The sequence below is a fragment of the Streptosporangium sp. H16 genome (assembly GCF_051918855.1).
Classification (GTDB): Bacteria; Actinomycetota; Actinomycetes; order Streptosporangiales; family Streptosporangiaceae; genus Streptosporangium.
This window is the reverse complement of sequence record NZ_JBPXMD010000001.1, coordinates 397,045-453,614: the sequence shown is the minus strand read 5'-3', so window position 1 is coordinate 453,614 and position 56,570 is coordinate 397,045. Positions and strand designations below refer to the sequence as shown.

53 protein-coding genes (2 of these 53 only partly in view) are annotated in these 56,570 nt (G+C 72.0%); 23 read left to right on the top strand and 30 right to left on the bottom strand.

The window, feature by feature from the left end:
* On the top strand, positions 1-564 hold the 3' portion of the coding sequence (locus ACTOQ2_RS02010) for a TIGR03085 family metal-binding protein (RefSeq protein WP_440097878.1). It extends 66 nt beyond the left edge of the window; the window shows 564 of its 630 coding nt (coding positions 67-630); its start codon lies beyond the left edge, outside the window; the stop codon is at positions 562-564.
* A gap of 175 nt (positions 565-739) precedes the next feature.
* On the opposite strand, the gene ACTOQ2_RS02005 is transcribed toward ACTOQ2_RS02010, so the two are convergent.
* Positions 740-1,033 carry a hypothetical protein gene (locus ACTOQ2_RS02005; protein WP_440097877.1) on the bottom strand — a complete coding sequence of 98 codons (294 nt, stop codon included), beginning with the start codon at positions 1,031-1,033 and terminating at the stop codon, positions 740-742.
* A gap of 556 nt (positions 1,034-1,589) precedes the next feature.
* On the opposite strand from ACTOQ2_RS02005, the gene ACTOQ2_RS02000 reads away from it, so the two are divergent.
* From ACTOQ2_RS02000 to ACTOQ2_RS01980, 5 genes are all read left to right on the top strand, one after another.
* Positions 1,590-1,751, top strand: a complete 162-nt coding sequence (locus ACTOQ2_RS02000) for a hypothetical protein (protein WP_362676260.1) — start codon at positions 1,590-1,592, stop codon at positions 1,749-1,751.
* Between the two features lie 397 nt (positions 1,752-2,148).
* Complete coding sequence (locus tag ACTOQ2_RS01995) at positions 2,149-2,838, top strand: putative Ig domain-containing protein (protein ID WP_440097875.1); 690 nt, start codon at positions 2,149-2,151, stop codon at positions 2,836-2,838.
* 133 nt (positions 2,839-2,971) lie between these two features.
* Positions 2,972-4,369 (top strand): glutamine synthetase family protein, encoded by a 1,398-nt coding sequence (locus ACTOQ2_RS01990; RefSeq protein ID WP_440097874.1) that lies wholly within the window; start codon positions 2,972-2,974, stop codon positions 4,367-4,369.
* Between the two features lie 70 nt (positions 4,370-4,439).
* Entirely contained in the window at positions 4,440-5,093 is a 654-nt protein-coding gene (locus tag ACTOQ2_RS01985; protein ID WP_440097872.1) for an FG-GAP repeat domain-containing protein, read from the top strand.
* Positions 5,090-5,863: a hypothetical protein gene (locus ACTOQ2_RS01980; RefSeq protein WP_440097871.1), complete on the top strand. Its 774-nt coding sequence runs from the start codon at positions 5,090-5,092 to the stop codon at positions 5,861-5,863. The genes ACTOQ2_RS01985 and ACTOQ2_RS01980 overlap by 4 nt, the downstream gene beginning before the upstream one ends.
* 29 nt (positions 5,864-5,892) lie before the next feature.
* On the opposite strand, the gene ACTOQ2_RS01975 is transcribed toward ACTOQ2_RS01980, so the two are convergent.
* Positions 5,893-6,435: a Uma2 family endonuclease gene (locus ACTOQ2_RS01975; RefSeq protein ID WP_440097870.1), complete on the bottom strand. Its 543-nt coding sequence runs from the start codon at positions 6,433-6,435 to the stop codon at positions 5,893-5,895.
* Positions 6,436-6,573: 138 nt separating this feature from the next.
* Between ACTOQ2_RS01975 and ACTOQ2_RS01970 the strand changes: the two genes are divergently transcribed.
* Complete coding sequence (locus tag ACTOQ2_RS01970) at positions 6,574-6,729, top strand: hypothetical protein (RefSeq protein ID WP_440097869.1); 156 nt, start codon at positions 6,574-6,576, stop codon at positions 6,727-6,729.
* A 581-nt stretch (positions 6,730-7,310) separates the two neighbouring features.
* Here ACTOQ2_RS01970 and ACTOQ2_RS01965 read toward each other — a convergent pair.
* The 5 genes from ACTOQ2_RS01965 to ACTOQ2_RS01945 form a co-directional block, all read right to left on the bottom strand.
* Positions 7,311-7,871 (bottom strand): OmpA family protein, encoded by a 561-nt coding sequence (locus ACTOQ2_RS01965; RefSeq protein ID WP_440097868.1) that lies wholly within the window; start codon positions 7,869-7,871, stop codon positions 7,311-7,313.
* A complete protein-coding gene (locus tag ACTOQ2_RS01960) occupies positions 7,855-8,499 on the bottom strand; it encodes a hypothetical protein (protein ID WP_440097867.1) in 645 nt (214 codons plus the stop codon). The genes ACTOQ2_RS01965 and ACTOQ2_RS01960 overlap by 17 nt, the downstream gene beginning before the upstream one ends.
* A gap of 76 nt (positions 8,500-8,575) precedes the next feature.
* Positions 8,576-11,431, bottom strand: coding sequence for a BTAD domain-containing putative transcriptional regulator (locus tag ACTOQ2_RS01955; protein WP_440097866.1), 2,856 nt, complete (start codon positions 11,429-11,431; stop codon positions 8,576-8,578).
* Positions 11,428-12,993 carry a protein kinase domain-containing protein gene (locus ACTOQ2_RS01950; protein ID WP_440098077.1) on the bottom strand — a complete coding sequence of 522 codons (1,566 nt, stop codon included), beginning with the start codon at positions 12,991-12,993 and terminating at the stop codon, positions 11,428-11,430. Before ACTOQ2_RS01950 ends, ACTOQ2_RS01955 begins: the two co-directional genes overlap by 4 nt.
* A 139-nt stretch (positions 12,994-13,132) precedes the next feature.
* Entirely contained in the window at positions 13,133-14,398 is a 1,266-nt protein-coding gene (locus ACTOQ2_RS01945) for a ricin-type beta-trefoil lectin domain protein (RefSeq protein ID WP_440097865.1), read from the bottom strand.
* A gap of 411 nt (positions 14,399-14,809) precedes the next feature.
* Here ACTOQ2_RS01945 and ACTOQ2_RS01940 point away from each other — a divergent pair, with 411 nt between their 5' ends.
* On the top strand, positions 14,810-15,217 hold the full coding sequence (locus ACTOQ2_RS01940) for a nuclear transport factor 2 family protein (RefSeq protein ID WP_440065019.1): 408 nt from the start codon (positions 14,810-14,812) through the stop codon (positions 15,215-15,217).
* Between the two features lie 24 nt (positions 15,218-15,241).
* Here the strand turns inward: ACTOQ2_RS01940 and hisF are convergent, their stop codons facing one another.
* From hisF to hisD, 8 genes are all read right to left on the bottom strand, one after another.
* A complete protein-coding gene (hisF, locus tag ACTOQ2_RS01935) occupies positions 15,242-16,012 on the bottom strand; it encodes an imidazole glycerol phosphate synthase subunit HisF (protein ID WP_362676280.1) in 771 nt (256 codons plus the stop codon).
* Between the two features lie 10 nt (positions 16,013-16,022).
* Positions 16,023-16,745, bottom strand: a complete 723-nt coding sequence (gene priA / locus ACTOQ2_RS01930) for a bifunctional 1-(5-phosphoribosyl)-5-((5-phosphoribosylamino)methylideneamino)imidazole-4-carboxamide isomerase/phosphoribosylanthranilate isomerase PriA (RefSeq protein WP_362676282.1) — start codon at positions 16,743-16,745, stop codon at positions 16,023-16,025.
* Positions 16,746-16,749: 4 nt separating this feature from the next.
* A complete protein-coding gene (locus ACTOQ2_RS01925; RefSeq protein ID WP_440065021.1) occupies positions 16,750-17,091 on the bottom strand; it encodes a hypothetical protein in 342 nt (113 codons plus the stop codon).
* 106 nt (positions 17,092-17,197) lie between these two features.
* Positions 17,198-17,833 (bottom strand): imidazole glycerol phosphate synthase subunit HisH, encoded by a 636-nt coding sequence (gene hisH, locus ACTOQ2_RS01920; RefSeq protein ID WP_440098076.1) that lies wholly within the window; start codon positions 17,831-17,833, stop codon positions 17,198-17,200.
* Positions 17,830-17,985 carry a hypothetical protein gene (locus ACTOQ2_RS01915; RefSeq protein ID WP_440065022.1) on the bottom strand — a complete coding sequence of 52 codons (156 nt, stop codon included), beginning with the start codon at positions 17,983-17,985 and terminating at the stop codon, positions 17,830-17,832. Before ACTOQ2_RS01915 ends, hisH begins: the two co-directional genes overlap by 4 nt.
* Before the next feature lie 49 nt (positions 17,986-18,034).
* The gene (hisB, locus tag ACTOQ2_RS01910; RefSeq protein WP_440065460.1) at positions 18,035-18,652 is read right to left on the bottom strand and encodes an imidazoleglycerol-phosphate dehydratase HisB; all 618 of its coding nucleotides are present in this window, start codon (positions 18,650-18,652) and stop codon (positions 18,035-18,037) included.
* 5 nt (positions 18,653-18,657) lie between these two features.
* Complete coding sequence (locus ACTOQ2_RS01905) at positions 18,658-19,728, bottom strand: histidinol-phosphate transaminase (protein WP_440065023.1); 1,071 nt, start codon at positions 19,726-19,728, stop codon at positions 18,658-18,660.
* 61 nt (positions 19,729-19,789) lie between these two features.
* Complete coding sequence (gene hisD, locus ACTOQ2_RS01900; protein ID WP_440097864.1) at positions 19,790-21,097, bottom strand: histidinol dehydrogenase; 1,308 nt, start codon at positions 21,095-21,097, stop codon at positions 19,790-19,792.
* A gap of 99 nt (positions 21,098-21,196) precedes the next feature.
* Between hisD and ybaK the strand changes: the two genes are divergently transcribed.
* Together ybaK and ACTOQ2_RS01890 are read left to right on the top strand one after the other, a co-directional pair.
* Entirely contained in the window at positions 21,197-21,697 is a 501-nt protein-coding gene (ybaK, locus tag ACTOQ2_RS01895; RefSeq protein WP_440065026.1) for a Cys-tRNA(Pro) deacylase, read from the top strand.
* Between the two features lie 205 nt (positions 21,698-21,902).
* Positions 21,903-23,291, top strand: coding sequence for an amidase (locus tag ACTOQ2_RS01890; RefSeq protein WP_440097863.1), 1,389 nt, complete (start codon positions 21,903-21,905; stop codon positions 23,289-23,291).
* A 37-nt stretch (positions 23,292-23,328) separates the two neighbouring features.
* Here ACTOQ2_RS01890 and ACTOQ2_RS01885 read toward each other — a convergent pair whose 3' ends face one another.
* Positions 23,329-23,880: a hypothetical protein gene (locus ACTOQ2_RS01885; RefSeq protein WP_440065028.1), complete on the bottom strand. Its 552-nt coding sequence runs from the start codon at positions 23,878-23,880 to the stop codon at positions 23,329-23,331.
* 107 nt (positions 23,881-23,987) lie between these two features.
* Here ACTOQ2_RS01885 and murA point away from each other — a divergent pair, with 107 nt between their 5' ends.
* On the top strand, positions 23,988-25,304 hold the full coding sequence (murA, locus tag ACTOQ2_RS01880) for a UDP-N-acetylglucosamine 1-carboxyvinyltransferase (RefSeq protein WP_329093170.1): 1,317 nt from the start codon (positions 23,988-23,990) through the stop codon (positions 25,302-25,304).
* Positions 25,305-25,356: 52 nt separating this feature from the next.
* A complete protein-coding gene (locus tag ACTOQ2_RS01875) occupies positions 25,357-27,735 on the top strand; it encodes a transglycosylase domain-containing protein (protein ID WP_440097862.1) in 2,379 nt (792 codons plus the stop codon).
* Between the two features lie 131 nt (positions 27,736-27,866).
* Here ACTOQ2_RS01875 and ACTOQ2_RS01870 read toward each other — a convergent pair whose 3' ends face one another.
* Complete coding sequence (locus ACTOQ2_RS01870) at positions 27,867-29,084, bottom strand: ATP-binding protein (protein WP_440097861.1); 1,218 nt, start codon at positions 29,082-29,084, stop codon at positions 27,867-27,869.
* 28 nt (positions 29,085-29,112) lie between these two features.
* Positions 29,113-29,823 (bottom strand): sensor histidine kinase, encoded by a 711-nt coding sequence (locus tag ACTOQ2_RS01865; protein ID WP_440097860.1) that lies wholly within the window; start codon positions 29,821-29,823, stop codon positions 29,113-29,115.
* Between the two features lie 690 nt (positions 29,824-30,513).
* Here ACTOQ2_RS01865 and ACTOQ2_RS01860 point away from each other — a divergent pair.
* On the top strand, positions 30,514-31,269 hold the full coding sequence (locus ACTOQ2_RS01860; protein ID WP_440097859.1) for an SDR family oxidoreductase: 756 nt from the start codon (positions 30,514-30,516) through the stop codon (positions 31,267-31,269).
* Between the two features lie 149 nt (positions 31,270-31,418).
* Here the strand turns inward: ACTOQ2_RS01860 and dnaE are convergent, their stop codons facing one another.
* Positions 31,419-34,940, bottom strand: coding sequence for a DNA polymerase III subunit alpha (dnaE, locus tag ACTOQ2_RS01855; RefSeq protein ID WP_440097858.1), 3,522 nt, complete (start codon positions 34,938-34,940; stop codon positions 31,419-31,421).
* Positions 34,941-35,109: 169 nt separating this feature from the next.
* Here dnaE and ACTOQ2_RS01850 point away from each other — a divergent pair, with 169 nt between their 5' ends.
* The 6 genes from ACTOQ2_RS01850 (at position 35,110) to ACTOQ2_RS01825 (ending at position 42,093) form a co-directional block, all read left to right on the top strand.
* The gene (locus ACTOQ2_RS01850) at positions 35,110-35,433 is read left to right on the top strand and encodes a PadR family transcriptional regulator (RefSeq protein ID WP_440097857.1); all 324 of its coding nucleotides are present in this window, start codon (positions 35,110-35,112) and stop codon (positions 35,431-35,433) included.
* Positions 35,434-35,700: 267 nt separating this feature from the next.
* Positions 35,701-38,250, top strand: coding sequence for a protein kinase domain-containing protein (locus tag ACTOQ2_RS01845; protein WP_440097856.1), 2,550 nt, complete (start codon positions 35,701-35,703; stop codon positions 38,248-38,250).
* Between the two features lie 45 nt (positions 38,251-38,295).
* Complete coding sequence (locus ACTOQ2_RS01840; protein ID WP_440097855.1) at positions 38,296-40,251, top strand: protein kinase domain-containing protein; 1,956 nt, start codon at positions 38,296-38,298, stop codon at positions 40,249-40,251.
* Positions 40,248-41,081, top strand: coding sequence for an AraC family ligand binding domain-containing protein (locus tag ACTOQ2_RS01835; protein ID WP_440097854.1), 834 nt, complete (start codon positions 40,248-40,250; stop codon positions 41,079-41,081). Before ACTOQ2_RS01840 ends, ACTOQ2_RS01835 begins: the two co-directional genes overlap by 4 nt.
* A gap of 23 nt (positions 41,082-41,104) precedes the next feature.
* Positions 41,105-41,785 (top strand): AzlC family ABC transporter permease, encoded by a 681-nt coding sequence (locus ACTOQ2_RS01830; RefSeq protein ID WP_440097853.1) that lies wholly within the window; start codon positions 41,105-41,107, stop codon positions 41,783-41,785.
* The gene (locus ACTOQ2_RS01825; RefSeq protein ID WP_440065043.1) at positions 41,782-42,093 is read left to right on the top strand and encodes an AzlD domain-containing protein; all 312 of its coding nucleotides are present in this window, start codon (positions 41,782-41,784) and stop codon (positions 42,091-42,093) included. The genes ACTOQ2_RS01830 and ACTOQ2_RS01825 overlap by 4 nt, the downstream gene beginning before the upstream one ends.
* Positions 42,094-42,167: 74 nt before the next feature.
* Here ACTOQ2_RS01825 and ACTOQ2_RS01820 read toward each other — a convergent pair whose 3' ends face one another.
* Entirely contained in the window at positions 42,168-43,346 is a 1,179-nt protein-coding gene (locus ACTOQ2_RS01820) for a sensor histidine kinase (protein WP_440097852.1), read from the bottom strand.
* Entirely contained in the window at positions 43,346-44,032 is a 687-nt protein-coding gene (locus ACTOQ2_RS01815; RefSeq protein WP_440081998.1) for a response regulator transcription factor, read from the bottom strand. Before ACTOQ2_RS01815 ends, ACTOQ2_RS01820 begins: the two co-directional genes overlap by 1 nt.
* A 121-nt stretch (positions 44,033-44,153) precedes the next feature.
* Here ACTOQ2_RS01815 and ACTOQ2_RS01810 point away from each other — a divergent pair, with 121 nt between their 5' ends.
* Positions 44,154-46,337, top strand: coding sequence for an MMPL family transporter (locus ACTOQ2_RS01810; RefSeq protein WP_440097851.1), 2,184 nt, complete (start codon positions 44,154-44,156; stop codon positions 46,335-46,337).
* Positions 46,338-46,538: 201 nt separating this feature from the next.
* Here the strand turns inward: ACTOQ2_RS01810 and ACTOQ2_RS01805 are convergent, their stop codons facing one another.
* From ACTOQ2_RS01805 to ACTOQ2_RS01765, 9 genes are all read right to left on the bottom strand, one after another.
* A complete protein-coding gene (locus tag ACTOQ2_RS01805) occupies positions 46,539-47,792 on the bottom strand; it encodes a beta-ketoacyl synthase N-terminal-like domain-containing protein (RefSeq protein WP_440097850.1) in 1,254 nt (417 codons plus the stop codon).
* Complete coding sequence (locus tag ACTOQ2_RS01800; protein WP_440097848.1) at positions 47,789-49,051, bottom strand: beta-ketoacyl-[acyl-carrier-protein] synthase family protein; 1,263 nt, start codon at positions 49,049-49,051, stop codon at positions 47,789-47,791. The genes ACTOQ2_RS01805 and ACTOQ2_RS01800 overlap by 4 nt, the downstream gene beginning before the upstream one ends.
* Positions 49,048-49,884: a cupin domain-containing protein gene (locus ACTOQ2_RS01795; RefSeq protein WP_440097847.1), complete on the bottom strand. Its 837-nt coding sequence runs from the start codon at positions 49,882-49,884 to the stop codon at positions 49,048-49,050. The genes ACTOQ2_RS01800 and ACTOQ2_RS01795 overlap by 4 nt, the downstream gene beginning before the upstream one ends.
* Positions 49,885-49,902: 18 nt before the next feature.
* Positions 49,903-50,148, bottom strand: a complete 246-nt coding sequence (locus ACTOQ2_RS01790; protein WP_440065052.1) for a phosphopantetheine-binding protein — start codon at positions 50,146-50,148, stop codon at positions 49,903-49,905.
* A 186-nt stretch (positions 50,149-50,334) separates the two neighbouring features.
* A complete protein-coding gene (locus ACTOQ2_RS01785; RefSeq protein WP_440097846.1) occupies positions 50,335-51,204 on the bottom strand; it encodes an SAM-dependent methyltransferase in 870 nt (289 codons plus the stop codon).
* Positions 51,201-52,367, bottom strand: coding sequence for an FAD-dependent monooxygenase (locus tag ACTOQ2_RS01780; RefSeq protein ID WP_440097845.1), 1,167 nt, complete (start codon positions 52,365-52,367; stop codon positions 51,201-51,203). Before ACTOQ2_RS01780 ends, ACTOQ2_RS01785 begins: the two co-directional genes overlap by 4 nt.
* Positions 52,364-52,804, bottom strand: a complete 441-nt coding sequence (locus ACTOQ2_RS01775; RefSeq protein ID WP_440097844.1) for an antibiotic biosynthesis monooxygenase family protein — start codon at positions 52,802-52,804, stop codon at positions 52,364-52,366. Before ACTOQ2_RS01775 ends, ACTOQ2_RS01780 begins: the two co-directional genes overlap by 4 nt.
* The gene (locus tag ACTOQ2_RS01770; protein WP_440065057.1) at positions 52,801-53,547 is read right to left on the bottom strand and encodes an SDR family oxidoreductase; all 747 of its coding nucleotides are present in this window, start codon (positions 53,545-53,547) and stop codon (positions 52,801-52,803) included. Before ACTOQ2_RS01770 ends, ACTOQ2_RS01775 begins: the two co-directional genes overlap by 4 nt.
* Positions 53,544-53,897: a SchA/CurD-like domain-containing protein gene (locus ACTOQ2_RS01765; protein WP_440065059.1), complete on the bottom strand. Its 354-nt coding sequence runs from the start codon at positions 53,895-53,897 to the stop codon at positions 53,544-53,546. Before ACTOQ2_RS01765 ends, ACTOQ2_RS01770 begins: the two co-directional genes overlap by 4 nt.
* A gap of 648 nt (positions 53,898-54,545) precedes the next feature.
* Here ACTOQ2_RS01765 and ACTOQ2_RS01760 point away from each other — a divergent pair.
* The 3 genes from ACTOQ2_RS01760 to ACTOQ2_RS01750 form a co-directional block, all read left to right on the top strand.
* Positions 54,546-55,400, top strand: coding sequence for a sensor histidine kinase (locus ACTOQ2_RS01760; RefSeq protein WP_440097843.1), 855 nt, complete (start codon positions 54,546-54,548; stop codon positions 55,398-55,400).
* A complete protein-coding gene (locus ACTOQ2_RS01755; RefSeq protein ID WP_440065062.1) occupies positions 55,379-56,053 on the top strand; it encodes a response regulator in 675 nt (224 codons plus the stop codon). The genes ACTOQ2_RS01760 and ACTOQ2_RS01755 overlap by 22 nt, the downstream gene beginning before the upstream one ends.
* A 309-nt stretch (positions 56,054-56,362) precedes the next feature.
* Positions 56,363-56,570, top strand: partial view of a TcmI family type II polyketide cyclase gene (locus ACTOQ2_RS01750; RefSeq protein WP_440097842.1) — the 5' portion only. Its footprint extends 131 nt past the window's final position; the window shows 208 of its 339 coding nt (coding positions 1-208); its start codon is at positions 56,363-56,365; its stop codon lies beyond the right edge, outside the window.

Genomic DNA, 56,570 nt, shown 5'->3' with positions numbered 1-56,570 from the left:
CCCACGCTCTGCGAGGGCTGGACCACCTTCGACCTCGCCGCCCACCTCGTCGTCCGCGAGAGCCGCCCCGACGCCGCCGGAGGCATCCTCCTCAAGCCGCTGGCCGGGTACACCGCCAAGGTGCAGGAGTCCACGAAGACCAGGAAGGGGTACGCGGGCCTCGTCGAACTCGTGCGTTCCGGGCCTTCCGGGGTCTACCGCCTGCCCGGCCTGGACGAGGCGGTCAACACGACGGAGCTCTTCATCCACCACGAGGACGTGCGGCGGGCGCAGCGGGTCTGGGAGCCGCGGGAGCTGCCCGCCGAGCTGGAGCAGAGGTTCTGGAAGCAGGTCCACCGCGGCGCCCGGCTGTTCCTGCGCCGCTCTCCCGTCCGGGTGGTCCTGCACCACATCGGCGGGGGCGTCGCCATCGGCGGCCCCAAGGAGGGGCCTCAGGTCGAGGTGACGGGCACGGCCGGGGAACTGCTGCTGTTCTGCTTCGGCCGCCAGTCCCACGCCAAGGTCGACGTGAGCGGCGACGAGGAGACCGTGGCTCAGCTGATGGACGCCCCCCTGGGCGTCTGAGCGGAACCGCTCCCCGGGGAGCGGGAAGAGGTCGTGTGCGACGACCCGGATCACCTCGGTCCGGGCGTCGACGGTTCGCGACCACAGTGGCCGGCTGACGGCCGGCTGACGGCCGATGGCCTGTCGCCGGACGACCGGCGATCAGCCGCCGGCCGGCGGCCGGAAACCGGGCGGGCTAGCGGACGCCGTCGCCCCGGTCCCGGCTTCCGGCCTTCGCCAGACCTCGGGCGATCATGTAACCGATCGTGAGAACGGTGATGTACTTGATGGCGTGCTCCGCCCCGAAGGGGTCACCGTAACCGCGCGAGTCACCGCCGACCACGAAGGCCGTGATCACGATCGCGACCAGGATGACGATGTAGGCGATGAACTCGGTGGTCTGGAACGCCGGTTTCGTCTCACCGGACAACCCGCGAGAGCCGCCGCTCCGCGACCGATCACCTGGCTGGCCTCCGACGGGTGATGTCATCGTTCTCACTCCCTGCTTATGAATAATTACCTATAGTTACTATACATCGACAAATTCCCCTCTTTTTGTAGCCACAAACGCCGCATCAGCCGCCTACGCGCCATCTGTCCCGCGCGGCGACCCGAGCGGGAACGGGAAGGGCGCACCGGTCGCCCCCCGGTGCCATCGGGGATCGGCGAACGGCCCCGGGGCGGCGTGCCCCGGCCCGCCCGGCGGCAGGCCGCGTGTTTCCTGACATCTGTCGGCAACACCGGATTCCCGGCGTGAACGACCGGTCACCGGATCAGTGGTGACCAGCAAAAACAACCCCCGCGCTCGGCGTACGTCCAGCGCCGGGCTAGCCCTACCGGTATACCTGGCAATGAAGATTGGACAGGAGCGTCTCGCGACCGCACGATGGCGGGTGTGACCTATGCCAAACTCGCGACCAGACCGCGGCTCGCCCCCGCGAGACGGGTATGATCATCAAAATCCGGGAGCCACCCGGGCCGCAGATGCCAAAGATCGATAAAATTCGGGTATATACGGCTGGGATTGGAACTGCCAGGAGGCCCCCATGCAGGTCAAGAAGATCCTCACCTACCTCGCGGTAGCTTTCGTGGTCTTCTATCTGTTCACCAAACCCGCCGAAGCGGCGAATGCGGTCAACGGAGTCTTCGACGGGATCATCAGGGGAGCAGACCAGTTGGCTCTGTTCTTCACCCGAGTGCTCACCTAACCGCCCGGCGGGGTCCTCCCGCCCGAACCGCTTCACCCGCGTTCCCGCTGACCCACAGGGGAGCGCGCACCCCGCGTCGAACGCCATGCCGTCGGCCCCGCCGATCCCGGAAACGTATCGCGGCGATCACCGGAAGCCGCCGCGGCACCCCCGTACCCGCGAACCAGCCACGAGGTCACCCCCGCGCCCCGCCGCCCGAAGTCGCGCGGCCCCGCCGTACAGCGTGGTACGGAACCAGGGCGGTACGGACCACACCCAGGTGACATGACACGGAGACCACCCGTACGGCGAACGTCCTGACCCGATCATGGATGACCGCGGAAGTCATCACGGCACTCCCTTGATGATCTTTCCGGCACCCTGGGGGAAGTCCGTTTCTCGTACGGGGGGATCGTTCATGCGTGGCAAGCGGGGTTTCCCCGGAATCGGGGCCATCGTCGCCGGAGCCGTCGTGTGCGGCGTGCTGGCGACCCCACGGGTCGCCCTCGCGATCCCGGTACCGGACCCGCCTCCGGCTCCGGCACCCGTCCAGGCCCAGGCACCGTCACCGGCCCACGCACCGGCACCCGTCCAGGCCCCGTCACCGTCACCGTCGCCCGTCCAGGCCCAGGTACCGGCACCGGCACCGGCCCAAGCGCCGGTCCAGGCCCCCGTCCCGGCGCCGGTGCAGGCCTCCGTACGGACATCGATCGGCGGCGGGACCGGGCGGTCCCTCGCGGGAGGCTCCTCGTCCCTCTCGGCCCACCCGTCCCTCGGCCACTTCGGCGCTCCCGTCGACCGGCCGCTGCGGGGAAGGGTCACCCTGGCCGGCCCGACCGGCGAGACGATCGCCTTCAGACTGGTCAACCCCGCCCTCCTGCCCGCCGGGATCACGCTCGACGCCGACGGCCTGCTCGGCGGCGCCTCCCGGGTACCCGGCACCTGGACGGTCCCGGTCGAGGCCTGCGTCGCCTCCGGCGGCTGCGCCACCGGCACGGTGACGATCACCATCACCTGCGAGTGCGCCCGCTCGCTCTCCCCGGCTTCCTCCCTCGCCGATGCGCCCTGCTCCGACGGTGACTCCGGCGGTGACGTGACCACCGCATGACCGCGGCCGGAATCTCGCGACCGCCCCGGACCGCCCCGGACCGCGCTGAATCGCCCCGGATCGCCTTGGATCGCCGCGGGGCGAGCGTCCCCGGGTGCTTCCCCTCCCCCCGAGGACGTGTTACGCAGGAGGCATGGGAGATCAGCAGGCCATGACCGGCCCCCACCCGCTCGACACCGCCGCGGCGCGCCGCGTCGTCGAACGCGCCGACACCGAGGGCGCCGAGCTGGTCCGCTTCCTGTACGCCGACCACGGCGGCGTGATCAGGGGCAAGGCCACCTCCCGCTCCCGGCTGGCGGAGCGGCTCCACACCGGCATCGGGCACACCGTGGCGATGATGGCGATGAACATGCTCGACGAACTCCAGGACGTCGAGGACCTCGGCCCGGTGGGAGAGGTCCGCCTCGTCCCCGATCCGGCCACGTTCGTCCACCTGCCCTATGCTCCCGGCGCCGCGGCCATGCTGGCGGACCTGCGCCAGGTCGACGGCTCCGCCTGGCCCGTCTGCCCGCGCACCTTCCTGCGCGAGGCCGTCGCCGCCCTGGCCGCCGAGGGGCACGCCCTCGTCGCCGCCTTCGAACCCGAGTTCACCCTGGGCCGCCGCGAACCCGACCCCGCGGGCGGCCTGGACCGGCTGGTCCCCGCCGACGACAGCCTGTGTTACTCCACCGCCGGTTTCAACCAGCTCCACGACTACACGATGACCCTGCTCCACGCCCTGGAGAGCCAGGGCCTGCGGCCCGAGCACTACCATCCCGAGCTCGGCCACGGCCAGCACGAGCTGTCGATCCACCACGCCCCCGCCCTCCAGGCCGCCGACAACCACGTGATCTACCGCGAGACGGTCAGGGGCGTCGCCGCGCGCATGTCGATGTGGGCCTCCCTCGCTCCCAAGCCCCTCGCCGGCCAGCCGGGCAACGGCGCCCACCTCCACGTCTCCCTCTGGGACCCCGGGCTCCGGGCCAACGCCTTCGGCGACCCCTCGGACCGCTACGGCATGTCGGCCGCCGCCTATCGCTTCATCGGCGGCCTGGTCGCCCACCTCCCGGCACTCACCGCGCTGACCTGCGGATCGGTGAACAGCTTCCGGCGCCTGACACCGAGGTCGTGGTCGAGCGCGTACGCCTGCTACGGCATGGACAACCGTGAGGCGGCGGTGCGGATCTGCTCCCCCACCGGGCGCGACGCCGCGGCGTCCGCCAACCTGGAGCTCAAACCCTCCGACTCCTCGGCCAACCCCTACCTGTCGCTGGGCGCCGTCATCCACGCGGGCCTGGACGGCATCCGCCGCAGCCTCGACCCCGGCGACCCCGTCAACGTCGACCCCGCCACCCTCCCCGCCGGACGCGTCCGCCGCCTCCCGGCCTCCCTGGACGAGGCCCTGGACGCCCTGGAGGCCGACGACGTCCTCATGAACGCCCTCGGCCCCCTGCGCGCCTCCGCCTACCTGGCCGTCAAACGCTCCGAGGCCAGGTCCTTCGCCGCCCAGGACGCCGCCTACGAGCTGTTCCACCACTCCCGGGTTTTCTAAATCTTTTAAGCCCTAATATCGCCGTACATCCCTAGATATGTGGGAGGGCGCGATAAAAAGCAGGACCGGAGTGGCCCTGGTACTCGTCCTCCTGCTCGGCCGATGCAGCCTCGGAGACGGGCGGGACGCGTCTCCGGCCCCGTACGTGACGCCGGCGGCGCTGCTCCCCGAGCCGCCGCCACCGTCGCCGTCACCGTCGCCGTCACCGTCGCCGTCACCGACCCCCCGGCCCGCGTCGCTGAGGTCACAGGGGTCGCCGCCCGCCGGGGGAAAGGGCGGCCGCGACCCCGGCGACGTCAACGGCGACGGCTTCGCGGACCTGACCTTCGTCATGTTCCACGGTCCCTGGTCGCCCGACCTCGTGATCGTGTACGGCTCGAGGAACGGTCTGGATCCCTGGACCAGGACGGTGGTGCCCGGCGCCCACCTCGTGTTCGGCTGGTCCACGAACACGGCCGACCTCGACGGCGACGGTTTCGCCGACGTCCTCGTCCACGGCCACCACGTGGTGTGGGCGGACAGCGGTCCGAACATCCCGTACATCCTGTGGGGCGGCCCGAAGGGGGTGGATCCGGAGGCGAGGCCGACCGCCGTCCGAACGCCCGTACCCCCGACCACTTTTCCGCGGAAACGGTGCCGGGCGACTTCGACGGCGAAGGCGCGGCCGATCTGGCGCGGTGGACGCCGACGACGAAGGGGGCGAGCGGGAACGAGTCGACCATGAAGAGCCTGGTCGTGCTGTACGGGCCGTTCACGCGGGAGGGCGTCCCCCGCCGTCGCACCGTCCAGTCCTCGGAGGTCACCCTGGACTCCGGTGGCCTGGTCGCGGGCAGGATCGGCGGAAGGCGCGCCACCGACCTGCTCGTGCGCGAGTCGAACGACGGCGGGCAGTCGGCGTCGTGGCTCGTCAGGGGCGGCCCGGGCGGGCTGTCCCGCCGAAGCCACCGGCTGAACGAGGGCAACGCCGTCGCGCTGGGGGACTTCGACGGGGACGGCAGGGGCGACGTCGTGGTCGCCGACAGCGGCGGCCGCAACAACGAGCCGGGGTACGAGACCGAGCCGCCCCGGGTCGACGGCGTGATGACCGTCCACTTCGGCGGGGCCGGGCGCGCGCCACAGGTGTTCAGGAACTTCGGATCCGCGCGGACGATGGTGGCGGGAGACTTCGACGGTGACGGGACCGACGACCTCGCGATCAGCCGTTTCCCCGACAGCGTCGAGCTGCTCCACGGCGGGGGGAACGGGCTGCGGCGTGGCGGGAGGACGATCCGCCGGCTCGGACCGGCCACGGACCCGTCCGGCCACAAGCTGCGCCCCGACGAGCGCCCGGCGTTTCCCCGGGCATCGGCCGACTACGACGGCGACGGACGGGACGAACTGCTGCTGAAATGGTCCCCCGTCAACCACGTCCCGAAATGGGGCTCGGCGCTGTCGCTGTGGTGGGTGACGGACGGCGACCGCGACGAGAACACCTTCGGCACCGGCGGCTGGTAGGGCACCGGTGCCCGACGAGATCACCGCCGCTACGGGGCGGCCGGATAACCTTCCGTGCTGATCGTCAGCAGCACCGGCTCCGGCATCGTGAACGGTTTACCAAAGGAGCTCACGTTCTCGCGGGTGTAACGGTTGACGTCGGGTTCACTGAACACCCTGATGGTCTCGCACTTACGATCGATGATCACGTAGACAGGGATCCCCATCGAGGCGTACGCCTCCGGCTTGTCGCCGTAGTCCTCGGAGCGGGTGTTCTTCGACACGACCTCGATGACAGCCGCCACGATCTCCTTGCGGACCGGGTTCTCGTCGTCGCTGAGGCTTCCGGCAGGAATGATCACGATGTCGGGCTGCGGCCCCCGATGGTCACCCGGGGTCCCGACCCCCATGTCGGGCAGGGCCCACCACGCGTCGGAGGGAATCTGGCGGATCGTCTCGCTGACGATCAGATTGTGAAAGGCCGACGCGGACGCCTGCATCACGATCTTCCCGGCGTACCACTCGACCTTGTACCCGTCACGCTCCGCCGCCAACGCGAGGAGCTCACTGAACGTCCTCGAATCATCTGACATCTCGGCCCCTCCTCACTTCGCCCACATCCAATGATGCCAGCGAACGAGATGCGGCGCCGCATCAAACGGATCATCTTCAGACCGCGGTGACCACGGCTTCCGCTGATCACAAAGCGTGAGATTCCTTCGGCCGCCACGATGATCGGCGAAACCGCCCAGATCGTCATCGGCCACAGCTCCGCCAGACTCGCCGACTCCATACGCCAGGCCCGCGCCCGCCTCCACCCCTGGGAGGACAACAGACACGTCCGCGACCTGGACGAACGGCTCCGCGCCCTTTCCATCACCGCCTAACACATCTGCATGCAGAGTGGGACGCCGAGCCCGTACAGCCCTGAGCGCATGGGGGCCCAGCCCTGAGCTCCTTTCCGCTGTGGCGCTTCAGCTACGGCGATCAACCCTCGAACCAGGCCGCACGGAGGCTTCAGCGCGGGAACGCACCCTGGGCGGCCGGAAACGGAGCGGCTACGGCCCGCACCCCCGTAGGACGGAACCGCCGTGCGCGGAGGCGGGCCGGTGTTCCGGGCGGCTTATAAAAAAGCGCGACCCCGCGCGCCCGAGCAGGCCGGAGGCCTGAGGAACCAGACCCTCGCCACGACGGCCGCCCGGAGCACCGGCCCGCCGCAGCGCGAACCCCGCCCCGGAGCACCAGCACAGGTCGGACGTGAGCGGTTCTCCCCCAGCCGCACCGGGTCGTTGGCGGTCACGGGGTCGAACTCCGGCTCGGTGGCGAGCACGAAAAGACCCGACACGCAGAAACCGCACCGCAAGACCCGCTCAACCACGAAACACTGCAACACACGCTCAAGCGCGAAACAGGCAAGACACCCTCAACCGCGAAGCACCCCAGAAGCCCCTCGGCGTACCCCCGGGGATCACCCCCTGGCAGTGAAGACGATCTCAACTCTCCGGTTCTTCGCCCGGTTCTCCTCCAGCGGCCGTCCCTGGACGACGTTGGGCACCCGGGGCCGCCTCTCGCCGAAGCCCGCGACCTGGAAGACCACCCCCGTCAACGTCCCCTGGAGGGACTGCCGCACGGCCTGCGCCCGCCTGAGTGACAGCGCGGTGTTGTAGGCGTCGCCGCCCTGGTCGTCGGTGTGCCCCTCGATCCTGACCGTCCCGCCCGCGGAGTCCGCCCGGACCCTCGCGGCGACCCGCCCCAGCCGCTGCCGCGCCCGCGGCGTCAGCACGGCCCTGTCGAGGGCGAACAGCACGTCGCCGGCGATCGCCACGGTGACCTTCTCGCCCTGTCGCGACTCGCTCTCGGCCCCGTCGAGCGACTCCACCTCGGCGACGACGTCCTCGACAGGAGCGACGATGTCCTCCACCCCGGCCGTGACGTCGCCTCCCGGATCCGCCCACACGGCCGTCGCGGGGCCCGCGGCCAGGGCGAGCCCGAGTGCCAGGATCGTGAGGCGTTCAGGAGATCGGGACATCGGTGAACACACCCAGCACCTTGAGGTCCACATTGATCTTCGTGACGTCCGGCGGCGGAGCGGCGAACGTGGCGTGCAGGGACAGCACCTCACCGGCCTCGGTGAACACGTCGTACTCGGAGCACAGGCACTTGGCCCTCGGATACTTCCCGGTGCGCGCGACGACGTACCGCTTGCCGTTGACCGGGTCGACCAGGCTGACCCCGGCCACGGTCAGGCCGAGACCGCCCGGGGTGTCGCCCATGTCGCTGTTCATCTGCCACCGGTCGTCACCGTTGTTGGTGACCGTCCAGGTCAGCGTGGAGAGCCTGCCCTGGCGCCGGATACCGGTGATCTCCACGGTCAGGTCGGCGCCGCTCGCCTTGACCTTCTTACGGGCGATCACCCGTTCGCTCTCGGCGGGTGCGTCCACCTGCCCGGCGGGCTCGGCGGGCTCGGCGGGCTCGCCGGGCTCCGTCGTCTCCGTGGCCTCCGTCGGCTTCACGGTGTCAACGGGGTCCGCGACCTCCAACGTCGTCGTCACCCGCTCCTCCCCGCCGCCCCCCTGCTGCCCGGGAAGCATCCCGCAGCCGCTCAACGTGGCCGCCAGCACCACCGCGACCGCCCCCGGTGTGAACCCTCTTCGCATCTCGTCCTTCTCCGCCCGTCGTGGATCGCATCGAGCCCGACCGTACGCGGGCCACCTTCAGGACCCGTATAGCGCGCTATACGCGCAGGCCACGGCGCCGCGACGCCTCACGGGCGAGCTCTTCGGCCTCGGTGAGGCCGTGCCGGTCACCGAGAGCGTCAAACTCTCCCACAGCGCCCGATACGGCATCAACCGCCTCAGCCACCTCGTCGAGATCCAGCAGGGCCGCCGCCAGGGTCAGCAGCGCCCGCGCGGCGCCCCGGCGTTCCGCGTACTCGCGGAACGTCCCGAGCGCCTCCTCCGCGGCCCCGCGGGCGGCGTCGGGCCGTCCCTCGGCCAGGGCCACCCTGGCGATGAGCACCAGTCCCGCGGCCTCGGGGAGCCGGTCCCCCAGACGCCTGGCCAGGCCGAGACCGCGTTCGGCCCGCTCACGCGCCTCCGCGGGACGTTTGCGGTCCAGGTAGAGCCCGGCGAGGTCGAGCGAGACGGCCGCCTCGCCGCGCGGATCGCCCAGCTCGCGGTAGGCCGCGAGGCTCCCGTGCAGCAGGTCCTCGGCCTGCCGCGCCCCGCCGAGCGCGCGCAGCGCGTCGGCCCTGCCGCGCCGGTCCCCCGCCGCCGAGAACGCGGCCAGGCAGGCCACGAAACAGGCCTCCGCCTCCGGCCGCCGTCCCTGGGCGAGGCGTACCAGGCCGAGCCGGTGGCGGGTACGGGGCACCTCGTGCGCCTCCGCCAGCGGAAGCGCACGCTGCAGGAGGTCGGCGGCCTCCTCCAGGCGGCCCTGCGTACGGTGCAGGTCGGCCGAAGAGCGCAGCAGCAGCGCCTCGCCGTGGCGGTGGCCGGTGCGCCGCGCGGACCGCAGGCCGAGTTCCACGACCGCGTGCCAGTCCTCGCGGTGCGCACCCAGTTCGAGGAACGGGGTCAGGTAGAAGGCCAGCCGCCAGGCCGCCTCGTCCAGGCCGGCCCGCCGGAGGTCGGCGACGGTCGCGACGAGGAAGCCCCGCTCGGCGGCGAGCCAGCGGGCCGACTCCCGCAGCCGCGCGGTGTCCAGGTCCGCGGCCTGTTCCGCCGTACGGGCCACGGTCCGGCCGGAGCCCGGTTCGGCGGGCAGGAGCAGTGCCCTGGCCCGCCGGGCGCGGTCGAGGATCTCCCCGGTGGCCGCGGCGAGGACCCGGGCGGGCGGCCCCTCCTCCGCGGCCAGCCGCTCGGCGGCGTAGAGCCTGGTCAGGTCGTGCCAGTCGTACCTCTCCTGGCCGCTCGCGTCGAGCCCGCGCGCCCGCAGCAGGCCCGCCTCGGCCAGCGCCTCCAGCAAACGGCCGGCGGGCTCCCCGAGAACGGCGGTGGCCGCCCACGGGGCGACGTGCGGCGCGGACAGCGCGCCGAGACGGCGCAGCAGCAGGCGTTCCCGTTCCGAGAGGGCGTGGTAGCCGAGCGCCAGGCTGCCGCGCACGGCCAGGTCCCCCGCGCTGAGCTCGTCGAGGCGGCCGCGCTCGTCCTCCAGACGTCCCGCCAGGTGCTCCAGCGTCCAGCTCGGCCGCCGCGCGAGCCTGGAACCGGCGATCCTCAGCGCCAGCGGCAGCCCCCCGCACAGCGTCGCGATCCGCGCGGCCGCCCGCGGCTCGGCCCGCACCCGCCGCTCTCCCGCCACCCGCGCCAGCATCTCCACGGACTCGTCCGCGTCGAACACGCCGAGCTCGAAGGCTCGCGCCGCCTCCAGGCCGGACAGCGGCGAGCGGCTGGTCACCAGTGTCATGCAGCCGGGCCCCGCGGGCAGCAGCGGGCGCACCTGAGCCTCGTCGGCCGCGTCGTCCAGCACCACCAGCAGCCGCCGGCCGCTCACCATGCTGCGGTAGAGGCGCGTCCGCTCGGCCAGGTCGGCGGGCACCGCTCCCTGCGGGCAGCCGAGCGAGCGCAGCAGGTCCTCCAGCACCGCGCCCGGCGTCCTGGCCCCGAGCGAGGCGTGCAGCCGCCCGCCGGGGAAGTCGAGGCCGGCGGCCGCGTGAACCGCCAGCGCGGACTTGCCCGTCCCCGCGGGACCGTGCAGCACCAGGTGGATGGGCGCGCTCCCGGCGACGGGAACGGACCGGCGAATCCACTCCAGCGCGTGCTCGCGCCCGGTGAAGTCGGCGACGTCGGGCGGCGTCTCGTTCGGCACGGCCCGCGCGGAAGCGCCCCCCACCGGTACGTTCGGCACGGCCCGCGCGGGAGTGCTCCCCGCCAGCACGCGCTCGTGCGCCTCCCGCAGCTCGGGACCCGGCTCGAGGCCGAGCTCCCCGACGAGCAGCCGCCGCGCCTCCCGGTAGGCGCCCAACGCCTCCGACCTGCGCCCCGCCTGGCCGAGCGCGAGGACGAGCTGCGCCCACGCCCGCTCCCGCAGGGGGTGCGAGGCCACGAGCGCGCGCAGCTCCCCCGCCACCTCGGCGCCGCGGCCGAGCGCCACGTCCAGCTCGACGCGCTCCTCGAGAGCGGTCAGCCGCAGCTCCTCCAGCGGCAGGGCGTACGCCCGCCGCAGTTCGGCCGAGTCGACGTCGGCCAGCGCGGGCCCCCGCCACAGTGCCAGGGCGGCACGCAGTCCTTCGGCCGCCTCGGCGGTCCTGCCCGCGTCCCTGGCCCGCCGGCCCGCGCTCACCAGGCGCTCGAACCTGTGCGCGTCCACCTCGTCGGGGTCGACGTCGAGGAGGTAGCCACCGGGCACGGTGCGGATCCCGCCGACCACCTTGCGCAGCGCGCTGACGTACACCCGCAGCACCGGTTCCGCCGAGGCGGGCGGCTCCTCGCCCCACACCTCGGCGATCAGCCGGTCGACGGTCAGCGCGCGTCCCGGCCTCAGCGACAGGGCGGCCAGGAGCGTGCGGTGCTTGGCGGGTCCGGGCGTCAGGTCGCGTTCCCCCTCGACGACCCGCAGGGTTCCCAGCACGCCGAACCGCACGTTCATCCCTCCGCCGGGCGGACCTCGAACGTGTGGAACCCGACCCGGACGGGCGAGGCCGCGTCCGGTGCCGCGTAGACGCCGGTGGCCCCCGGGCCGTAGGGGTCCTCCGCGTCGGTGGCCTCCCCCACCGGCTCCTCGTTGAGCCACATGCCGAGGACGACCCGCTCGCCCCGCTGCGCGCACCGGGCGACGACACGGTTGTCGTCCGCCTTCTTCATCCGCACCGGTCCGTGCAGGACGACACCCCGCCCGCCGCGCCGCTTGACGATCGAGGCCTCGCCCGAGGCGGTCACCGCGAACTCGTAGCGGTCGCCGGTGCCCACGTCGCCGCGGCACCACACGCCGAACTCCCCCGAGCCCCCCTCCAGCCGCATTCTGGAGCTGACCACGACGCCCCCGGCGGACCCCTCGGAGAAGGGGGCCGACTTCCACAGCCGCCATCCGGGGTTGGCGGTCAGCCGGTAGGTCTCGCCGTCCAGCCGCGCCCTGCCGCCGTCGGACGCGCCGACGGCCCAGGAGCCGGCGAAGCCGGCCCGGTAGGAGGAAGCGGACGTGCCGAGACCGGCGTAGAACGTCCACCCGCCCGCCAGCACCACCACGAGCGCGGCGACCCCCGCGACCCACGGCCACCGCCGCCGCCTCCCGGTCGCCGCGCCGGCCCCGGCGGGTCTCCCGGGCACGCCCGGTTCCCCGGGCACAGCCGGTCCGCCGTGCGCGCCCGCCCCGCCGCCCCCGCCTTCGTCTCCGCCACCGGTCCAGGCGCGCTCGACGGCCTGGCTGGCCGTCGCCGGGGTCGGCCGGCCGCCGACCAGCTCGTCCAGCAGCCGCTGCGCGCTCGGCCGGCGCGCGGGGTCCTTGGCCATGGCCCCCTCGACGACGGCGCGCACGCGCTCGTCGAGGCCCTCGAGGTTCGGTCCCTCGTTAACGATCCGGTAGAGGACCTCGGACGGCGCGCCGCCGCCGAACGGCAACCGTCCCGTGCCGGCGAACGCGATCACCCCGCCCCACGCGTAGACGTCGGCCGCAGGCGTCAGCGGCTCGCCGCGCACCTGCTCGGGCGCCATGAACGCCGGCGTGCCCAGGATCGTCTGGCTGGCCAGGCTCTGGGTGTCGACGAGTTGCGCGATGCCGAAGTCGATCACGCGCGGGCCGAGCGGCGACAGCAGCACGTTCGACGGTTTCAGGTCGCGGTGGATCACTCCCGCCCCGTGGATCGCGTGAAGCGCGGTGGCGATCCCGACCGCGAGCGCCTCCAGGTTGGCACCGGTCAGCGGCCCCTGCTCGCGTACGGCCTGCGCCAGGTCGGGTCCCTTGACGTATTCGGTGACGAGGTAGGCGACGCCGTCCTCGACCCCGGCGTCGAGCACGGGAGCGGTGCAGAACCTGGCCACCCTGCGCGCCGCCGCGACCTCGCGGTCGAAGCGCCGCCGGAAGGCCGGGTCGCGGGCCAGCTGCGGATGAATCACCTTCACCGCGGCCAGGCCCCCCGTCGGGGTCGTGGCGAGGTGCACCACGCCCATGCCGCCCTGGCCCAGCTCACGCCTGAGCACGTAGCCGCCGATCATGTTCACCGGAGCCACCTTATGCCGTCAAATCCGCGCACACTGGCATTTTGTACGCCAAAGAGCTCAGCCCTGAGCTCCTTTCCGCAGGGGCGCTTCAGCTACGGCGACCAGCCCTCGAACCACCCCGCGCGCAGGCCAATCACGTGCGGGGCGCGTCGGGGTAGCGGGCCCATAGAGGGGTGCGCCACTGCTGGTGGTTGTCCGTGCGATCACAGGCCCGGAGGGTGAGTTCCGTTCCGGTCTCGTACAACTCGCCTTCCACCCGGAGGCAGCGGCCGGTCAGGCGATGCCTGATCTCCCAGTACTGCCACTCGCGCCTGGTGTCCCGCGCGCCCAAGTCCCAGATCGCGTCGGCCGGAGGGTCCCCTCTCGGGCAGATCGGCCGCCGGACGACCCCCGCCGCGTCGCCGCCCGCCTGGGGGACCACGCAGCCGGACCCGTTGCGGATCACGTACGCCCCCGGCCCCGGGGAGACCTCCTGGTAGGTGAACGCCTGGTTGGACTCGCCGTGGCAGTCCCAGCGCAGGAGCCGGCCGCCGGTGAAGGGAACGTCGACGCAGTCCCCGTTCTGGGCGCTGGCGATCGCGCTGCCCGTGCCGGGCGGCAGGCCCCTGGTGATCTGCCAGTACTGGCCGGCCCGGTCGGAACAGTTCCGCAGGACCAGTGCGGTCCCGGGATCGCGGACCGCCTGATCGATGTCGATACAGAGTTCGCCGCCGTAGGAGGCGATCCTGCCCTGGGAGGTGCCGTCGATCAGACGCCACAGTTGCCCGTCAGAGGCTTCGTCACACAGGGAGTTGGTGAGATGGGAGGACTGGCGAGGGACCCTGGCCTCCACGTCCAGGCAGAGCCTCGATTCGGCGTTGACGATCCGGTGGTGCAGGATCCCCTCGTGCCGGACAGGCTGAAGATCCCAGCTGCGTTCGAGTTTCGGCTCCTTGTAGGCCAGTGACTCGCCGATCCGGACCCGCTTCACCGACTCGCCGCCGTAGACCATGGGCTGTCCCACCGCGAACCGGGAGACGACCGTGACCCCCCGCGCCTCGAAGTCGGGCGCGGACAGCGACCGGGACACGGCGACCGCGCCCCACAGCGTGACCACCACCGCCCCGGCGACACAGAGCACGACGGCGCCCTGCCGCGACACCCCGAACGACACGGGCACCACCGCCTCCGGACCCGCCCCCACCTCACGGCCGGCCCGATCCCGCTCCTGCCACCAGGCCAGGACTCCGGCCAGGATCAGCGCGCAGAGGAAGAACCCGACCCGGAACTCGACGTCACCGGTCGTCCAGTTGACGAACAGATCGCCCAGAGTAATAACAAGCGCGCATTTCCCGATATCAAGAAAGCGTCGATCCCATACGAATCCTCTCTTCTTTCTGTAATCCGCTGGAGCAGGCATATATACTCGCACCTGACATCGTTAGACGAGAAATTCGGGCGTCCGAAAAATCGTCGGGGATGATATCCCCCGGCCAAGGCCGTCACCATTCCGGCACAGCACACGATACGCCGCCCCGCCTCGCCCCAAACTGCGGTTCCGCGACGCCGACCAGTCCGAACCCGGCCATCGCGTACCGCCAAGGCGCTCGACCACGCGGAAGCGGACCACGCCACACGGCGCCCCGGGACATGACGAGATCGCAGGCGACACATAAAGCCACTCGCGGAACGCGCTCGCCGAACGTCGCCCATGAACCCGCTGTAACGCCGGAAAATCATTTGGCGATCTACAGATCCAGTACGGTCGACAACACCGCCGCCAGGCCGGGTGGCGCCGATTCCCGCGTTCCCCCAAACAAAGGAGCACGCTGTGCCCGAAACCTCCCAGGAGATCTTCGAGCGGTACGTCTGGGCCGGAGCCATGACCCAGAACGCCGCGGCACTGGCCGAACTGTTCACCGTGGACGGCGTCATCGAGGCGCCGCTCGTCCCGGCCGGCCATCCCTATCCCAGGCGCCTTGAGGGGCGCGAGGAGATCCGCGAGGCGATGGCCGCGTACTACAAGCGGCCGGTGCGCACCGACCGCACGTTGAACGTGGCCGGGAGCCGGTACGCGCTGCACACCACCACCGACCCCGACGTGTTCGTCGCCGAGATCGACACCGCCTTCGACGGAAGCGCCGGGCCCACGACCATGTCGCTGGTGCAGATCTTCCGCCTTCGTGACGGGAAGATCGCTCTGCTACGCGACTACTTCGCACCCGAGGAAGTGGAGTGAGGGCATCCGCGACACTCGACGACGTCAGCGAACCGGATGCCCCGCCCCGCGCAGCGCGTCCTTGACGTCACCGATCTTGAGCTGCCCGAAGTGGAACACCGACGCCGCCAGCACCGCGTCCGCCCCCGCCTCGACCGCGGGAGGGAAGTCCTCGACGGAACCGGCCCCGCCGCTGGCGATGACCGGAACCGACACCGCGGCACGCACGGCCCGGATCATCTCCAGGTCGTAGCCGTCGCGGGTGCCGTCACCGTCCATGGAGTTGAGCAGGATCTCGCCGACCCCGAGCTCCTCGCCCCGGCGAGCCCACTCCACCGCGTCGATGCCGGTGCCCCGGCGGCCGCCGTGCGTGGTCACCTCGAAACCGGACGGCGTCGGCGGCCCGTCGACGACCCGGCGGGCGTCCACCGACAGCACGATGCACTGCGCCCCGTACCGCCGCGACGCCTCGGTCAGCAACTCGGGCCGGGCGATCGCCGCCGTGTTCAGGCCCACCTTGTCGGCACCTGCCCGCAGCAGCCTGTCGACGTCCTCGACCGAGCGCACCCCCCCGCCCACGGTCAGCGGGATGAACACCTGCTCGGCCGTCCGGCTGACCACGTCGTACATCGTCGACCGGTCGGAACTGGAGGCAGTGATGTCCAGGAACGTCAGCTCGTCGGCCCCCTCCGCGTCGTAGCGGCGGGCCAGCTCGACCGGGTCGCCCGCGTCACGGAGGTTCTCGAAGTTGACGCCCTTGACCACCCGCCCGGCGTCCACGTCCAGGCAGGGAATCACTCGTACCGCGACAGTCATCTGCGACTCCTCAGGAACTCACGGCGGCGAGGGCGTCTTCGAGGGTGAAGGCCTGCGCGTACAGGGCCTTGCCCACGATGGCCCCCTCGACGCCGATCGGGACCAGCGAGGCCAGGGCGCGCAGGTCGTCCAGGGACGAGACGCCGCCGCTGGCGACCACCGGCTTGTCGGTGCGGGAGCAGACCTCGCGCAGCAGGTCGAGGTTGGGGCCGCGCAGCGTACCGTCCTTGGTGACGTCGGTGACGACGTAACGGGGACAGCCGTCGCCCTCCAGGCGGGCGAGGACCTCCCACAGGTCGCCGCCCTCCTGGGTCCAGCCACGAGCGGCCAGGGTCGTCCCCCGCACGTCCAGCCCGATCGCGATCCGGTCACCGTACTCGGCGATGATCTTGGAGCACCAGGCGGGGTTCTCCAGCGCCGCGGTGCCGATGTTCACCCGGCGGCAGCCGGTGGCCAGCGCGATCTCCAGGGAGGCGTCGTCACGGATGCCGCCGGACATCTCCACGTTGACGTCGAGCGCGCCGACCACGGTGGCGAGCAGCTCGCGGTTGCTGCCCCGGCCGAAGGCCGCGTCGAGGTCGACCAGATGGATCCACTCGGCACCGGCCTCCTGCCAGGCGAGTGCCGCGGACAGGGGGTCGCCGTACGACGTCTCGGTGCCGGCCGCGCCCTGGACCAGGCGGACCGCCTGGCCGTCGGCGACGTCCACGGCGGGGAGCAGCTCAAGCGACATCGGTTCAAGACCTCCGGTCGAAGACAAGGGTGAGGAAAAGCGGTACGAACAGCAGAGAGATAACGAAAGCCCCGAACCGGGCCGCCCACGAGGACCACAGCAGCCAGACGATCACCTGGACGATCAGGAACAGCACCGCCGCGACACCGTTCTGCGTCCGGCGGCGGCGGGCCATGATGCCGCCCTGGGACACGATGCGGACGGGCCTGCCCGGCAGCAGCGCGACCACCCTGCCGACCCGCTCGCGCCGGCGCGCCAGCCGCGCCTCCCGCTCGGCGCGCAGAGCCGCCTGGCGCGCCTGCTCGGCCTCCCGCTCGGCCCTGCGCCTGGCCCGCTCCTTGCTCATCGGGAACCCACCGGGCGCACCGGAAACCCGGCCGGTACCCCAAACGGGAAACCGAACGAGACCCCGGCCGGACCTCCGGCCGGAAACCCACCCGCGGCCCGCGAGATCACGTGACGGTCCCGAGCCAGTTCGTGAGCAGCTGCGCTCCGGCGTCGCCCGACTTCTCCGGGTGGAACTGGGTGGCCGCCAGCGGGCCGTTCTCCACCGCCGCGACGAACGGCACACCGTGCTCGGACCAGGTGACCAGCGGATCAGCGAAACCCGGCCCCGCCTGGAGCTCCCAGGAGCGCACGCCGTAGGAGTGCACGAAGTAGAAGCGCGTGTCGGCGTCGAGCCCGGCGAACAGCACGGTCTCGGCGGGCGCCTTGACCGTGTTCCAGCCCATGTGGGGCAGGACCGGAGCCTCCAGGCGCTCCACCGTGCCCGGCCACTCCCCGCAGCCCTCGGTCGTGACGCCGTGCTCGACGCCCGTCTCGAAGAGGATCTGCATGCCGACGCAGATGCCGAGGACCGGCCGCCCGGCCGACAGGCGCCGCGCGATGATCCGCTCGCCGCGCACGGCGCGCAGTCCCGCCATGCACGCGGCGAACGCCCCCACGCCCGGCACGACGAGGCCGTCGGCCTCCATCGCCGCCTCGTAGTCGGCCGTCACCGTGACCTCCGCGCCGACCCGGGCCAGCGCGCGCTCCGCCGAACGGAGGTTGCCCGAGCCGTAGTCGAGAACGGTCACCTTCTTCTTCACCACCAGAGCACCGCCGCCGTGGTCGCCAGGGCCGCGAGGGCGGCGAGCAGCAGCGCGCCCTTCCTCAGACCCTGTTTGAGGAATGAGACGATCCCGCCGACGAGGAACAGGGCCACGAAGGCCATCGCGACGGCCGTCCAGTTGTCACTCACCGGCGCGTCCTCCTCCCCGCCCGGGAAACGGTCACAGCACGGGAAACGGTCACAGCACGCCCTTCGTGCTGGGCACCCCGGTGGCGCGCGGGTCGCGCTCCGAGGCCGCCCGCAGCGCCCTGGCCAACGCCTTGAACTGCGCCTCCACGATGTGGTGGGCGTTGCGGCCGTACGGGACGCGCACGTGCAGGCAGATGGCGGCCTGGGCGACGAACGACTCCAGGATGTGCCTGGTCATCGTCGTGTCGTACTCCGGGCCGATCATGGGAGCCATGCCCTCGGGCTCGCTGTGCACCAGGTAGGGGCGCCCCGACAGGTCGACCGTGACCTCCGCGAGCGACTCGTCCAGCGGGCAGGACGCGTTGCCGAACCTCCGCAGCCCCGACTTGTCGCCCAGAGCCTCGCGGAACGCCGCCCCCAGCGCGAGCGAGGTGTCCTCGATCGTGTGGTGGGCGTCGATGTGCAGGTCGCCCTCGGTCTTCACCGTCAGGTCGAACAGGCCGTGCTTGCCGAGCTGGTTCAGCATGTGGTCGAAGAACCCGACACCGGTGGACACCTCGACGTTCCCGGTGCCGTCGAGGTCGACCTCGACCAGCACCGAGGTCTCCTTGGTGACACGCTCGACGCGACCGCGACGCGGCGCGGTCGCGATACCGCCGCCGGTGATGCTGCTCACAGAATCTCCTCCAGGGCGGCGCGGAACGCCGCCATCTCCTCAGGGGTACCGATCGAAACTCTCAGCCACTCGGGCGGTCCCACCTCGCGGATCAGCACCCCGCGATCCAGCATGCCCCGCCACACCGCGTGCCGGTCCTCGAAGAGCCCGAACAGCACGAAGTTGGCGTCCGAGTCGGCGACCGTCAGCCCCCGGCCGCGCAGCCACTCCACCGTGGCGTCCCGCTCGGCCCGCAGCGCGTCGACCGCACCGAGCAACTCTGCGCCGTGGGCGAGCGCGACCCGCGCCGCCGTCTGGGTGAGCGTGGACAGGTGGTACGGCAGCCGGACCAGCAGCAGCGCCTCGATCACCGCCGGGTGGGCGGCCAGGTAGCCGAGCCGGGTCCCGGCCATGGCGAACGCCTTGGACATCGTCCGCGTGACGATCAGCCGGGGGTTGTCCGGCAGCAGGGTCAGCGCCGACGGGGTGCCGGTGCGGGCGAACTCGAAGTAGGCCTCGTCCACCACCACCATGCCCGGCGCGGCCTCGACGATCCTGGCGATCACCGCCGGGTCCAGGGCGGTGCCGGTCGGGTTGTTGGGCGACGTCAGGAAGACGACGTCGGGCCGGTGCTCCTCGATCGCGGCGACGGCCTTGTCCGGGTCGATCCCGAAGTCGTCCTCGCGCGCCCCGGAGATCCACTCGGTCGAGGCGCCGGTGGTGATGATCGGGTGCATCGAGTAGGAGGGCTCGAAGCCCATCGCGACGCGGCCGTGGCCGCCGAAGGCCTGCAGGATCTGCTGGAGCACCTCGTTGGAGCCGTTGGCCGCCCAGACCTGCTCCACGGCCAGGCCGTGCCCCAGGTACGCGGCCAGCTCCCCGCGCAGGGCGAGCGCGTCGCGGTCGGGGTAGCGGTTGAGCTCGCCCGCCCGGGCGCGTACGGCCTCGGCCAGGCCGGCGACCAGGGACGCGGAGGGCCCGTAGGGGTTCTCGTTGGTGTTGAGCCTGACCGGGACGTCGATCTGGGGGGCACCGTACGGCGTGCGCCCCCGAAGGTCGTCGCGGATCGGCAGGTCTTCGAGTCTCACGCCGGGATCCCCCCGTCGAATCGGGCATGGACATTCCCGGTGGGCACCGTCGGGAAGGTCCTCATGAGGGCACCTCCCAGTCGAAACGCGCGCGGATCGCGGCGCCGTGCGCCGGGAGGTCCTCGGTGTCGGCCAGCACGCACACGTGGGCGGCGGCACCGGCGAGGGCCTCGCGGCTGTAGTCGACGACGTGGATGCCGCGCAGGAACGTCTGCACCGACAGTCCCGAGGAGTGGCAGGCGCAGCCGCCGGTGGGCAGCACGTGGTTGGAGCCTGCCATGTAGTCGCCGAGCGAGACCGGCGCGTAGGAGCCGACGAAGATCGCTCCGGCGTTGCGCACCCGGGCGGCGAGCGCGTGCGCCCCGGCGGCGTGGATCTCCAGGTGCTCGGCGGCGTACGCGTCGACGACGCGCAGCCCGGCCTCCATGTCGTCGACCAGCAGGATGCCCGACTGGCGCCCCGACAGGGCCTCGGTGATCCGCTCGGCGTGCTTGGTCGCGGCGACCTGGCGGGGCAGCTCCCGCTCGACGGCCTCGGCCAGCTCCACCGAGTCGGTGACGAGCACGGCGGCGGCGATCGTGTCGTGCTCGGCCTGGCTGATCAGGTCGGCGGCGACGTGCACCGGGTCGGCCGTGGAGTCGGCGAGGATCGCGATCTCGGTGGGACCGGCCTCGGAGTCGATGCCGATGCGCCCCTTGAGCAGGCGCTTGGCGGCGGCGACCCAGATGCTGCCGGGGCCGGTGACCATGGTGACCGGCGGGCACTCCTCGGTGCCGTACGCGAACATCGCCACCGCCTGGGCGCCGCCGACCGCGTAGACCTCGTCCACGCCGAGCAGCGCGCACGCCGCCAGGATGGCCGGGTGCGGCAGCCCGCCGAACTCGCGCTGCGCGGGCGAGGAGACCGCCAGGGAGGGCACCCCCGCCTCCTGGGCGGGGACGACGTTCATGACCACGCTGGAGGGGTAGACCGCCCGGCCGCCGGGGACGTACAGCCCCACGCGGTCGACGGGCACCCAGCGCTCGGTGACGGTGCCGCCGGGCACGACCTGGGTGGTGACGTCGGCGCGCCGCTGGTCGCGGTGGACGAGGCGGGCACGGCGGATCGACTCCTCCAGCGCCGCCCTGACCTTTGGGTCGAGCCTCTCCAGAGCCCCGGCGATCGCCTCGGCGGGCACCCGGGTGGACTCCAGCTCGACCCCCTCGAACCTGGCGGTCAGCTCGCGCACGGCGGCGACCCCGCGATGATGCACGTCCTCGCAGATGGGCCGCACCTTCTCCAGGGCGGCTTCGACGTCGAGGTCGGCACGGGGCAGCACGTCGCGAAGGTCCTCGGGCAGAGGCCCTCGCAGGTCGGTACGCGAAATCACCCGTTCAGTCTACGGAGGTCCGCCACCCGATATCGTCCCGTCCATCATCCGGACGATGCCTTTACTATGTAGATTTTAACCAGCCGCTACGCTTCCCCGGTGAGCAAGAGCAAGAGCAAGGGCGGGCAGGGAACCCCCGCGACGGTGGCCCTGGCCCAGGCCAAGGTCGATTTCACCCTGCATCCCTACGAGCACGACGCGAACGCGCAGGCCTACGGCGAGGAGGCGGCCGACGCCCTCGGGGTGCCGTACGGGCAGATCTTCAAAACCCTGGTGGCCGAGGTGGAGAGCGGGCTGGCCGTCGCGGTGGTGCCGGTGGCCGGCAAGCTCGACCTCAAAGCCTTCGCGGCGGCGCTGGGGAGCAAGCGGGCGGCGATGGCCGACGCGGCCAAGGTCGAGCGGGTCACCGGCTACGTGGTCGGCGGCATCAGCCCTCTCGGACAGCGCAGGCGCCTGCCGACCGTGGTCGACGCCTCCGCGCTCGGCTTCGCGACGATCTACTTCTCCGCCGGGCGGCGCGGGCTGCAGATCGAGACCGCCCCCTCGGAGCTGGTCCGGCTCACCCAGGCCGTCACCGCCCCCATCGGAAAAACCGGCTGACCGTCTCACGAGCTTCACAGGACCCACCTCGCGGGCCCCGCAGGACCCACCTCACGAGTCCCGCGAGACCCGCCTCGCGAGGTCCCGCAAGACGGACCCGCTCCCCCCGCCAGGTCCTGTCGAAGGTTGCCGACGCGGCGCGCGGCGACCTTCGGTCAGACTCGGTACGACAGAACACACCTGACCAGGGACGTCCGGGGGGAAGATGCACTACTTGACCGCCACCGAGATGATCGAACTGCTGCGTACCAGGCAGGTCGGTGCGGTCGAGCTGCTCGACGCGCACCTGCGGCGGATCGAGGAGGTCAACCCGCAGGTCAACGCGATCGTCACCCTGGTGGCCAAGCGTGCCAGGCGGGAGGCCGAGGAGGCCGACCGGGACCTGGCCCGCGGCCGGTGGCGGGGGCCGCTGCACGGCCTGCCGGTCGCGCACAAGGACCTGGCCGACACCGCGGGGATCCGCACCACGTACGGCTCCCCGATCTTCGCCGACCACGTCCCCGACACCGACGCGCCGATCGTGCGGCGGATGCGCGAGGCCGGGGCGATCACGGTCGGCAAGACCAACACCCCGGAGTTCGGCACCGGCTCGCACACCGTGAACGAGATCTTCGGCGCCACCCGCAACCCCTACGACCTGTCGAGGTCGGCCGGGGGCAGCAGCGGCGGGGCCGCGGCGGCGCTGGCGACCGGCATGGTGGCGCTGGCCGACGGCTCCGACATGGGCGGCTCGCTGCGCAACCCGGCCTCCTTCTGCAACGTGGCGGGGCTGCGGCCCACCCCGGGGCGAGTCCCCTCCTCGTCGCCCGTCGCGGCCTGGTTCACCCTCGGCGTGCCGGGCCCCATGGCCCGTACCGCGGAGGATCTGGCGCTGCTGATGAGCGCGGTGGCGGGGTTCGACGCCGCCTCCCCCCTGTCGATCATCGGGAGCGGCTCCGCCTTCGCCGGGCCGCTGGACCTCGACCTGACCGGGCTGCGCGTGGCCTGGAGCCCTGACCTGGGCGGGCTGCCGGTCGACGCGGAGACGGCCAAGGTCACCGCGAACGCCCCGGCCGCGCTCGCGGAGCTGGGCGCGCGGGTGGAGCGGGTGGATCTGGACCTGTCCGCCGCCGAGGACGCCTTCCGGATCTACCGTGCGTGGTACTACGCGCTGTCCTACGGTGACCTGCCGCCGGAGAGCCTGGGGGCGAACGTGCGCTGGAACGTCGAGCGGGGCCGCGAGGTGACCGGCGCCGACCTGGCCCGCGCGGAGCGGCTGCGCAGCGGGCTCTACCAGCGGATGAACTCCTTCTTCGACACCTACGACTTCCTGATCGCGCCGGTCAGCCAGGTGCCGCCGTTCCCGGTGGACGCCCCGTACGTCTCGGAGATCAACGGGGAGGCACTGCCCGACTATCTGGCGTGGATGCGCTCGGCCTACTGGGTCAGCGTGCTGCACGCCCCGGCGGCGTCGGTGCCGTGCGGGTTCACCCCCGGCGGGCTGCCGGTGGGCGTGCAGATCATCGGGCGCCCCTTCGCCGACATGGCGGTGCTGCGGCTGGCCCACGCGTTCGAGCGCGCCACCGGCCACGGCTCGCGCAGGCCGCCCCTCTGAGACCCTGGCCCCCGGCCCTCGGACCCCGGCGCGGCGCCTACCGGTCGCCGATCCGGCCGCTGATGTCGTACGACGACAGCGGCCCGTAGGGGTCGTTCCCGCCGAACGGACGGCGCAGCGGGGAGTCGCGGTAACCCGCGATGCCCTCCAGGGCGAAGAAGAGACCGGCGGCCAGCGTCGGCCACGCGAACAGCACCCCCCTGGCGGTCAGCACCAGCGGTCCCGCGATCAGCGGCCTGGACGTCCCCGAGGCGGCGACGCTCACGGCCCCGAGGTTGACCGCCTCCCCGACCACCAGCGCCAGGTACGCGCCGCACAGGCCGCCCGCGGCCAGGCCCACCACCACCGGCAGCGGCCGGCCCCCGCGCGACACGCTGTAACCGACGGCTCCGCAGACGAGCCCGAGCGCGCCGGTGATCACGGCGAACCAGCCGTCGGCGGCGATCAGCGCCTGCGTGGAGGGGTCCGCCAGCAGCGGTCCCTGGCTCGTCGCGACGTACGGGGGGCGCGGCGCCGCCAGCGACCACAGGATCCCGGCGACGACCCCGGTCAGCGCGAGCACCAGCACGGTGATCACAAAGTCACGCACGCCGCGCACCATGATTCCCTCACCCTCTGTGCAGATGTGCCCGATGTTACATAGCCCTCGGCCCGGCGCCATCCGAGGCTTCGACCGAATCCCGTTACTCTGGCGGGGTGAATGAAGAGGTATGGCTGATCGAACCCTCCGGGCCGCTGCGCGGTGATGTCGAGGTCCGCGGCTCCAAGAACGGCGTCTCCAAGCACATGGTCGCCGCGATGCTGGGCACCGGTGAGAGCACGATCCAGAACGCCCCGGACGTGGGCGAGGTGGGGATCACCGCTCAGATGCTGCGGGCGCTCGGCATCGACGTGGAGATCAGCGCCGGGGAGATCTCCGTCGCCCCTGGCAAGCAGATCAACCCGCACGTCCCCGCGGCGTTCACCGGTCTCAACAGGATCCCGATCCTGATGCTCGGCCCGCTGCTGCACCTGGCGGGCGAGGCGTTCGTGCCGCTGGTGGGCGGCGACCCGATCGGCCGCCGGCCCGTCGACTTCCACGTCGAGGCGCTGCGCGCTATGGGCGCCGAGGTCGAGGTGAGCGACACGGGGGTGTACGCCAAGGCCAAGCGGCTGCGCGGCACCCGGATCGAGCTGCCCTACCCCAGCGTCGGAGCCACCGAGACGATCCTGATGTCGGCGGTGCTGGCCGAGGGCAAGACCGTGCTGAAGGGCGCGGCGATGGAGCCCGAGGTAGTGGAGCTCGCCCTGTTCCTGCAGCGCATGGGCGCCCGCATCGAGCTGAGCCCCGACCGGCGCATCGTGATCGAGGGCGTGGAGCGCCTGCACGGCGCCTCCACCTGGCTCAACGGCGACCGCATCGAGGCGTTCTCCTACCTGGCAGCCGGTCTGATCACCGGCGGGCAGGTGCGGGTGCACGGCTGCCCGCAGGACCGGCTGGTGACCGCGATCACCACCCTGGCCAGGATGGGCGCCGAGGTCGACATCACCGACGACTACCTGTCGGCGTCCGCGCCGCACGGGCTGCGGGCCGCGGCGGTGCAGACCGACACGCACCCGGGGTTCATGACCGACTGGCAGACCCCCCTGATGGTGCTGTTCACGCAGGCCCAGGGCATGTCGGTGCTGCACGAGACGGTGTTCGAGAACCGCCTGGTCTACGTGCCCGCGCTGCAGAAGATGGGCTGCGAGATCGAGGTGTTCGACGTCTGCCTCGGCGGCCCCGCCTGCCGCTACCACGACACCAACGCCAAGCACTCGGCGGTCGTGCGTGGCGTGTCCAGGCTGAGCGGCGCCGACGTGACGCTGCCCGACATCCGGGCCGGGTTCTCGGCCGTGCTGGCCGCCGCCGCGGCCGAGGGCACCTCCACGCTGCGCGGGGTGCACCACATCGAGCGGGGCTACCACCGGCCGTTCGAGCAGTTCGCCTCGCTCGGGCTGAAGATCAGTCGAGAAAAGGTGCAGGACGGGTAAGGATTGGCAATCGGGTGTTTGTGGGTGATCACCCGGTCGCACGTTACTATGCGTGACATCGCGCCCAGAGGTGAGACGTGGTCCCGGCGCGTGCCTGTGTCGGCTGGTGGCCTGCGGGGTGTTCGGCGGGCTGCTGGCCGCCCTGGCCGCGCTGCCACTGGTCGGCACGGCCGGGCTCACCGTCAACAACGTCGCGAGGACCCTCACCGACCTGCCCCCGAGCCCCCGGGAGAACCCGCTCCCCCAGCGCACCGTGCTGCTGGACAGGAACGGCAAGCGGTTCGCCCAGTTCTACACGGAGAACCGGACGGTGGTGACGCTCGCCCAGGTCGCCCCCGTCATGCGTGACGCGATCGTGGCGATCGAGGACTCGCGTTTCTACGAGCACGCGGGCCTGGACATCAAGGGCACCCTGCGTGCCCTGGTCACCAACACCAAGGCGGGCGAGGTGCGGCAGGGCGGGTCCTCGCTCACCCAGCAGCTCGTGAAGAACATCCTGGTCGAGAACTCCGAGAGCGACACCGAGCGCGCCCAGGCCCGCGCGCCCAGCATCCAGCGCAAGATCAACGAGCTGCGGTACGCGCTGGCGATGGAGCGCAAGTACAGCAAGGCCGAGATCCTGGAGCGCTACCTCAACATCGCCTACTTCGGCGCGGGCGCCTTCGGGGTGGAGGCCGCCGCCCAGCGGTTCTTCTCGGTCCCGGCCGCCCGGCTGACCCTGCCCCAGGCGGCGACGCTGGCCGGCGCGGTGCGCACGCCGTACGCCACCGACCCGTCGCTGGACGCCAGGCGCAAGGAGCGGCTGCGCGAGCGCAGGGACATCGTCCTGGACCGGATGGCCCAGCTGTCGTACGTCACCCCGGCGCGGGCCGAGGCCGCCAAGAGGCGCCCGCTGGCCATCCGCCTCAAGCCCGAACCCGGCGGCTGCGAGGGGAGCGTCTACCCCTACTTCTGCCTCTACGTGCACCGGGAGCTGCTGACCAACACGGCCTTCGGCCACACCCGCGCGGAGCGGGAGCGCCGCCTGGCCAGGGGCGGCATCGTGCTGCGCACCACCCTGGCGCCGAAGGCGCAGCGGGCCGCGCAACGCGCCATCGCCGCGCGGGTCGGCAGGAAGGACACCGAGGTCGCGGCCGAGGCCATGATCCAGCCGGGCACCGGGCGGATCCGGGCCATGGCGGCGAGCAAGAGGTACGGCAGCAACAGCGGCGGCGGCAACACCGGCAACACCGGCAACAACACCGCCGGCACCAAAGGCGGCCCCGACACCACCTACAACCTGGTCGCCGACATGGCGCACGGCGGTGGCCAGGGCTTCCAGGCGGGCTCGACGTTCAAGGTGTTCACCCTGGCGACCGCGCTGGCCCAGGGCTGGCGGTTCGACCAGGGCTTCATGACGCCCGGCAGTTTCGTGCCCGACAGCGGTTTCACCGACTGCCGGGGCCGCAAGGTCAACGACCCCCGCGCGGAGATCTTCAACGCGAGCGGCGAGGGCAAGGGCGGCCCGCAGAGCCTGTCCACCGGCACCTGGAAGTCGGTGAACATCTTCTACATGATGCTGGAGCAGCGGGTGGGCCTGTGCCCGGTCGTCACGACCGCCAGGGCGATGGGCATCGCCCGCGCCGACGGCACCCCGCTGCGGGAGGTGCCGACCTTCACCCTCGGCGTGAACGAGATGGACCCGGTGACCGTGGCGGCCGCGTTCGCCGCGTTCGGGGCGCGGGGCCGCTACTGCCGCCCGATGGCCATCGTCGAGATCGTCGAGCGGGACGGCAGGCGCTTCAAGATCCCGCCCAGCTGCTCGCGGGCGATCGAGCGCGACGTGGCCGACGCGGTCAACCACCTCCTGGCCGGGGTGTTCACCAAGGGCACCATGACCGGCCAGAGCATCGGCCGCCCGGCCGCGGGCAAGACGGGCACCAACAACGGCTACACGTCGGCCTGGTTCGCCGGCTACACCCCTGACCTGGCCGCGGCGGTCAGCGTGGGCGACATCCGGGGCTCCTACCGCTACCCGCTGACCGACGTCGAGATCGGCGACGAGTACTTCGGCGCGGTCCAGGGGGCCTCCCTGCCGGGACCGATCTGGGTCTCGTCGATGTCGGCGGCTCTCGACGGTACGCGCGAGACCCGCTTCCACCACCCCGACATGGGCCGGTTCGGCGGCGGGTTCACCCCCGGCATGGAGGAGGCCCTGGCCAGGGAACGCGAGGAGGACGGCGAGGGCCGCGAGGGCGACAGGCGTCGCGGCGCCCGAGGGGACCGCGAGGACCGCGACGCCCGAGGGGACCGCGGCGCCCGAGGGGACCGCGGACGCCGCTTCCGCGAGGAGCGCACGTACCGGGAGGAGCGCCGGTATCGGGAGGAGCGCCGGTATCGCGACAACGGCGCGCACCGCCGGTACCGCGCCCCCCGCCGGGGGTTCCGGTAGCAATGCGGAGATTTCCCACGGACATCTCTGACCTGCGGTGATGGAGATCGTCAGTCGCGAGTCGCCGCCGCGGACGGGCCGCACAGCGCCCTGATGCCCCGGCTCCGCCACCTCGAACCGTCCGGCACGCCCTAACGGACGAGCGGGATGCGGAGCACGAAGCAGGCGCCGCCCTCGGTCACGTCCTCGACGTGCAGGCTGCCCCGGTGGGCCTGGGCGATGTCGCGGGCGATGGCCAGGCCCAGGCCGGTGCCTCCGCGGCCGCGGCTGCGGGCGGTGTCCAGGCGGACGAATCGCTGGAACACGCGCTCGCGGTCGGCGGGAGCGATTCCCTTCCCGTCGTCGGCCACCGCCAGCTCCGCGTGGCCGCCCGCGCGGCGCAGGTCGACCCGCAGTCTGCGGATGGCGTGACGCCGGGCGTTGTCCAGCAGGTTGGCGAGCAAACGGGCGAGCTGCCAGGGCGCGGCTTCCACGGTCACCGCCGGCTCGACGTTGAGCCGTACGTCATGACCGTCGGTCCACCGGGCCGCCGCCGTCTCGACCAGGGCGGTCAGATCCACTTCTTCCCGCGTTCTGTCGAGGTCGGACTCGATCGTGGACAGCAGGAGCAGGTCGTCGACGATGCTCTCCAACCGGTCAAGGTCATTCGTCACGTGGTTCAGCAGGTCGGGCAGGCAGGTGTCGTCCGGGTGCAGCTGCGCCGCCTCGACTTGCACGCGCAGCGCGGCGAGCGGCGTACGCAGCTCGTGTGAGGCGTCGGCGGCGAACTGACGTTGCCTGGCCAGTACGTGCTCCGTGTGCGTTCTGGCCTCCCTGACCTGCTCGTCCAGCTTCCGCAGCTTCGTGGAGCGTGCGCACAGCCGCGCCTCCGTCGGCTCCATCGGCTCCATCGGCTCTACCGCCTTCTCGCCCGAGCCCGGCCCGAGCCCGGGCGAACCCGCACGCGGGGGTTGTCGGCCGAGTTCGGTCACCTCCTGCGTGCGGTGGACGAACAGCACCACCGCTCCGCCCGGGCCGAGGACGGAAGAGTCGATCATGTTCCCGTACCGGTTCCGGGGCGCGCCACCGGAGGGCACCGCGGTGTGCTTCCGCGGTGTCACCGCCTCGGCGGCCGCACGAACCTGGTCCAGCGACGCTTCGAGGTGCTGCAGCGCGCACCGGTAACCGGGATCGGTGCGGTCCTGGGGAAACGGGTCGGACACATGCCGGCCCAGCACGTCCTCCCGCCGGCGTCCGCAGAGGTCAAGATAGGTCTGGTTGACGGCCACGATGATCATATCCGGTGTCATGACCAGGCAGGGGCCGGAAACGGCCGTGAACAGGGCGGCGACGTTGATGTCGTGTGCCATCAGAGTCCTCTTCCGACGCTCGGCGAGCTCATGGATCCAGCGGTGTGCCCACCGGGGCAACCGAACCTGCCAGGGGCAGTCGCAGCACGAAGCACGCGCCGCCGGTCTCGGCCTCCCGGACATGCAGGCTGCCGATGTGGGCCTGGGCGATGTCGCGGGCGATGGCCAGACCCAGCCCGGTGCCGGTGTGGTCGAGCCGGCGCGCGGCCTGCAGGCGGGTGAAGCGCTGGAAGATGCGTTCTCGTTCGGATTCCGCGACTCCTTCGCCGTCGTCGGTGACCGTCAGCTCGGCGCTGTCGCCGTCGCGGCTCACCCGGACCTCGATCATTTGGCGGGCGTGCCGCTGGGCGTTGTCCAGCAGGTTGGTGAGCACCCGGCTGATCCGGATCGGGATGGCCACAACGGTCACCCCGGTTTCCAGCCGGTGCCGGACCGCGATGCAGTCGGTCCTGCGGCCGATCTCGTCATGGACGAGTTCGGCGAGATCGACCTGCTGCGGCTCGTTGGGCGGGCCGGCATCCATCTCGGCGAGGATGCGCATGTCGGTGATGATCGCGTTCAGCCGCTCGACGTTCCTCAGCGCGTTGGCGAGCAGGTCGCAGAGGTCGGTCTCGCCGGGATGCAGGCGGGCCTCCTCCAATTCCGTGCGCAGACCCGCGATCGTCGTGCGTAGCTCGTGCGAGGCGTCGGACGCGAAACGCTGCTTTTTCTGCAGTTCGCGCTGAAGCTCGCGCACCATGTCCGAGGGGATCCGGATCGTCTGCGCAATCTGGCCTTCACCAGCCTGGCGGGGAGCCCCGCGGTCGAAACGGGGTCCTGAGTGTGCTGTCAAGACACAGACTTCCTTTCATGCGATTTCGTGGGGGATATGCGACTTGGCGGGGGATATCGGCCGATGGCCGTCGCGGGGCAGACGCGGCACACCGTTGACGGCGATGTCCGGTGGGGCGGCCACCGCCCGGGGCCCTGCACCGCGAGCCTCGTCACGGCATGGACCCGATCACGCCGGTCCCGCGGACCACAGACGTTCGTGGCGAACCTCTGTCCCCCGGACACGCGTCGCCGTCCGTCATGAGTCATGACAGTGCAGGTCATCGTCCTGTGACAGGTACGCGAACAATCGTGGTGGCGGGTGGCACCGTCAGACGGTGATCGGCCCCGGCCGGTCCCTGAGGCTCGCCGTCCGCACCGTGCCCCCGGGCGGTGAGAGCCACGGCACACCGCGCCCGCCGTCCGTCATCGGTGAGCAACGCCTTCCGCAGGGGCTGGACCGGCCACACACCGGCGCGGACGGCGTGGGCGACGTGGACGGCGCGGACGGCGTGGGCACTGGAAACTTTCCGCGGGATCTGTCACAGGCCGGAAGGCCGTCCTGTCCTAGCTGGAGACCGAGGGCGAGCAAGCGCCCCGGCGGACAGGAAGGTTCACCATGAGGATCGTGGTAATCGGCGGGACCGGTCTCATCGGGTCGAAGCTCGTGACGAAGCTGAGGGAGCACGGTCACGAGGCGGTGGCGGCGGCGCCGAACACCGGAGTCAACGCCCTCACCGGCGAAGGGCTGGCCGAGGTGCTCAAGGGCGCGCAGGTGGTGATCGACGTGTCGAACTCCCCCTCCTTCGAGGAAACCGCCGTGATGGAGTTCTTCACCACCTCCACCCGCAACCTGCTCGCCGCGGAGGCGGAGGCCGGTGTCGGCCACCACGTCGCGCTGTCGGTGGTGGGTACGGAGCGGCCGCCGGGGAACGCCTACTTCCGAGCGAAGATCGCTCAGGAGAAGCTGATCGCGGAGTCGTCGATCCCGTTCTCGCTCGTGCACGCGACCCAGTTCTTCGAGTTCGTCCGGCGCATCGCCGACGAGGCCACGGACGGCGACCGGGTGCGGATGGCGCCCGTGCTCTTCCAGCCCATGGCGGGCGATGACGTCGCCCAGGCGGTCGGCCGGGTCGCGGTGGGATCGCCGCTGAACGGCATGGTGGAAGTCGGTGGACCCGAGCGGTTCCGGATGGACGAGTTCTTCCGGGAGGCCCTGGCCACCTGGGGCGACCCGCGCGAGGTAATCACCGACCCGCGGGCGCCCTACTTCGGCAGCGTGCCGGGCGAGCGCACGCTGGTGCCCGATGACGGCGCCTCCCTGGGGCGGATCCGCTACCGCGACTGGCTAGACCGGCACGCCACCGGAAAGTAGACCGAAGAAAGGCGGCTCCATGCCCACGTTGAGATCAACCGCCTGACAGGCGGCGCTCACCGTGCCGCAGGGGGCGGAACCGCGCCGTCCGGCGCCCGCACGGCCACCGGCCGCCCGCCCTCCGGGTGAGGACGCGGACCCGCAGGCTCTCAGGCCCCGAGGCAGGCGGGGCCGAGGAGCTGCTTCAGGTCGCCCATCAGGGCCGGGGACGGCGACACCCGCAGGCGGTCGTCGAGGCGCACGATCGTGGTCTTCGGACCGTTGTGGACCTGCAGGTGCACCTCGGTGGTGCCGGGGTGCGCGGTCAGCACCTCCTTGAGGCGGCCGACCACCGGCGGGGTGCAGCGGGCCAGGGCGAGGCTGACGGCCAGCGGGCCTCCGGCCTCGCGGGTCAGGTCGGGGGCCGTCACCTCCATCGCGATGATCTTCCCGACGTCCTCGCGCTTGTCCAGGCGCCCCTTGACGAACACGATCGCGTCCTCGGCGAGCACCGTCGCGCAGAGCTGGTACGCGGACGGGAAGATCATTACCTCGATCGCGCCCTCCAGGTCCTCCAGCTGGGTCAGGACCCAGGTGTCGCCCTTCTTGGTGACCTTGCGCTGCAGGCCGCTCAGGATGCCGCCGACGGTGACGACCTGGCCGTCGGTACGGTGCTCGTCCTGCAGCGAGGCGATCGAGCAGTCGGCGCCGGAGGCGAGGATGTGCTCCACGCCGAAGAGCGGGTGGTCGGAGACGTACAGGCCGAGCATCTCCCGCTCGAACTGCAACAGGGTGTTCTTGTCCCACTCGCCCAGCGGGATCTGCACGTCGAAGGTCTCGTCCTCGGCGCCCTCGACGGCGCCGAACAGGGAGTCCTGTCCCTGGGCCTCGTTCTTCTTGATCCCGATGATGCTGTCGACGGCCTGCTCGTGGATCATCACCAGGCCCTTGCGCACGTGCCCGAAGGAGTCGAAGGCACCGGCCTTGACCAGCGACTCGATGACCCGCTTGTTGCAGACCACCATGGGAACCTTGCGCAGGAAGTCCTTGAAGTCGGCGAAACGGGTCTTCTCCTTGCGCGCGGCGATGATCCCGTCGACCACGTTGCCGCCGACGTTGCGGATCGCCGACAGGCCGAAGCGGACATCGGTGCCGCGCGGGGTGAAGTCGAAGTCGGAGTCGTTGACGTCCGGCGGGAGCACCTTGATGCCCATGCGGCGGCACTCGTTGAGGTAGAGGGCCGACTTGTCCTTGTCGTCCTTGACCGAGGTCAGCAGGGCGGCCATGTACTCGGCCGGGTAGTTGGCCTTGAGATAGCCGGTCCAGTAGCAGACCAGGCCGTAGGCGGCGGTGTGCGCCTTGTTGAAGGCGTAGTCGGAGAAGGGCAGCAGGATGTCCCACAGGGCCTTGATCGCGGCGGCCGAGTAGCCGTTGTCCTTCATGCCCTGCTCGAAGAATTCGTACTGCTTGTCCAGCTCCGACTTCTTCTTCTTGCCCATCGCGCGGCGCAGCAGGTCGGCCTTGCCGAGCGAGAACCCGGCGACCTTCTGCGCGATGGCCATGACCTGCTCCTGGTAGACGATCAGGCCGTAGGTCGTGTCGAGGATCTCCTTGAGCGGTTCCTCCAGCTCAGGGTGGATCGGGGTGATCTCCTGCTGGCCGTTCTTGCGCATCGCGTAGTTGGTGTGGGAGTTGGCGCCCATCGGACCCGGCCGGTACAGCGCGAGCGCCGCCGAGATGTCCTCGAAGTTGTCGGGACGCATCAGCCGCAGCAGCGAGCGCATGCCGCCGCCGTCGACCTGGAACACGCCGAGCGTGTCACCCCTGGCCAGCAGCTCGTAGGTCTTGACGTCGTCCAGGGGCAGGTCGAGCAGCTCGATCTTGGTGCCGGTGTTGACCTCGATGGCCTTCAGGCAGTCGTCGATGATCGTGAGGTTGCGCAGGCCCAGGAAGTCCATCTTGAGCAGGCCGAGCGTCTCGCAGGTCGGATAGTCGAACTGCGTGATGATCACACCGTCGGAGTCGCGGCGCATGATCGGGATGTAGTCGGTCAGCACCTCCGAGGACATGATCACGCCGGCGGCGTGCACGCCGGTCTGCCGGATCAGGCCCTCCAGGCCCCTGCCGAGGTCGATGGCCGACTTGACGTCGACGTCCTCCTCGTACAGCCTGCGCAGCTCGCCCGCCTCGTTGTAGCGCGGGTGGTCCTTGTCGAAGATGCCCGACAGCGGGATGTCCTTGCCCATCACCGCGGGCGGGAACGCCTTGGAGACCTTGTCGCCCAGCGCGTACGGGTGCCCGAGGACGCGGGCCGCGTCCTTGATGGCCGCCTTCGCCTTGATGGTGCCGAAGGTGGCGATCATGGCGACCTTGTCGGCGCCGTACTTCTCGGTCACGTAGCGGATCACGTCGCCGCGCCGGCGCTCGTCGAAGTCGATGTCGACGTCGGGCATGGAGACGCGGTCGGGGTTGAGGAACCGCTCGAAGATCAGGCCGTGCGGCAGCGGGTCGAGGTCGGTGATGCCCAGCGCGTACGCGGCCAGCGAGCCCGCCGCCGAACCACGGCCAGGTCCGACCCGGATGCCGTTGTTCTTGGCCCACATGATGAAGTCGGCGACCACGAGGAAGTAGGAGGGGAACCCCATCTGCAGGATGACGTTCATCTCGAACTCGATCTGGGCGCGGTGCTCCTCGTCGACGCCCTCGGGGAAGCGCCGCTCCATGCCCCGCCAGATCTCCTTGCGGAACCAGCTCTCCTCGGTCTCCCCCTCGGGGATCGGGAAGGTCGGCATCAGGTTCTTGAAGCCGAACATGCCGGTCGGGTCGACCTTCTCGGCGACCAGCAGCGTGTTGCGGCAGCCCTCGGCCCACAGGTCGGAGGAGTCGACGGCGCGCATCTCGTCGGCGTTCTTGATGTAGTAACCGCTGCCGTCGAAGCGGAAGCGGTCGGGGTCTGACAGCTGCTTGCCGGTCTGGATGCACAGGAGCGCGTCGTGCGAGGTCGCGTCCGACTCGTAGGTGTAGTGGGAGTCGTTGGTGACCAGCGGCGGGATGTCCAGCTCGCGCGAGATGCGGGTCAGGCCGTCGCGGACCCGGCGCTCGATGTCGAGCCCGTGATCCATGATCTCCAGGTAGTAGTTGTCCTTGCCGAACAGGTCCTGGAACCTGGCCGCCGCCGCGACCGCCTCGTCGTACTGGCCCAGGCGCAGGCGGGTCTGCACCTCGCCCGACGGGCAGCCGGTGGTGGCCATCAGGCCCTCGGAGTGCTCGGCGAGGATCTCGGCGTCCATCCGGGCCCACTTGCGGACGAAGCCCTCGGTGTAGGCGCGCGAGGAGAGCTTCATCAGGTTGCCCAGGCCCGTGGCGTTCTTCGCCCAGATGGTCATGTGGGTGTAGTAGCCACCCGCCGAGACGTCGTCGCGCTTCTGGTGCGGCTCGCCCCACAGCACCGGCTTCTTCTGGTGCCGGGAGGCGGGGGCGACGTAGGCCTCGATGCCGATGATCGGCTTGATCCCGGCACCGGTCGCCTGCTTGTAGAAGTCGTAGGCGCCGTGCATGTTGCCGTGGTCGGTGATCGCGATGGCCGGCATGCCCAGGTCACCGACCTGCTTGAACATCTGCTTCAAACGGGCGGCTCCATCCAGCATGGAGTATTCCGTGTGAACGTGCAGATGCACAAACGAGTCTGACATGCGGCCCCGTCCTCCCCTAGTCGCACCGTCGGCGGGGAAAGCGTATCCAAATCTGAGTTTCGAAAGTGACTCATGCGCTCCGGGTCGCCTCTCCCCCGGCGGCGCCCCGGACACTCCCGGCGCGAGGCCTACCCTTGACTCATAGTACGGGTAACGATATATGTCGCCCATGGCGCTACGCGAGCAGAGCTACCTGATCCTGCTGGCCCTGTCCGAGGGCCCGCTGCACGGATACGGCGTGATCAAGACGGTGCGCGAGCTGTCGGAGGACCGCGTGCGGCTCGGCGCGGGCACCCTCTACGGCGCCCTGGAGCGACTGTCGGGCGAGGGCCTGATCGGCGTCGTCAAGGAGGAGGTCGTCGACGGCCGCCACCGGCGCTACTACGGCCTCAGGGGCGAGGGCCGCACGGTCCTGGCCGAGGAGACCGCCCGGCTGACCCGCCTCGCCGCCACGGCCCGGCGCCGGCTCGACCTCCTGCCGGGCGCCCTGTGACCCAGATGACCCGATGACCCCGATGATCCCGGTGACCCGTTCCGGCTCAGACCGGTCGATGGTTCGACACTGTCACGATCGGCCCCCCGGAGCGGGCCCGTTGAACGTAAAGTGGCAGGTCATGCGGCCGATTCTCGATCATCTTCCCGACATCCGCCACGTACTGGACATCAGATCTCAGGATGTGGACTTTTCTCCGGCGGGTGAGTCGATCACTTTACCGGGCTATGAGAGTATTCGGGGGTTCAGAAGGAGGTAAGCCGGTTGATGGCCGAAGCACAGCCCGAGGGGCGCCGTGTCGCCTCCCGCTACCAGCTGCTCGAAGCCATCGGCCGGGGTGGCATGGGCATCGTGTGGCGGGCCCATGACGAGCTCCTCGACCGTGAGGTCGCGATCAAGGAGGTCCGTTACGCCGACATGCTCGGCGAGGACAACCAGGAGGACTTCAACCGGCGCACCAAGCGCGAGGCGCGTGCCGCGGGGCGCCTGACGCACCCGAACGTGGTGGTCGTCCACGACGTCGTCGAGGAGGACGGGCGTCCCTGGATCGTCATGCAGCTGGTGGAGTCGCGCTCCCTCGGCAAGGTGCTGCGCCAGGACGGGCCGCTGCCGCCGCAGCGGGTCGCGGAGATCGGCCTCAAGCTGCTGGAGGCGCTGCGCGCCGCCCACGCCCAGGGAGTGCTGCACCGCGACGTCAAGCCGGAGAACGTGCTGCTGGCCGACGACGGCCGGGTGGTGCTGACCGACTTCGGCATCGCGACCCTCGAGGCCGAGACCGCGCTGACCATGACCGGCATCGCGGGCACCCCCGCGTTCATCCCGCCGGAACGCATCAAGGGCGGCAGCGCGCAGCGCGAGTCCGACCTGTGGTCGCTCGGCGCGACCCTGTACGCCGCCGTCGAGGGCAAGCCCCCGCACGACCGGGGCGGGGCGCTGCCGACCATGCACGCCATCCTGAACGACGAGCCCGAGCCCCCGCTCCACGCCGGGCCGCTGGCCCCGGTCCTCGAAGGGCTGCTCCGCAAGGACCCGGCGCTGCGCATGCCCTACAAGGAGGCCGAGCGGCTGCTGCGCAGGGTCGCCGAGGGCGAGGGCAACCGGGACCGGCCCGCCAGGACCGCCGTCATGCCGGCCGTGGACCCGGCGGACGAGACCGACCCCGGGATCGGCCTCCAGCCCGGCGCCGTCCCCGAGACGGGCGCGAAGCTGGACGCCGCACGCCCGGGTGCGAAGAAGGACGCCTCTCCCCCGCCCGCGCGCCGCGAGGAGCAGGAGCAGCGGAAGGCCGCCGCGAAGGCGCCCGCCGCGGACGCACGGCGGCAGCCCGCCCCCGCGGCGGCCGGTTCCGTGGCGGCCGGTTCCGGGGAGAAGGCCGCGCCGGCACCGGCGAAGGACGCACCCGCCGCGAAGGGCGGCCAGGCTTCCGAAGCCGCAGCCGAAGCCGGCTCCCCCGTCCCGGATGCCGGGGCGGGCTCACCGGGCTCCGAGGCGGGAGCGGGCCCGAAGGCGAGCCGTCCCGCCGGCAAGGGCGCGCCCGTGCCCCCTGCGGCCCCCGCCGAGGCCGCACCGCCGATTCTGTCCAGGTTCGCCCCCAAGCCGAGGCCCGCCACCACTTCGAAGCCCGAGCCCACCCCGGAACCCGAGCCCGGCCCCAGGCCCGGGGCGGCGGCCGCGTCCCCGGCGTCCCCGGCGTCCCCGGCGCCTCCGGTTCTGCCCAGGTTCGCCCCCAAGCCGAGGCCCGCCACCGACCCGAAGTCCGAACCCGCCGCCGGCGTCGCGCCGGCCCGCGAGGCGAAGCCGGGCACGGCGTCCTCCGCGTCCCCCGGCGCGGCGGCTCCCGGCTCCACGTCCGGGAAGAAGCCCGCACCCCGGGCGAGCCGCGAGGACGCCCCGCCGGCCGGGGAGCCGGGAGCCGCGCGCCAGAAGCCCGCCGCGCGCCCCAACCCCTTCCCGCCCGTCGGGCGCGAGCCCGCGCCGAGGCCGGAGCCCGCCGCGGCGCCCGTCTCCGCCTCCAGGGCCGAGCCCGCTCCGTGGGAGGAGCCCTCGCCCGTCTACGCCGGGAACCACGACACGCTCGCCTCGCGAGAGTCGGGCGGCTCCCCGGTGAGGCGGGGGCTGCTGGTGCTGCTGCCCGCGCTGCTCGTCGTCGGCGGGATCGCCGGCTGGCTCGGCCTGCGCAGCGGCGACGGCGACGAGACCCCGCAGGCCAGGCCGGGCGATCCGAGCGCGTCCAGCGCGTCGGACGCCCCGAGCGGCACCGCCGAGACGACCCCGGAGGGCTCGCCGGATCCGGAGACGTCGCCGCCGTCCTCCTCGGCGTCCCCGTCGGAGTCTCCCTCGTCCAGCCCGAGCCCCACCAAGACGGAGGAGAAGTCCCCCCTCCCCTCCGGCTGGAAGATGCACAAGGACAGCAACGGCTTCTCGATCGGCCTGCCCAAGGGGTGGGCCGTGGAGAAACGGCCCGGCAAGCAGGTGTGGTTCCGCGGTCCCGACCGGACGAGCTTCGTCTTCGTCGAGTACGTCGACAAGGCGGGCCCCGACCCGAAGAAGGACTGGGAGAACCAGGAGAGGGTCGTCCGGGGCAACTTCTCCGGCTACCAGCGGGTCCGGATCGCGAACGTCAAGTACATGGAGAAGGCCGCCGACTGGGAGTTCACCTGGAACACCAGCTCGGGCAAGGCCCGCGTGATCAACCGGGGGTTCGTCACCAAGGGCGGCCGGGGGTATGCGATTTACTGGCATACCCTGGCCAAGAACGCGAAGAAGAACATGCACCTTTTCGAGGGGTTCACCGCGACCTTCTCCTCGAAAAAGTGAGCGGGAGCCCTACCGCCCGCGGTCAGTGAGCTTGGGAGGGCGGGGATGGCGGAGAGAAAGGTGGCGGGCCGCTACCGGCTGCTCGAACACATCGGCGAGGGCGGCATGGGCATCGTCTGGCGCGCCCACGACGAGCTCCTCGACCGGGTGGTGGCCGTCAAGGAGGTCCGCTACCGGGGCGTCGACGAGGCCGCGCGCACCGACCTGAACCGGCGCACCATCCGCGAGGCCAGGACCGCCGGGCGCCTCGACCACCCCTCCGTGGTCATCGTGCACGACGTGGTCGAGGAGGACGGGCGTCCCTGGATCGTCATGCAGCTGGTCCGGTCCCGGTCGCTGGGTGAGATCGTCCGCTCGGGCGGGCCGCTCCCTCCCGAGCGGGTCGCCTCGGTGGGGCTGCACGTGCTGGGCGCGCTGCGGACCGCGCACGCCGCGGGGGTGCTGCACCGCGACGTCAAGCCGGAGAACGTGCTGCTGGCCGACGACGGCCGGGTGGTGCTGACCGACTTCGGCATCGCCTCCATGACGCAGGAGACCGGCATCACCCGTACGGGCGCGATGGTCGGCACCCCGGCGTTCCTGCCGCCCGAGCGGCTGCACGGGCTGCCCGCCACCCCCGCGTCGGACCTGTGGTCGCTCGGCGCGACGCTGTACGCGGCGCTGGAGGGCCGCCCTCCGTTCGAGCGGGCCACGGCCGCCGCCACCATGATGGCCGTCCTGCACGGCGAGCCCAGCCCCATGGCCCATTCCGGGCCGCTACCGACGGCGATCCTCGGCATGCTGGCCAGGGACCCCGCCGCCCGGATGGTCCCCGACCAGGTCGAGGCCCTGCTCGGCCGCGCCTCCTCCCCCTCCGCCGGGCCGGTCTCCGGGCGAACGGCGCACCCCGGGCAGCGGGCGTACGCCTCCCCCGCCGCCCCCGCCGCCCCCGGGTTCCACACCGACCCGCCACCGCGTCAGGACCCGGCGCGGGGCGCGTGGCAGCCGGGGTACGGGGAGTACGGGGACTCCCCGAGCGGTCCGGGGCGACCGCCGCACCCGGCCGCGCCCACGCACCCGGGGCGGTCGCCGTACGCGGCCGGGCACACGCAGCCCGAGGGGTCCCACTCCCCGGCCCCGCGCACGTGGCCCGAACAGTCCCCGTACACGCCCCCTGAGCAGCCTCCGTACGCGCACCACGAGCAGCCTCCGTACGCGCGCCCCGAGCCGTACGCGCACCACGAGCAGCCCCCGTACACGCATCCCGGGCAGCAGGCCCGCGGTCACGAGCCCTCGCCTCCCGGTTCCCGGCGGGGGCGGGAGCAGCCCACGGACGCGGGGGCCGAGCCCGTGCGGCGGGCGAGGGCGGGGCGGCTGGCGCTCCTGGCCGGGGTGCCCGCGCTCGCGGTGGCGATCGGGCTCGGCGGGTGGCTGTTCCTCAAGGAGATGGACACCACGGTGGGCACCGGTGACGGCCAGGCCGAGGTCACGCCTCCGATCACCGACCCCACCCCCACCTCGGCGCAGGAGACGACCCCCGCCCCGGAGCCGACCCCGACGGTGACGCCGCGTCCGGCCAGGACCCTCCCCGCGGGCTGGCGGCTGCACCGCGACCCGATGGGCTTCTCCGTCGCGGTGCCCGGCAACTGGCGGGTCAAGCGGTTCGCCGGCCGCGACAGGGTGGAGTTCCGCGCCCCCGGCGCGAGCGCTTTCCTGTGGATCGAGTCGACCGACGACCCGGAGAAGAACCCGGTCAGGCACTGGCAGAAGGTGGAGAAGGCCGGGACGGCCGACAACGTCTGGCCCGGCTACCGGCGGATCGGCATCACCGCGCTGGTGTACCGGGGGGTGCCGGCCGCCGACTGGGAGTTCACCTACCTCAAGAACGGGGTCCGCACCCGCGTCCTGGACCGGGGCTTCCGTACCCTCGCCGACAAGCCGTACGCGATCTACTGGGAGAGCCCGGCGTCCAGGTGGGACCGCTCGTTCTTCGACACGTTCACCAGGACCTTCCGGCCGTGAGCGGCCTGGAGAGGGCGCGTTTCTGGCGCACCCCGGCCCTGCCGGGGGTGGACCTCCTCAAGGCCAGATACGTGACCCACCGCTTCCCGCCGCACGCGCACGAGGGCTACGCGATCGCGATGGTCCTGTCCGGGGTGGAGGAGTTCGCCTACCGGGGCACCCTGCACCGCGCGGGCCCTGGCAGCCTCAGCACGCTCAACCCCGAGGAGGCGCACGACGGCTACGCGGGCGTCCCCGGCGGGTGGTCCTACCGGGTGCTGTACCCCTCGGTCGAGTTCGTCTCCGGGATCGCCGCCGAGCTGATGGCCGGGCACGGCACGCCCTGCTTCCCCGAGACCGTCACCTACCACCGGCCCACCGTCGCGCTCCTGCGGGCCGCGCACGACGCCGCGGAGGGAGGCGACGACCTCGCCTCCTCGACGCTGGCCCGCACGGCCTTCGCCGCCCTGCTCAGCCGGCACGCCTCCCGCCGCCCCGCGGACACGCCGCGCCGGGACGGCGACCCTGCGGTACGGCGTGCCCGGGAGATCCTGCACGAGCGGCTCGTCGACCCGCCCACGATCGAGGACCTGGCGCGGGCGGTGGACGCGAGGCCCTTCACCCTGATCCGGGCCTTCAAGGCGGCCACCGGGCTTCCCCCGCACGCCTACCTGAACACGCTGCGGATCATCCGGGCCCGGCGGCTGCTCCAGGCCGGCACCCCTCCCGCGCAGGTCGCCGGGGATGTGGGGTTCACCGACCAGGCCCACCTGAGCAGGCACTTCACCCGGACGGTGGGCGTGCCGCCGGCCACGTACCAGCGCGCAGGAACGTACAAGACCGGGGCTTGAAACCGGATTTAAGCTCACCTGCCATGGAAACAACCACTCGTTCCTCCGCGATCAGGGACGGACTGGGCGTGGGGATCGCCGTCGGCCTGGCGGGGGTGGCCTTCGGCGCCGCGGCCGTCACCGCGGGACTCAGCGTGGCGCAGGCGTGCGTGCTGAGCCTGTTCGCCTTCACCGGCGCCTCGCAGTTCGCCCTGGTCGGCGTCGTCGCGGGCGGCGGCAACCTGGTCGCGGGCACGGCCGGCGCGATGCTGCTGGGTGCCCGCAACAGCCTGTACGGCCTCCGCATGGCCGGGGTGCTCGACATCCGGGGCTGGCGACGGCCGCTGGCGGCCCAGGGGGTGATCGACGAGACGACGGCGGTCACCCTGGCCCAGCCGGACGAGGAGTCGGCCAGGACGGCGTTCCTGGTCACCTTCGTCAGCCTCTATCTGACCTGGAACGCCACCACCCTGGTCGGCGCGCTGGGCACCTCCTGGGTGGCCGACCCCGCGGTGTTCGGCCTGGACGCGGTCGGTCCCGCGACGTTCCTGGCCATCCTGTGGCCCCGGCTCACCGGGGGCGGCGCCGAGGCCCGCGCGCTGCGCCTGATCGCGGGCTGCGGCGCGGCGGTCGCGCTGGCCGCGACCCCGTTCACCCCGCCGGGCGTGCCCGTGCTGCTCGCGTCCGTGGCCGTGCTCGCGGTGATCCTGAGGAGACCCAAGTGACCATCTGGTGGGCCGTCGTCGCCACCTGCGCCGCCTGTTACGCGCTGAAGCTCGCCGGGCTGTCGGCCCCGCGCCGGGTCCTCGACCACCCCGGGGTGCAGCGCTTCGCGACCCTGGTCCCGGTGGCCCTGCTGGCGGCGCTGATCGCGGTGCAGACCTTCGGCGACGGGCAGGCGCTGCACCTCGACTGGCCGCGCACCGCGGGGATGGGCGCCGCCGTCGTGGCCCTGCTGCTGCGCGCCCCGTTCCTGGTCGTCCTCGCGGCGGCGGCCGTCGTCACCGCCGCGCTGCGCCACCTGCTGAACTGAGCTCGTCACCGCCGCGCCACCCGCCGCGCCGAGGTCGTCACCACAGCGCCACGCCACCCGCCGAACTGAATTCGTCACCGCCGCATCACGCCACCCGCCGAGCCGAGGTCGTCACCTCGCGCCGCGGCCCGGGCGGTGCCGGGGCCGCCCGGGCCGCGCGGGAACCGTACGCGGAAGGTGGCGCCGGCGCCGGGGCGTGAGGTCACCGTGGCGTCGCCGCCGTGCGCGGCGGCGACCGCGGCGACGATGGACAGCCCGAGGCCCGCACCCCCCTGGCGGGCGCCGTCACGGGGATGACCGGCCCGGTGGAAACGCTCGAAGACCAGGGCGCCCTGCTCCTCGGTGAGACCGGGTCCCTCGTCGGCCACCTCGACCACGGCGTGCTCGCCGTCCACCCGGATCCTGACGACCGCCGGGGTGCCCTCGGGAGTGTGGCTGAGCACGTTGGCCAGCAGGTTGCCGACGATCTGGCGGATCCTGGCGGCGTCGCCGGGCACCTCGACGGGTCCCTCGCACTCCAGCGACAGCGGCCTGAGCGGCTCGATGGCGAGGGTGTCGGCCACCGCGTCGGCGGCGAGCGAGGTCAGCTCCACCGGGGAGCGCTCCAGGGGACGGCCCTGGTCGAGGCGGGCCAGCAGCAGCATCTCGTCGACCAGGGAGCCCATCCGGGTGGCCTCGGCCTCGATCCTGCGCATGGCCTTGGCCAGGTCCTCCGGCCGGGTGGCCGCGCCGCGCCTGAACAGCTCGGCGTAGCCGCGGATGGAGGCGATCGGGGTGCGCAGCTCGTGGGAGGCGTCGGCGACGAAACGGCGCAGCCGGTCCTCCGACGCCTCCCGTTCGCGGAACGCCTCCTCGATCTGGGCGAGCATCTGGTTGAGCGCGTGGCCCAGACGGCCCACCTCCCCGGCGGCCGGGGCCGCCTCGATGCGGCGCTCCAGGTTGCCGTCGCCGATGGCCGCCGCGGTCTCGACGATGCGGTCCAGCGGGCGCAGTCCCCGGCGGATCAGGTGGGTGGCGAGCAGGGTCAGGCAGACGAGCGCGAACACCGAGGAGCCGATCATCACCAGGGCGACGCGTTCGGTCAGCTCGTCGGAGGCGGCCACCAGCGCCTCGGGGGTGGTCAGGGCGAGCAGCCGCGCGCTGCCGTGGCCGCGCCAGTCCTGCAGCGCGCCGAACGTCGCCCCCGCCGCCGTCCCGAGAGCCAGGGCGACCAGGCCCACGACGGTCAGCACGAGGCGGGTCCGCAGCGACATCAGTCCTCCCTGGGCAGGCGCACGACGTATCCCACCCTGGGCACGGTGTGGATGAGCGGCGGGTGTGAGGCGTCGACCTTACGGCGCAGGTAGCTGATGTAGGTCTGTACCACCCCGTCGTTGCCGCCGAAGTCGTACTCCCACACGTGGTCCAGGATCTGCCGTTTGGAGACGACCTTGCCCGCGTTGGCCACCAGGAAGCGCAGCAGCTTGAACTCCGTCGGGGTGAGGTCGACGCGGCGGCCGTCGCGCCACACCTCGTGGGCGTCCTCCTCGATGACCAGGTCGGCAAAGGTCACTCTGCCGCCCTCGGCACCGGCCCGCTGGGTGCGGCGCAGCACGGCGCGGATCCTGGCGATCAGCTCCTCCAGGCTGAACGGCTTGGTGACGTAGTCGTCACCCCCCACGGTCAGTCCGCCGATCTTGTCCTCGGTGGCGTCGAGCGCGGTGAGGAAGACCACCGGCACCTCCGAACCCGTCATCCTGATCCGGTGGCAGACCTCCGTGCCGAGCACGTCGGGCAACATCACGTCCAGGACGATCAGGTCGGGATCGAAGGTCTCGGCCAGCGACACCGCCGCGGCACCGGTTCCGGCGATCGCCGTCTCGAACCCCTCGTAGCGAAGGGCGGTTGCGACCAGATCGGCGAGGTATGGCTCGTCATCTACGACCAGTATGCGGCTCACCTGACAAGTCTCACCCAGAGGATCTTGGAAAGACCATAGAAAACTCTGTGAAGAGCGATTCACATGCCGCTCTAAGGACGGGCACACAGGCATCGAAGATCTTTTTGTTGCACTGGGTGGCATGGAGAGAATCTCGGTTTTCGTACTGCGACGCAAAGGGCTGGTCGCCCTGCTGGCCGTGCTGGGATTCCTGGTGGGTATGGGCGCGACGCCGATCGCGATTCAGCGGCTCTCCGAGGAATACTCACATCCGGGAATGCCCGCTTTCGATGCCAATCAGGAAATTGTCAGAATTTACGGGAACGGCGGCTACCAGCGGCCGTTCGTCCCGGTGGTCGTGCTCCCCGAGGGAATGCGCGCCGACGAGCGGAAGGAGACCCTCGGCCGCGCCTTCGCCGCCGTCTCCGCCAGGCTTCCCGAGGCCCGCGTGGTCTCGTACGCGAGCACCGGCGACCCCCGGCTGGTCGGCACCGACGGCCGGACCACGTTCGGGCTGGTCTTCCCCGGCACCTACTCCGACGGCAGCCCGCCGGGCGGCGGCCTCGGCGAGACGCCGGACGAGAGCCCGGTCATCGTCGAGGCGATGACCCCGGCGCTGCCGCCGGGCACGAGCGTCCACGTCACGGGGCTGGACACCCTCGCGCCGAGCGTGGACGCGGGCGGCGTGGACGTGCCCGCCAAGATCGGCATCGGGGTGATCGCCGCGGTGCTCGTCCTGCTGCTGGTGTTCCGCTCGGCGCTGGCCTTCGTACCGCTTCTCATCGCGGTCCTGTCCATCTTCGTGTCGTTCATCGTGATCCTGGCACTGACGCTGGTGACGACCGTGCACGACGTGGCCCTCACCACGATGCCCCTGCTGGGTCTGGGCATCGCGGTCGACTACTCGCTGCTGCTGGTGGCCCGCTGGCGGGAGGAGCAGGCGGGCGGGCACCGCGGCGACGAGGCCGTGCACCGGGCCATGGCGGGCGCGGGACGGGCGGTGCTGTTCAGCGGCATCGCGGTCGCGATCGGCCTGGTGACCATGGTGGTGCTGCCGGTGCCGTTCCTGCGCAGCCTCGGCCTCGCCGGGATGATCATCGCGGCGGTGAGCGTGGCCACGACGCTGACCGTGCTGCCGGTGCTGCTCGCCCTCACCGGGCAGCGGCTCGACCGCAGGCGCGCCCGCGACGGCCGGGACGAGCCCCCCTTCCGGCGCGAGGCGCGGGCCGGGCGGGCCTGGTCGGCGTGGGCGCGCGGCGTGGTGCGGCTGCGATGGCCCGCCGCCCTGCTCACCGGTGGGCTGCTGGTGGCGCTGACGGTGACCGCCCTGGGCGTCAACCTCGGCCTGCCGGAGAGCAGGAACCTGCTGACCTCGGGGCCCGGCCACGAGGGGCTGTCCGCGTTGCGCCAGGCGGGCGTCCCGACCGGCTCGATCACCCCGTTCGACGTCCTGGTGACCGGCGACCCCGCCCGGACCGCCGAGAGGCTGCGGGGCGTGGAGGGCGTGTCGGCCGTGCTCGCCCCCGACGGCCCGTCCTGGCGCCGCGACGGCACCGCCGTCGTCACCGTGCTCCCGGCCGCGGAGAACGGCACCGAGGAGGGCGAAGCGACCATCACCCGGGTGCGCGAGGCGGCACCGGCCGGCGCGCGGGTCGGCGGCAACGCGGCGCAGAGCATGGACTTCCAGGAGCGCACCTACGGGGCGTTCCCCTGGATGCTCGGCCTGATCGCGCTGGTCACGTTCGTCATGCTGGCACGGGCGTTCCGCTCGCTGCTGCTGCCGTTGAAGGCGATCGTCCTGAACCTGCTCTCGCTGGGCGCGGTGATCGGCGCGATGGTGGTGCTGTGGCAGTTCGGCTGGGGGACCAGGGAACTGCTGGACATCCAGCCCACCGGCTCGATCGGCGAGTTCGTGCCGCTCACCATCTTCGCCTTCCTGTACGGCCTGAGCATGGACTACGAGGTGTTCATCCTGGCCCGGATGCGCGAGGAGTACGACAGGTCGGGCAGCACGGAGCACGCGGTGATCGAGGGCGTGGGCCGCACCGGGCGGCTGGTCACCTCGGCGGCGCTGATCCTGTTCATCTCCTTCGCCGCGCTGGCCATGACCCCCGAGCTGGACGTGAAGGTGTTCGCCAGCGGCCTCGCCCTGGGCATCTTCCTGGACGCCACCCTGATCCGCGGCATCCTGGTGCCGGCGGTGGTCGCGATGATGGGCCGCTGGAACTGGTGGCTGCCTGTCTGGGCGGCGCGGCTCCTGCGGGTGGAGCCCTCGCCGCTGAGAGGGGAGAGCCCCGAACCGGTCCGGGTCCCGGAACCCGTCTAGGGTCCGGGACCATCGGTCCGCCGGACATCGAGCGGAACGGCCGTCGCCCACGAGAGGCGGTGGCCGTTCCCGCGTTCCCCCGATCTCCCCCGGCCCGTCGGCGGACGACGCCGCTGCGGAAGGCGCCCGCCGCCGGACAGCGGAACGGCCACCGCCCCGGGGAGCGGTGGCCGTTCACGAGTCCCTCCGGTACCCGGCCCGTCAGACGGCGGTCAGCACCGCCGCGGAGTTGAAGCCGCCGGAGCCGCGGGCCACGACCAGCGCGGCCGACAACCCGTTCACGACCCTGGCCTCGGTGACCAGGTCCACTCCCTCGACAACGGCGCTGCCGGCGGTCGGCGGGATCACCCCGCCGGTCAGGGACAGGGCCGCCCACGCGACGTCGAGGGCCGCGCCGCCGGAACACAGGCGGCCGGTCATCGTCTTGGGCACCGTCACCGGCACGCGGCGGCCGCCGAACACCTCCCGCAGCGCCGCCAGCTCCTGGGCGTCCCTGACCGGATCACCGGCGCCGTCGGCGAAGACCACCCCGACGTCGTCAGGGCCGAGCCCGGCGCGGGCGATCGCCTCGCGCATGGCCCTGGCGTACTGGCGGTGGCCGGGTGCCGGGTCGGCCACGTGGTGGGAGTCGTGGGTGGAGGCGGTCCCGGCGATCTCGGCGTAGACCGTGGGGGCGCACCGGCCGAGGGCGCTGTGCCGGTCCTCCACGATGAGCATCGCGCCTCCCTCGCCGGGGACGTGGCCGCCCGCGTCGGGGGCGAAGGGCCGGTAGGCCGTGGCCGGGTCGCTCCCGCGGCCGACCGTCGCCTCACCGGCCTGGCAGGCCAGCGCGTACGGCGACAGCGGCGCCTCGGTGCCCCCGGTCACGACGACCTCGGTGCCCCTGCGGATCAGCCGGGCCGCCTCGGCCAGCGCGTCGATCGCCCCGGCCGCGTCCGCGACCAGCACCCCGCAGGCGCCCTTGAGCTGGTGCTTGATGGACAGCTGGCCACTGCTGGCGGCGTAGAACCAGCCGATGGACTGGTAGGCGCTCACCGCCCGCGGGCCCTTGCTCCACAGCGCCTGGATCTCCCGCTGCCCGAAGGCGTTCCCTCCCGAGGCCCCGGCGGTCACCACCGACAGGTCGAACGGGTCCTCCCTCGCGGGGTCGAGGGCGGCGTCGGCCAGGGCGAGCTCGGTGGCGGCGAGGGCGAACCAGGTCCACCGGTCGGTCTGCACCAGCAGCTTGCTGTCGACGAACTCGCGCTCGTCGAAGCCGGTGACCTCCCCCGCCAGCCTGATCGGCGCCCCGGTGGCGTCGAACGACGTCACCGGGCCGATCCGGCTCCGCCCGGTCAGGGATCCCTCCCAGTGCTCGACCACGCCGATCCCCGTCGGGGCGACCACGCCGATCCCGGTGATCACGGCTCTGCGGTCGCTCATCGGCTCGCCCCGGCTCAGAGAACGGTCACTCATCGGTCCGCCCCCGGCTCGGAGAAGATCATCGCGGACTGGAAGCCGCCGAAGCCGCTGCCGGCGGAGAGCGCGTGCCTGGCGGTCACCTCGCGTGCGACCAGGGGAATGTAGTCCAGGTCGCATTCGGGGTCGGGAACGGTCAGGTTGGCGGTGGGCGGGACCACGCCCCGCTGCAGCACCAGGGCGCAGGCGGCCATCTCGATCGAGCCGATCGCGCCGAGCGAGTGGCCGATCACCGACTTGATCGAGCTGATCGGCACCCGCCGGGCGTGGTCGCCGAGGCTCCGCTTGTAGGCGGACGTCTCGTGCCGGTCGTTCTGCTTGGTCCCCGACCCGTGGGCGCTGACGTAGCCGATGTCCTCGGGGCTGAGCTCGGCCTGGCCGAGCGCGTCGCCGATGGCCTCGCCCAGTTCGAGACCGTCGGGCCGCAACCCGGTCATGTGGAAACCGTTGGCCCGCGCGGCGTAGCCGGTGACCTCGCAGTAGACGCGGGCGCCGCGCCCGCGGGCGTGCTCCAGCTCCTCCACCACCAGCACCGCCGCGCCCTCGCCGAGGACGAAGCCCTTGCGCCCGGCGTCGAAGGGCCGCGAGGCCGTCTCGGGCTCGCCGTTGCTCGGGCTGGTGGCGCGGATGGCGTCGAAGCACGCCACGGTGATCGGGGAGATCGGCGCGTCCGACGCCCCCGTGATCATCATGTCCGCCTCGCCGTCCTGGATGAGCCGGTAGGCCCGGCCGATCGCGTCGATGCCGGAGGTGCAGCCGGTCGAGACGACGGCGGCCGGACCGTTCACGCCGAACCGGACCGCGAGCTCGGCCGCCGCGCTGGAGGGCACCAGCGACTGGTAGAGGAACGGTTTGAGGTGGCGGTGGTCCACCTCCCAGTCCCTGCCGCGGTCGCTGGCGACCACGTACTCCTGCTCCAGGGTGATGGTGGCTCCCACCGCCGAGCCGAGGCTGATCCCGGCCCGCTCGGGGTCGGCCGCGCCGAGGTCGAGGCCGGAGTCGGCCAGTGCCTCGTCGGCGCAGGCGACGGCGAGCTGGGTGAACCGGTCCATCCGCCGGGTCTCGCGCGGGGTGAGCCCGTGGGCGGCCGGGTCGAAGTCGACCTCGGCCGCGATCTGGGAGCGGAACGGGGACGGGTCGAAGGCGGTGATCCGGCGGACGGCCGGTTTGCCGTCGACGATCCGGTTCCAGAACTCCTCCCGGCCCACCCCGCCCGGGGCGATCACCCCGATGCCGGTGACGACGACCCGTCTCACGTTCCCACCTTCCTGGGATAGGGCTCGGTGTCCACGTGCCCGAGTTCGGGCCTCGGGGCGAGCGGGCTGAGCTGGAAGACCACGAGCACGTCGTCCTCGCCGACGTTGGTGAGGCGGTGCCTGACCTGGCGGGGGACGAGCAGCGCCTGCTCGGCGCCGATGGTGAGCGGCTCGCCGTCGAGGTCCACCCTGAGCGTCCCGGTCGCGACGAACACGTACTCCTCGGAGTAGGGGTGGTAGTGCTCGGAGACCCCCTCCCCCGGCGCCAGCCGCACGGCTCCGCAGAAGCCCGACGAGGAACCGCAGGTCGCCGGGGAGACCAGGGTGCGCAGGTCGCCGCCGCGCTTGGTGTTGGACGGCACGTCGTGGAAGCCCACGACGCGGCGGCGGCGCCGCTCCACCTTCTCCTTGATCAGCGACATCTGGACCGCGGAGCCGGCGTTGATCCGGTCGGTCATCCCCCGGGTGTCGACCGGGGCCTCGGGCCTCATGTGGAAGTCCTGCACCCAGCGCATGCGGGTGCGGTCGGGGCCGAGCTCCTCGTAGACCCAGGTGATGTTCATGAACTCGAACGGCCCGGTCTCCACCCGGCGTGCCCGGACCGTCCAGGTGTCGCGGTCCCAGGAGCGCTCCGACACCCAGGACCAGACGCGGTCCTGCTCGTCGGGGTGCATGGTGAGCCGGAAGGTCACCGAGTCGTCCGACTCGGCGAGCACCTCCACCTTGGCGTACTCGGAGAAGAGCTCCGGCCAGGTCTGGACGTCGTTCGTCTGGTCCCAGACGAATCCGATGGGCGCGTCGATCTCGACCGCGTTGTCGGTGTGTCCGATCATGATGTGCGTTCTCCCCCCTCAGGCGCCGGCCGCCGCCAGCCGCTCGGTCACGAGTTCTCTCATCAGGGACGGCGTGGCCTCGGCCGTCAGCTGTTCCTCCACGTCCACCCCGAACCGGTCCTGGATCCGGGTGGCGATCTCCACCCGGGCCAGCGAGTCGAGGTCCAGCTCGTCGAAGCTGAGCTCCAGGGCGTCGTCCCCGGTGGCGGGGTCCAGGCCCACGGCGAGCAGCAGTTCGCGCACGTTCTCTTCGGTGAATGGCATCGTCGTCGTTTCCTGTCGTCGGTCGGTGTCGCGGAAGTGCGGGTCGATGTCGCGGAAGTGCGGGTCGGTGCCTCTGGAGCGCGGGCCGATGTCCCCGAAGTGCCCGCCGGTCTCACGGAAGTGCCGGTCGATGTCCCCGAGGTGCCCGCCGGTGTCGCGGAAGTCCCCGCCGGTGTCGCGGGAGGATCAGGCCGGTGTCGCCGGGTGCCGGATGTCGTCGCGCACGGCGTCGACGAGCCAGATCCGGGCCGCGCCGACCGCCCGCGGGTCCGCCATCGCGGGGACGGGACGGCCCAGCTCGCGGGCGAGGTCGGCCTGGTGGGTCACCGAGGCGCGCCAGCCGTACCCGGCGAGCCACGCCCGCGGGTCCTCCACGGCGGACCGCCAGGCGGCCTGGGTTGAGGCGAGCCTGCTCATGGCGGGCCGCATCTGCGGCAGCTCGACGTACGCCCGGTTGACGTGCTCGACGGCGAGCCTGCTACCAGGGGGCGACAGCTCGGAGACCCGGCCGAGGACGCGTGCGCCGTCCCGCGGCGTGAGATACATCAGCACGCCCTCGATCAGCCAGGCGATCGGTTCGTCCGGGTCGAGGCCCGTGGCCAGCAGCGGCGCCGGCCAGTCCTCGCGCAGGTCGGCGGGGACGACCGTACGGTCGCAGGCGGGCTGGGCCCCCTGGTCGGCCAGCGCCTTCTCCTTGAAGGAGATCAGGTCCGGCAGGTCGACCTCGAACAGGCGGGTGCCCTCGGGCCATTCCAGCCGGAACGCGCGGGTGTCCAGGCCGGCGGCGAGCAGGACCACCTGCCGCGGTCCCGCGGACACGGCCTCGCGCAACCGGTCGTCGAAGAAGCGGGTGCGCAGGACGAAGTGCTCCCCTGCGCGGCGGCCCGCCTCGCTGATCCCGGTGATCCGCCCCGCGGCGTCGGCGAGCGGACCCGCCAGCGGGTCGTCGAAGAGCCGGTCGGGCCGCGTGCTCTCGGCCTCCCTGGCCTGGGCGATCACCACCGCGGTGCGGCTCACGCCGGTGGGCAGGCCGGGTTCTCCGGTGGGTCGGGTCATTCCTCGCTCCTGTCGCCGATGAAGTCGATGGCCATGGTGAGCCGGTAGGTCTCGCGGTAGACCAGCCGGTCGAAGGTCAGGCGCATGAACGCGTCGCGCGCCGCGCAGGCGACCGGGTGCCGCCAGCGGGTGAGCTCGCCGTTGACCCGCGACCGCCGGACCATCCGGGTGGTGCGGTCCACCCGCCGGGCCTCGTAGGCGGCCAGCGCCCGCGGCACGTCGCCGCCGGTGAGCTCGTCGGCCAGCACGAGGGCGTCCTCGATCGCCTGGCCCGCGCCCTGGCCGAGGTTGAACGTCATGGGGTGGGCCGCGTCCCCCAGCAGCGTCACCGGGCCGTGGCTCCAGCGCCGCAGCGGGGGCCGGTCGAAGACGTGCACCGGGGTGACGTCGTCCGCCCCGGTGGCCGCGATCAGGCCGGGGATCGGGTCGGGCCAGCCGGCGAACTCCGCGGCCAGCATGTCGAGGGTGCTCACCCCGAGCCTCGGGGCGACCCGGTCGCCGAGGACCCCGTCCCAGTAGACGTGGTCACCGTCGAGCCGGTAGCAGACGAACCACCGGCCGCGGCCCCACGTGCTGAGGAAGGTGTTCGCGGGCACCCCGGAACCCGGCAGCCGGATCACTCCCTGGAAGGCGGTGAACCCGGCGTAGCGGGGCGGCGGGTCTCCGGGGAGCAGCGCGGCGCGTACGGCCGAGCGCAGCCCGTCCGCGCCGACGAGCAGGTCCGCCCGCTCCTCGCGGCCGTCGCCGAACCGGGCCACGACACGGTCGCCCGTCACGGTGAGGCCGGTGAACCGGGAGCCCGTCACGAGGTCGTCCCCCACCTGGCCGGCGAGCAGGGCGTGCAGCTCGGGACGGCTGACGCTGTAGACGGGTGCGCCGAGGGGGCCGGCCATGCGCGCCATGGACCACTCCGCGATCCGGCGGCCGCGCGCGTCCCTGAACAGGTGCCGGTGCAGCTCGTGCCCGGCCTTGCGGACCCCGGGCTCCAGCCCGAGCTCGCGCAGGGCCAGCACGGCGTTGTGCCAGAGCACCAGCCCGTGTCCGGCCTGTGCCGCGCGCAGCCCGGGAGCGCGTTCGTGCACGCTGACCTCGGCTCCCGCGGCCCGCAGCGCCAGCGCCGCGGTCAGCCCGCCGATGCCGCCCCCGACGATGACCACCCTCACGCGGGGCCCCGCCCGACGGCCGCCGCGGGGGGCTCCACGAGGGGCGCCGCCTCCACTCGGGCCTCCATTCGGGGCTCCGCTCCGGGCGGGGCGTCCGCCCCCTCCCCCGCCGAGGCTTCGTCCCCCACCGGCGCGCCCGCCGCCGTCTCCGCCCGGACCAGGAAGCGCAGGGAGCGGGCCTCGGTCATGCACTCCCGCATCGGCCGGACGAGCTCGCGGTGCTCCTCGGTGGCCTCCCAGGCGAGGAAGTCGGCCGGCCGGCGCCACTCGCTGGTGATCAGCCACTGCTCGGGGTCGGTGAGCGACTGGCAGACCTGGTCGTTGAGGTGCCCGGGTACGCCACCGGACACCTGGTACCGGATCTTCTCGTAGGCGGCCAGGAAGTCCTCCCGCCGCTCGGCGGGCACCCTGACCAGGAAGACGATCCGGGCCCTCACCGGGGGCCTCCCACGCCGGGCGGTGGTCCGCCGAGTTCGGATTTGAACTCGAACCTGCCCAGCACCGGCACGCTGCTTCCGTACAGGCCGTCCGCGGCCTCGCTGGTCAGGAAGGCCACGACATTGGCGACCAGGTCCGGGGTGACGGTGTGGTCGAAGTTCATCCCCGGGCGCTCCCGGCGCTTGTCCGGGGTGTCCGCCATGGTCATGACGACCGTGTTGGCGTGGATGCCGCTCCGCTTCACCTCGTGCGCGATGGAGCGCACCCAGGCGACCAGGGCCGCCTTCGCGGCGGCGTACGCCGACAGGGCGGGCAGCGGCTCGTCCGCGAGCGGGGTGCTGAAGTAGACCAGCCGCGCCCCCTCGGTCAGGTGCGGCAGGATCGCCTGGGTGGCGGTGACGGCCGACAGGAAGTTGTCGCGCAGCATCTGCTCGTAGACGCCGGTGTCCATCAGGAACAGCGGCCCGGCCCGGAAGCCGCCGACCATGTGGACCAGGCCGTCGAGCCGGCCGAAGCGCCTGACCGCCTCCTCGGCGGCCAGCCGGGCGCCCTCGGGATCGGAGACGTCCGTGGCCAGCGTCTCGATCCGCCCCGTGACGCCGTGCCGCCGCTCCAGCAGGGCGAGGCGGTCCTTGTCGCGGCCGATGAGGAGCAGCCGGTCCCCCCGGGCGCCGAGCAGCTCGATCACGGCCTCGGCGAGCTGCCCGGTGGCGCCGGTGATCAGGAAGACGGGGGCGGTCATCGGACCGGCTCCGCGACCCGGGTGGTCACGTGGTCCATCAGCGCCGACAGGAAGAAGGCTCGCGCGCCCTCGGGGTCGCTCATGTCGCGCGGGACCGCGAGGTAGGTGTCCAGCTCGCGTTCCAGCCGCTGGATGCCCGGCTGCCTGGACAGGTGGGCCATCACGCTCGGCAGGTTGCCGTCGATCTCGATGACACGGATGACCGTGGTGTCCTTCATGAAGATCGAGGTGCTCAGCAGCCGGGTGCCGTCGGGAGTCTCCCACTCGGGGGGGTCGTAGCTCGACAGCAGTTCCCTCACCGCCGCCTCCGCACCGGGCCTGATCTGGAAGGTGATCGCGTAGCGCTGCATCGGGCCTCCTTGGATCGGGGGGCGGCCGTCCGCCGCCTTCTGGGACCAGCCTGTTCGCGAGGGGCCGGGCTGTCTTCCGCCACGCGGCCGGACCTGCGCTCCCCCGGCGGTGGGGCCCTCTCCGCCACGGGCGGGAGCCCGCCGCTCCTCACCGGAGATCCCCGGCCTCCGGCCGCGCGGAACAGAATCACATTCACCCAAGCAACCAGCTGATTACGCTTGATTGAAACCCTTATTAAGTGAAGTGTGGACGCCGTAATTCACGGATATTCCACCGACGCCTCAAGCCTTCGCAGATAACCCGATTTATCCCATTAGACCTTAAGGATCTCCGAGCTGCTTCTGTGAGAACCCATAGAACGGTCGGGCGACACAGGCGCTGGTGATACGAGCTGACGGGAGGCTGTTAGGTCCCTCGACGTGCCGCCCCGAGGGCTCCGGCAGGGGTCCGGCAGACGTCCTCAATAGTCAAAGAATAGAATCTTAATGAAGTCTGTGACAGCCCATATGATTTGCTTGATATAGTCACTTTTTCTGACTACGCTCACCTTTCATGGGGGAACGACGGGGCAAAACAACCCAAGAATGCAAGCACCTCTCATGTTTAGCGAGTAGCCGATCTCAGCGGATCCCAACGGGGTGGGTTCGATGAGCACCTTCCTCGGCTATCTCGTCTCAGAGCTGAGCTGGACCGACCTGTTGTGCTCGACGGTGGCGGCGCTCCTGGCCGTCGTGTCGTTCACACTCGGCACCCGCCGGCACACCAAGTCCATACTGGCCAGGAGCGAGAGCGCCGCGGCACTGCGCGAACGGCGCCGGATCGCCCGCAACCTGCACGACGGGGTGGGACACGGCCTGACCGTCATCGCCCTCCAGGCCCGGCGGCTGAACGGCTCACCGGCGACGGCCCACCACGTGGCCCAGATCATCGAGGAGACGGTCCAGGCGACCCTGACCGACCTGCGAGGGACCCTGACCGACCTGCGGCACGAGCCGCCTCCCCCGCGAGGAGGGCACGACCTCCCCCCGGGGGAGGAGCCGCGGCGCCACGACGACGGCGTGCCCCTGTCGGCCAGGCTGACCGAGCTCGCCGGGCGCTTTCCCTTTCCCGACCTGGCCGTACGGCTGCGCAACGTGGCCGCCGAACGCCACGTACCGCCCGAGGTCGCCAGGACGGCGTTCCGCGTCGCCCAGGAGGCCCTGACGAACGCGCTCAAGCACAACGCCGGCCCGGTCCACCTGGAGGTCTGCTTCGGCGAGAAGCTGAGCGTCTCGGTGGTCAACGAGACGCGCTCCCCCGGTGTGATGGCGGTGGCCATGCCCCTTCCTCGCAGGCAGGGCGGCGGCACGGGGCTGCGGGGCCTGTCGGAACGCGTCGCCGAGCAGGGAGGTCACCTGGAGTCAGGACCGCTGACCGGGGGCGGATTCGTCACCCGGGCCGTCATTCCGGTGACTCCCGCCATCTTCAGAGAGGACGAGCCATGCGGAAGATCCGCGTCCTGATCGCCGACGACCAGCCGCTGATCCGCAGCGGCCTGCATGCCATCTTCGACGCGGTGCCGGACATCGTGGTGGTCGGGGAGGCACGGCACGGGGTGCAGGCGGTGCAGTCGGTCAAGACACTCCGCCCGGACGTCGTGCTGATGGACATCAACATGCCGCGCATGGACGGCATCACCGCCACCAGGGAGATCTGCAAGCTGGGTGCCGCCTATCCCGCGAAGGTCGTCATCCTGACCATCTACGACCAGGACGAGCACGTCTTCGAGGCGCTGCGCAGCGGTGCCAGCGGCTTCATCCTCAAGCACACGCCCACCGACCGGCTGCTGGACGCCGTGCGCGAGGTCGCCGAGGGCGACGCCCTGCTGTCGCCCTCGGTGACGCGCAAGCTCATCGACGAGTTCGCCAGGCGCCCGGTGCTCTCGGCCGCGCCGACCGCGGTGCTCGACCAGCTCACCGAGCGGGAGCGCGAGGTGTTCCAGCTGCTCGTACGGGGATACGGCAACGACGAGATCGCCCGCGCGCTCGTGCTCGGCGACAGCACGATCAAGTCGCACGTCCAGCATCTCTACCAGAAGCTCGGCGTGCGCGACCGGGTGCAGATCGTGATCTTCGCGTACGAGAACGGCCTGGTCGCGGCCACCCCCCGGGGCTGACGCGGCTCCGGTGCGCGAAGGCGGGCCGTCTCCCCCCGGGGAGGCGACCCGCCTCGCGTCCGGCCCGCCCTCACGAACACGGGCCGGCTCCCCTCGGGGAACCTTCGCGAACGCGGACCGGTCCTTCGAGGCCACGCGAACGCGGACCGGCTCCCCTCCGGGCCTCACGAACGCGGCCGGCTCCCCTCGGGGAAGGAGACGGTCCCCTCCCCGGAGGAGCCCTGGGTTCACGCCGGCGGCGGGCGACACCGGCCGGGCCGGGTTCCTACGGTGAGACGGACCCGATCGACCGGCCACCGAGGAGTGCCCGTGCCCGACCAGATCCTGATCGTCGCCCGCCTCAGTCCCGGCGGTTCCGGCGAGGTCTCCCGCCTCTTCGGCGAGTCCGACGCCGGCGAGCTCCCCCGCGCGCTCGGGGTGACGCGCCGCGACCTGTTCCTCTACCGGGACCTCTACTTCCACCACGTCGAGTTCGAGAGCTCCGCCGCCAAGGCGATGGCGCTCGCCCGCGGGCGGG

Bases quoted from the DNA above. Each gene is read 5' to 3' on its own strand.
- ACTOQ2_RS02005 (WP_440097877.1), bottom strand. From the start codon at position 1,033: ATGACATCACCCGTCGGAGGCCAGCCAGGTGATCGGTCGCGGAGCGGC.
- ACTOQ2_RS02000 (WP_362676260.1), top strand. From the start codon at position 1,590: ATGCAGGTCAAGAAGATCCTCACCTACCTCGCGGTAGCTTTCGTGGTC.
- ACTOQ2_RS01995 (WP_440097875.1), top strand. From the start codon at position 2,149: ATGCGTGGCAAGCGGGGTTTCCCCGGAATCGGGGCCATCGTCGCCGGA.
- ACTOQ2_RS01990 (WP_440097874.1), top strand. From the start codon at position 2,972: ATGGGAGATCAGCAGGCCATGACCGGCCCCCACCCGCTCGACACCGCC.
- ACTOQ2_RS01980 (WP_440097871.1), top strand. From the start codon at position 5,090: ATGAAGAGCCTGGTCGTGCTGTACGGGCCGTTCACGCGGGAGGGCGTC.
- ACTOQ2_RS01975 (WP_440097870.1), bottom strand. From the start codon at position 6,435: ATGTCAGATGATTCGAGGACGTTCAGTGAGCTCCTCGCGTTGGCGGCG.
- ACTOQ2_RS01970 (WP_440097869.1), top strand. From the start codon at position 6,574: ATGATCGGCGAAACCGCCCAGATCGTCATCGGCCACAGCTCCGCCAGA.
- ACTOQ2_RS01965 (WP_440097868.1), bottom strand. From the start codon at position 7,871: ATGTCCCGATCTCCTGAACGCCTCACGATCCTGGCACTCGGGCTCGCC.
- ACTOQ2_RS01960 (WP_440097867.1), bottom strand. From the start codon at position 8,499: ATGCGAAGAGGGTTCACACCGGGGGCGGTCGCGGTGGTGCTGGCGGCC.
- ACTOQ2_RS01955 (WP_440097866.1), bottom strand. From the start codon at position 11,431: ATGAACGTGCGGTTCGGCGTGCTGGGAACCCTGCGGGTCGTCGAGGGG.
- ACTOQ2_RS01950 (WP_440098077.1), bottom strand. From the start codon at position 12,993: ATGATCGGCGGCTACGTGCTCAGGCGTGAGCTGGGCCAGGGCGGCATG.
- ACTOQ2_RS01945 (WP_440097865.1), bottom strand. From the start codon at position 14,398: ATGCCTGCTCCAGCGGATTACAGAAAGAAGAGAGGATTCGTATGGGAT.
- hisF (WP_362676280.1), bottom strand. From the start codon at position 16,012: ATGACTGTCGCGGTACGAGTGATTCCCTGCCTGGACGTGGACGCCGGG.
- priA (WP_362676282.1), bottom strand. From the start codon at position 16,745: ATGTCGCTTGAGCTGCTCCCCGCCGTGGACGTCGCCGACGGCCAGGCG.
- ACTOQ2_RS01925 (WP_440065021.1), bottom strand. From the start codon at position 17,091: ATGAGCAAGGAGCGGGCCAGGCGCAGGGCCGAGCGGGAGGCCGAGCAG.
- ACTOQ2_RS01890 (WP_440097863.1), top strand. From the start codon at position 21,903: ATGCACTACTTGACCGCCACCGAGATGATCGAACTGCTGCGTACCAGG.
- ACTOQ2_RS01870 (WP_440097861.1), bottom strand. From the start codon at position 29,084: ATGGCACACGACATCAACGTCGCCGCCCTGTTCACGGCCGTTTCCGGC.
- ACTOQ2_RS01865 (WP_440097860.1), bottom strand. From the start codon at position 29,823: ATGGTGCGCGAGCTTCAGCGCGAACTGCAGAAAAAGCAGCGTTTCGCG.
- ACTOQ2_RS01860 (WP_440097859.1), top strand. From the start codon at position 30,514: ATGAGGATCGTGGTAATCGGCGGGACCGGTCTCATCGGGTCGAAGCTC.
- dnaE (WP_440097858.1), bottom strand. From the start codon at position 34,940: ATGTCAGACTCGTTTGTGCATCTGCACGTTCACACGGAATACTCCATG.
- ACTOQ2_RS01850 (WP_440097857.1), top strand. From the start codon at position 35,110: ATGGCGCTACGCGAGCAGAGCTACCTGATCCTGCTGGCCCTGTCCGAG.
- ACTOQ2_RS01845 (WP_440097856.1), top strand. From the start codon at position 35,701: ATGGCCGAAGCACAGCCCGAGGGGCGCCGTGTCGCCTCCCGCTACCAG.
- ACTOQ2_RS01840 (WP_440097855.1), top strand. From the start codon at position 38,296: ATGGCGGAGAGAAAGGTGGCGGGCCGCTACCGGCTGCTCGAACACATC.
- ACTOQ2_RS01830 (WP_440097853.1), top strand. From the start codon at position 41,105: ATGGAAACAACCACTCGTTCCTCCGCGATCAGGGACGGACTGGGCGTG.
- ACTOQ2_RS01820 (WP_440097852.1), bottom strand. From the start codon at position 43,346: ATGTCGCTGCGGACCCGCCTCGTGCTGACCGTCGTGGGCCTGGTCGCC.
- ACTOQ2_RS01810 (WP_440097851.1), top strand. From the start codon at position 44,154: ATGGAGAGAATCTCGGTTTTCGTACTGCGACGCAAAGGGCTGGTCGCC.
- ACTOQ2_RS01805 (WP_440097850.1), bottom strand. From the start codon at position 47,792: ATGAGTGACCGTTCTCTGAGCCGGGGCGAGCCGATGAGCGACCGCAGA.
- ACTOQ2_RS01795 (WP_440097847.1), bottom strand. From the start codon at position 49,884: ATGATCGGACACACCGACAACGCGGTCGAGATCGACGCGCCCATCGGA.
- ACTOQ2_RS01790 (WP_440065052.1), bottom strand. From the start codon at position 50,148: ATGCCATTCACCGAAGAGAACGTGCGCGAACTGCTGCTCGCCGTGGGC.
- ACTOQ2_RS01785 (WP_440097846.1), bottom strand. From the start codon at position 51,204: ATGACCCGACCCACCGGAGAACCCGGCCTGCCCACCGGCGTGAGCCGC.
- ACTOQ2_RS01770 (WP_440065057.1), bottom strand. From the start codon at position 53,547: ATGACCGCCCCCGTCTTCCTGATCACCGGCGCCACCGGGCAGCTCGCC.
- ACTOQ2_RS01765 (WP_440065059.1), bottom strand. From the start codon at position 53,897: ATGCAGCGCTACGCGATCACCTTCCAGATCAGGCCCGGTGCGGAGGCG.
- ACTOQ2_RS01760 (WP_440097843.1), top strand. From the start codon at position 54,546: ATGAGCACCTTCCTCGGCTATCTCGTCTCAGAGCTGAGCTGGACCGAC.
- ACTOQ2_RS01755 (WP_440065062.1), top strand. From the start codon at position 55,379: ATGCGGAAGATCCGCGTCCTGATCGCCGACGACCAGCCGCTGATCCGC.